General features: G+C 72.1%; 52 protein-coding genes (1 of these 52 cut by a window edge). 24 read left to right on the forward strand and 28 right to left on the reverse strand.

Annotated elements, in window-relative coordinates:
* Positions 1-134: 134 nt before the first annotated feature.
* The 3 genes from ACLJPY_RS47520 to metH are packed head-to-tail and all read right to left on the reverse strand — an operon-like array spanning position 135 to position 5,879.
* Complete coding sequence (locus tag ACLJPY_RS47520) at positions 135-1,598, reverse strand: AlkA N-terminal domain-containing protein (protein ID WP_410597603.1); 1,464 nt, start codon at positions 1,596-1,598, stop codon at positions 135-137.
* A 59-nt stretch (positions 1,599-1,657) separates the two neighbouring features.
* Positions 1,658-2,320 (reverse strand): HAD family hydrolase, encoded by a 663-nt coding sequence (locus ACLJPY_RS47525; RefSeq protein WP_410597604.1) that lies wholly within the window; start codon positions 2,318-2,320, stop codon positions 1,658-1,660.
* 13 nt (positions 2,321-2,333) lie between these two features.
* A complete protein-coding gene (gene metH / locus ACLJPY_RS47530; protein WP_410597605.1) occupies positions 2,334-5,879 on the reverse strand; it encodes a methionine synthase in 3,546 nt (1,181 codons plus the stop codon).
* A gap of 38 nt (positions 5,880-5,917) precedes the next feature.
* Here metH and ACLJPY_RS47535 point away from each other — a divergent pair, with 38 nt between their 5' ends.
* On the forward strand, positions 5,918-6,820 hold the full coding sequence (locus ACLJPY_RS47535) for a PAC2 family protein (RefSeq protein WP_410597606.1): 903 nt from the start codon (positions 5,918-5,920) through the stop codon (positions 6,818-6,820).
* Positions 6,821-6,824: 4 nt separating this feature from the next.
* Here the strand turns inward: ACLJPY_RS47535 and ACLJPY_RS47540 are convergent, their stop codons facing one another.
* The gene (locus ACLJPY_RS47540) at positions 6,825-7,727 is read right to left on the reverse strand and encodes a phosphotriesterase (protein ID WP_410597607.1); all 903 of its coding nucleotides are present in this window, start codon (positions 7,725-7,727) and stop codon (positions 6,825-6,827) included.
* A 38-nt stretch (positions 7,728-7,765) separates the two neighbouring features.
* Here ACLJPY_RS47540 and ACLJPY_RS47545 point away from each other — a divergent pair, with 38 nt between their 5' ends.
* Complete coding sequence (locus ACLJPY_RS47545) at positions 7,766-8,311, forward strand: CGNR zinc finger domain-containing protein (protein WP_410597608.1); 546 nt, start codon at positions 7,766-7,768, stop codon at positions 8,309-8,311.
* Here the strand turns inward: ACLJPY_RS47545 and ACLJPY_RS47550 are convergent.
* Positions 8,306-9,139, reverse strand: a complete 834-nt coding sequence (locus ACLJPY_RS47550) for a metallophosphoesterase family protein (RefSeq protein ID WP_410597609.1) — start codon at positions 9,137-9,139, stop codon at positions 8,306-8,308. The two genes, ACLJPY_RS47545 and ACLJPY_RS47550, sit on opposite strands and share 6 nt — an antisense overlap.
* Complete coding sequence (locus ACLJPY_RS47555; protein WP_410597610.1) at positions 9,103-10,083, reverse strand: helix-turn-helix domain-containing protein; 981 nt, start codon at positions 10,081-10,083, stop codon at positions 9,103-9,105. The genes ACLJPY_RS47550 and ACLJPY_RS47555 overlap by 37 nt, the downstream gene beginning before the upstream one ends.
* A gap of 148 nt (positions 10,084-10,231) precedes the next feature.
* Between ACLJPY_RS47555 and ACLJPY_RS47560 the strand changes: the two genes are divergently transcribed.
* Both ACLJPY_RS47560 and ACLJPY_RS47565 read left to right on the forward strand, forming a co-directional pair.
* Entirely contained in the window at positions 10,232-10,504 is a 273-nt protein-coding gene (locus tag ACLJPY_RS47560; RefSeq protein WP_410597611.1) for a hypothetical protein, read from the forward strand.
* Positions 10,501-11,874 carry a serine hydrolase domain-containing protein gene (locus tag ACLJPY_RS47565; protein ID WP_410597612.1) on the forward strand — a complete coding sequence of 458 codons (1,374 nt, stop codon included), beginning with the start codon at positions 10,501-10,503 and terminating at the stop codon, positions 11,872-11,874. The genes ACLJPY_RS47560 and ACLJPY_RS47565 overlap by 4 nt, the downstream gene beginning before the upstream one ends.
* Here the strand turns inward: ACLJPY_RS47565 and ACLJPY_RS47570 are convergent.
* Complete coding sequence (locus tag ACLJPY_RS47570; protein WP_410597613.1) at positions 11,778-13,016, reverse strand: MFS transporter; 1,239 nt, start codon at positions 13,014-13,016, stop codon at positions 11,778-11,780. The genes ACLJPY_RS47565 and ACLJPY_RS47570 overlap by 97 nt on opposite strands.
* A complete protein-coding gene (locus ACLJPY_RS47575; protein WP_410597614.1) occupies positions 13,013-13,600 on the reverse strand; it encodes an ArsR/SmtB family transcription factor in 588 nt (195 codons plus the stop codon). Before ACLJPY_RS47575 ends, ACLJPY_RS47570 begins: the two co-directional genes overlap by 4 nt.
* Positions 13,601-13,746: 146 nt before the next feature.
* On the opposite strand from ACLJPY_RS47575, the gene ACLJPY_RS47580 reads away from it, so the two are divergent.
* Together ACLJPY_RS47580 and ACLJPY_RS47585 are read left to right on the forward strand one after the other, a co-directional pair.
* Positions 13,747-14,223, forward strand: coding sequence for a MarR family winged helix-turn-helix transcriptional regulator (locus tag ACLJPY_RS47580; RefSeq protein WP_410597683.1), 477 nt, complete (start codon positions 13,747-13,749; stop codon positions 14,221-14,223).
* Between the two features lie 157 nt (positions 14,224-14,380).
* Positions 14,381-16,012, forward strand: a complete 1,632-nt coding sequence (locus ACLJPY_RS47585) for an ABC-F family ATP-binding cassette domain-containing protein (RefSeq protein ID WP_410597615.1) — start codon at positions 14,381-14,383, stop codon at positions 16,010-16,012.
* A 52-nt stretch (positions 16,013-16,064) separates the two neighbouring features.
* Here ACLJPY_RS47585 and mshC read toward each other — a convergent pair whose 3' ends face one another.
* Together mshC and ACLJPY_RS47595 are read right to left on the reverse strand one after the other, a co-directional pair.
* Positions 16,065-17,303 (reverse strand): cysteine--1-D-myo-inosityl 2-amino-2-deoxy-alpha-D-glucopyranoside ligase, encoded by a 1,239-nt coding sequence (gene mshC, locus ACLJPY_RS47590; protein ID WP_410597616.1) that lies wholly within the window; start codon positions 17,301-17,303, stop codon positions 16,065-16,067.
* 24 nt (positions 17,304-17,327) lie between these two features.
* Positions 17,328-18,104: a MerR family transcriptional regulator gene (locus ACLJPY_RS47595; RefSeq protein WP_410597617.1), complete on the reverse strand. Its 777-nt coding sequence runs from the start codon at positions 18,102-18,104 to the stop codon at positions 17,328-17,330.
* A gap of 53 nt (positions 18,105-18,157) precedes the next feature.
* On the opposite strand from ACLJPY_RS47595, the gene ACLJPY_RS47600 reads away from it, so the two are divergent.
* The gene (locus ACLJPY_RS47600; RefSeq protein WP_410597618.1) at positions 18,158-19,417 is read left to right on the forward strand and encodes an amidohydrolase family protein; all 1,260 of its coding nucleotides are present in this window, start codon (positions 18,158-18,160) and stop codon (positions 19,415-19,417) included.
* 553 nt (positions 19,418-19,970) lie between these two features.
* Here ACLJPY_RS47600 and ACLJPY_RS47605 read toward each other — a convergent pair.
* Positions 19,971-21,932, reverse strand: a complete 1,962-nt coding sequence (locus tag ACLJPY_RS47605) for a hypothetical protein (protein WP_410597619.1) — start codon at positions 21,930-21,932, stop codon at positions 19,971-19,973.
* On the reverse strand, positions 21,929-23,326 hold the full coding sequence (locus ACLJPY_RS47610; RefSeq protein ID WP_410597620.1) for an ATP-binding protein: 1,398 nt from the start codon (positions 23,324-23,326) through the stop codon (positions 21,929-21,931). Before ACLJPY_RS47610 ends, ACLJPY_RS47605 begins: the two co-directional genes overlap by 4 nt.
* Positions 23,327-23,427: 101 nt before the next feature.
* Here ACLJPY_RS47610 and ACLJPY_RS47615 point away from each other — a divergent pair, with 101 nt between their 5' ends.
* Both ACLJPY_RS47615 and ACLJPY_RS47620 read left to right on the forward strand, forming a co-directional pair.
* The gene (locus ACLJPY_RS47615) at positions 23,428-24,225 is read left to right on the forward strand and encodes a hypothetical protein (RefSeq protein ID WP_410597621.1); all 798 of its coding nucleotides are present in this window, start codon (positions 23,428-23,430) and stop codon (positions 24,223-24,225) included.
* A 10-nt stretch (positions 24,226-24,235) separates the two neighbouring features.
* Positions 24,236-24,994, forward strand: coding sequence for a class I SAM-dependent methyltransferase (locus ACLJPY_RS47620; RefSeq protein ID WP_410597622.1), 759 nt, complete (start codon positions 24,236-24,238; stop codon positions 24,992-24,994).
* Positions 24,995-25,203: 209 nt separating this feature from the next.
* Here ACLJPY_RS47620 and ACLJPY_RS47625 read toward each other — a convergent pair whose 3' ends face one another.
* Entirely contained in the window at positions 25,204-26,247 is a 1,044-nt protein-coding gene (locus ACLJPY_RS47625) for a ferrochelatase (protein ID WP_410597684.1), read from the reverse strand.
* Between the two features lie 87 nt (positions 26,248-26,334).
* On the opposite strand from ACLJPY_RS47625, the gene ACLJPY_RS47630 reads away from it, so the two are divergent.
* Positions 26,335-26,916, forward strand: coding sequence for a TetR/AcrR family transcriptional regulator (locus tag ACLJPY_RS47630; RefSeq protein ID WP_410597623.1), 582 nt, complete (start codon positions 26,335-26,337; stop codon positions 26,914-26,916).
* Between the two features lie 68 nt (positions 26,917-26,984).
* Positions 26,985-28,145 (forward strand): Cmx/CmrA family chloramphenicol efflux MFS transporter, encoded by a 1,161-nt coding sequence (locus tag ACLJPY_RS47635; RefSeq protein WP_410597624.1) that lies wholly within the window; start codon positions 26,985-26,987, stop codon positions 28,143-28,145.
* Between the two features lie 3 nt (positions 28,146-28,148).
* On the opposite strand, the gene fabI is transcribed toward ACLJPY_RS47635, so the two are convergent.
* From fabI to ACLJPY_RS47650, 3 genes are all read right to left on the reverse strand, one after another.
* Positions 28,149-28,916: an enoyl-ACP reductase FabI gene (fabI, locus tag ACLJPY_RS47640; RefSeq protein ID WP_410597625.1), complete on the reverse strand. Its 768-nt coding sequence runs from the start codon at positions 28,914-28,916 to the stop codon at positions 28,149-28,151.
* Positions 28,917-28,951: 35 nt separating this feature from the next.
* Positions 28,952-29,656: a 3-oxoacyl-ACP reductase FabG gene (gene fabG, locus ACLJPY_RS47645; protein WP_410597626.1), complete on the reverse strand. Its 705-nt coding sequence runs from the start codon at positions 29,654-29,656 to the stop codon at positions 28,952-28,954.
* 379 nt (positions 29,657-30,035) lie between these two features.
* The gene (locus tag ACLJPY_RS47650) at positions 30,036-30,365 is read right to left on the reverse strand and encodes a hypothetical protein (RefSeq protein ID WP_410597627.1); all 330 of its coding nucleotides are present in this window, start codon (positions 30,363-30,365) and stop codon (positions 30,036-30,038) included.
* Between the two features lie 3 nt (positions 30,366-30,368).
* Here ACLJPY_RS47650 and ACLJPY_RS47655 point away from each other — a divergent pair, with 3 nt between their 5' ends.
* Together ACLJPY_RS47655 and ACLJPY_RS47660 are read left to right on the forward strand one after the other, a co-directional pair.
* Positions 30,369-31,067, forward strand: coding sequence for a helix-turn-helix domain-containing protein (locus tag ACLJPY_RS47655; RefSeq protein WP_410597628.1), 699 nt, complete (start codon positions 30,369-30,371; stop codon positions 31,065-31,067).
* A 144-nt stretch (positions 31,068-31,211) separates the two neighbouring features.
* Complete coding sequence (locus ACLJPY_RS47660; protein WP_410597629.1) at positions 31,212-31,859, forward strand: hypothetical protein; 648 nt, start codon at positions 31,212-31,214, stop codon at positions 31,857-31,859.
* Between the two features lie 456 nt (positions 31,860-32,315).
* On the opposite strand, the gene ACLJPY_RS47665 is transcribed toward ACLJPY_RS47660, so the two are convergent.
* From ACLJPY_RS47665 to ACLJPY_RS47680, 4 genes are all read right to left on the reverse strand, one after another.
* Positions 32,316-33,176: a hypothetical protein gene (locus tag ACLJPY_RS47665; RefSeq protein ID WP_410597630.1), complete on the reverse strand. Its 861-nt coding sequence runs from the start codon at positions 33,174-33,176 to the stop codon at positions 32,316-32,318.
* Positions 33,177-33,670: 494 nt separating this feature from the next.
* Entirely contained in the window at positions 33,671-35,806 is a 2,136-nt protein-coding gene (locus ACLJPY_RS47670; protein WP_410597631.1) for a bifunctional DNA primase/polymerase, read from the reverse strand.
* A gap of 96 nt (positions 35,807-35,902) precedes the next feature.
* On the reverse strand, positions 35,903-36,256 hold the full coding sequence (locus ACLJPY_RS47675; RefSeq protein ID WP_410597632.1) for a hypothetical protein: 354 nt from the start codon (positions 36,254-36,256) through the stop codon (positions 35,903-35,905).
* Positions 36,256-36,498 carry a hypothetical protein gene (locus ACLJPY_RS47680; protein WP_410597633.1) on the reverse strand — a complete coding sequence of 81 codons (243 nt, stop codon included), beginning with the start codon at positions 36,496-36,498 and terminating at the stop codon, positions 36,256-36,258. The genes ACLJPY_RS47675 and ACLJPY_RS47680 overlap by 1 nt, the downstream gene beginning before the upstream one ends.
* 410 nt (positions 36,499-36,908) lie before the next feature.
* Here ACLJPY_RS47680 and ACLJPY_RS47685 point away from each other — a divergent pair, with 410 nt between their 5' ends.
* The 8 genes from ACLJPY_RS47685 (at position 36,909) to ACLJPY_RS47720 (ending at position 44,375) form a co-directional block, all read left to right on the forward strand.
* Positions 36,909-38,171 (forward strand): tyrosine-type recombinase/integrase, encoded by a 1,263-nt coding sequence (locus ACLJPY_RS47685; protein ID WP_410597634.1) that lies wholly within the window; start codon positions 36,909-36,911, stop codon positions 38,169-38,171.
* Between the two features lie 226 nt (positions 38,172-38,397).
* On the forward strand, positions 38,398-39,738 hold the full coding sequence (locus ACLJPY_RS47690) for an MFS transporter (protein ID WP_410597635.1): 1,341 nt from the start codon (positions 38,398-38,400) through the stop codon (positions 39,736-39,738).
* Between the two features lie 31 nt (positions 39,739-39,769).
* The gene (locus ACLJPY_RS47695; RefSeq protein WP_410597636.1) at positions 39,770-40,438 is read left to right on the forward strand and encodes a response regulator transcription factor; all 669 of its coding nucleotides are present in this window, start codon (positions 39,770-39,772) and stop codon (positions 40,436-40,438) included.
* Between the two features lie 3 nt (positions 40,439-40,441).
* A complete protein-coding gene (locus ACLJPY_RS47700; RefSeq protein WP_410597637.1) occupies positions 40,442-41,836 on the forward strand; it encodes a sensor histidine kinase in 1,395 nt (464 codons plus the stop codon).
* Positions 41,833-42,777 (forward strand): TAXI family TRAP transporter solute-binding subunit, encoded by a 945-nt coding sequence (locus ACLJPY_RS47705; RefSeq protein WP_410597638.1) that lies wholly within the window; start codon positions 41,833-41,835, stop codon positions 42,775-42,777. Before ACLJPY_RS47700 ends, ACLJPY_RS47705 begins: the two co-directional genes overlap by 4 nt.
* A 196-nt stretch (positions 42,778-42,973) precedes the next feature.
* Positions 42,974-43,396, forward strand: a complete 423-nt coding sequence (locus ACLJPY_RS47710) for an acyl-CoA thioesterase (protein WP_410597639.1) — start codon at positions 42,974-42,976, stop codon at positions 43,394-43,396.
* Positions 43,397-43,400: 4 nt separating this feature from the next.
* Entirely contained in the window at positions 43,401-43,856 is a 456-nt protein-coding gene (locus tag ACLJPY_RS47715; protein ID WP_410597640.1) for a tRNA (cytidine(34)-2'-O)-methyltransferase, read from the forward strand.
* Between the two features lie 9 nt (positions 43,857-43,865).
* Positions 43,866-44,375, forward strand: a complete 510-nt coding sequence (locus ACLJPY_RS47720; protein WP_410597641.1) for a hypothetical protein — start codon at positions 43,866-43,868, stop codon at positions 44,373-44,375.
* Position 44,376: 1 nt separating this feature from the next.
* Here the strand turns inward: ACLJPY_RS47720 and ACLJPY_RS47725 are convergent, their stop codons facing one another.
* The 6 genes from ACLJPY_RS47725 to ACLJPY_RS47750 form a co-directional block, all read right to left on the reverse strand.
* Positions 44,377-45,357: a VWA domain-containing protein gene (locus ACLJPY_RS47725; RefSeq protein WP_410597642.1), complete on the reverse strand. Its 981-nt coding sequence runs from the start codon at positions 45,355-45,357 to the stop codon at positions 44,377-44,379.
* Positions 45,354-46,298: a DUF58 domain-containing protein gene (locus ACLJPY_RS47730; protein WP_410597643.1), complete on the reverse strand. Its 945-nt coding sequence runs from the start codon at positions 46,296-46,298 to the stop codon at positions 45,354-45,356. Before ACLJPY_RS47730 ends, ACLJPY_RS47725 begins: the two co-directional genes overlap by 4 nt.
* A 7-nt stretch (positions 46,299-46,305) precedes the next feature.
* Positions 46,306-47,376: an AAA family ATPase gene (locus ACLJPY_RS47735; RefSeq protein WP_033260648.1), complete on the reverse strand. Its 1,071-nt coding sequence runs from the start codon at positions 47,374-47,376 to the stop codon at positions 46,306-46,308.
* Between the two features lie 309 nt (positions 47,377-47,685).
* On the reverse strand, positions 47,686-48,231 hold the full coding sequence (locus ACLJPY_RS47740; protein ID WP_410597644.1) for a molybdenum cofactor guanylyltransferase: 546 nt from the start codon (positions 48,229-48,231) through the stop codon (positions 47,686-47,688).
* A gap of 9 nt (positions 48,232-48,240) precedes the next feature.
* Positions 48,241-48,954, reverse strand: a complete 714-nt coding sequence (locus tag ACLJPY_RS47745; protein WP_410597645.1) for an SAM-dependent methyltransferase — start codon at positions 48,952-48,954, stop codon at positions 48,241-48,243.
* Between the two features lie 43 nt (positions 48,955-48,997).
* Entirely contained in the window at positions 48,998-50,353 is a 1,356-nt protein-coding gene (locus ACLJPY_RS47750; RefSeq protein WP_410597646.1) for an NlpC/P60 family protein, read from the reverse strand.
* 311 nt (positions 50,354-50,664) lie between these two features.
* Between ACLJPY_RS47750 and ACLJPY_RS47755 the strand changes: the two genes are divergently transcribed.
* Both ACLJPY_RS47755 and ACLJPY_RS47760 read left to right on the forward strand, forming a co-directional pair.
* Entirely contained in the window at positions 50,665-53,529 is a 2,865-nt protein-coding gene (locus tag ACLJPY_RS47755) for an aconitate hydratase (RefSeq protein ID WP_410597647.1), read from the forward strand.
* A gap of 77 nt (positions 53,530-53,606) precedes the next feature.
* The gene (locus tag ACLJPY_RS47760; protein WP_410597648.1) at positions 53,607-54,125 is read left to right on the forward strand and encodes an alpha/beta fold hydrolase; all 519 of its coding nucleotides are present in this window, start codon (positions 53,607-53,609) and stop codon (positions 54,123-54,125) included.
* On the opposite strand, the gene ACLJPY_RS47765 is transcribed toward ACLJPY_RS47760, so the two are convergent.
* Together ACLJPY_RS47765 and ACLJPY_RS47770 are read right to left on the reverse strand one after the other, a co-directional pair.
* Complete coding sequence (locus tag ACLJPY_RS47765; protein WP_410597649.1) at positions 54,122-54,826, reverse strand: MgtC/SapB family protein; 705 nt, start codon at positions 54,824-54,826, stop codon at positions 54,122-54,124. The two genes, ACLJPY_RS47760 and ACLJPY_RS47765, sit on opposite strands and share 4 nt — an antisense overlap.
* Positions 54,827-55,028: 202 nt before the next feature.
* Positions 55,029-55,880 carry an alpha/beta fold hydrolase gene (locus ACLJPY_RS47770; protein ID WP_410597650.1) on the reverse strand — a complete coding sequence of 284 codons (852 nt, stop codon included), beginning with the start codon at positions 55,878-55,880 and terminating at the stop codon, positions 55,029-55,031.
* Between the two features lie 89 nt (positions 55,881-55,969).
* On the opposite strand from ACLJPY_RS47770, the gene ACLJPY_RS47775 reads away from it, so the two are divergent.
* Positions 55,970-56,422, forward strand: partial view of a TetR/AcrR family transcriptional regulator gene (locus tag ACLJPY_RS47775; RefSeq protein WP_410597651.1) — the 5' portion only. 126 nt of this gene lie beyond the right edge of the window; the window shows 453 of its 579 coding nt (coding positions 1-453); it begins with the start codon at positions 55,970-55,972; its stop codon lies beyond the right edge, outside the window.

Consider the following 56,422-nt stretch of genomic DNA (forward strand, 5'->3'; position numbering starts at 1 on the left):
GCGCTGATCGCCCTGGCCCGCCGCCTGGTCGACGTCATCTGGGCCCTGCTGCGCGACAGGCGCAAATTCCATCCCTCACCGCCGGTCACGGCCACGGCTGCTGCTTGACACGATCATTGAGACTCCTGGGGTGTTCACGCGGCGGGCATCCGGTTGACGGCGTGGTCACCGGTGGCCCACAGGTGCTGGGTGGCGTAGGCGCGCCACGGCCGCCACGCGGCGGACCGGGCGACGACGGCGGCCGGGCCGCCGAGGCCGAGCGTTTCGGCCGCGTACTTGATGCCGAGGTCCGTCGGGAGGAAGGCGTCCGGGTCGCCGAGGGCGCGCATCGCGATGCTTTCGACCGTCCACGGCCCGAAGCCGGGCAACGCCGTCAGCGCCGCCCGGGCCGCCTCCCAGTCGCTGCCCGCGCTGAGGTCCAGGCCGTCCGTCAAGGCCGCGACCAGGGCGAGCAGCGTGCGGCGGCGGCTGCGCGGCATGGCCAGGGTCTCGGGATCCAGGGAAGCGAGCGCCGACGGTGACGGGAAGAGGTGGGTCAGGCCGCCTTCGGGGTCGTCGACCGGTTCGCCGTGGGCGACGACGAGCCGGGCCGCGTGGGTCCGCGCCGCCGCCGTCGACACCTGCTGACCGAGCACGGCCCGCACGGCGAACTCGGCGCCGTCGACCGTGCGCGGGACCCGGCGGCCCGGCGCGGCGGCGACGAGCGGGGCGAGCAGCGGGTCGGTGGCGAGCTGGTCGTCGACGGCGACCGGGTCGGCGTCGAGGTCGAGCAGGCGGCGGCAGCGGCTGGTGGCGGCCGGCAGGTCACGGAGGTCGGCCAGGGTGAGCCGGCAGGCGATGTGGCTCTCCTCGGGCCGCAGCGCCACGACGCCGTGGCCGTGCGGCAGCCGCAGCGTCCGGCGGTAGGCGCCGTCCCGCCACTCCTCCACCCCCGGCACGCCGGTCGCGACGAGGTGCCCGAACAGGTTGTCCGGGCAGAGCGGCTTCCGGTACGGCAGCCGCAGGACGAGCGCGCCGGCGGCGCCGGTGGGCCGGCCCTTCGCGCGCTGCCGCAGTTCGGTCGGCGAGAGGGCGAACACCTCGCGGACGGTGTCGTTGAACGTCCGGATGCTGCCGAACCCGGCGGCCAGGGCCAGCTCGGTCATCGGCAGCGTGGTCGTCTCGATCAGGGTCCGCGCGGTCTGCGCGCGCTGGGCCCGCGCCAGGGCCAGCGGGCCGGCGCCGAGCTCGGCGAACACCTGCCGCTCGACCTGCCGGACGCTGTAGCCGAGGCGGGCGGCGAGACCGCGGACGCCTTCGGTGTCGACGACACCGTCGGCGATCAGCCGCATCGCCCGCGCCACGAGGTCGGCGCGCTCGTTCCACCGAGGCGAGCCGGGGCTGGCGTCGGGGCGGCAGCGCTTGCAGGCCCGGAACCCGGCCTGCTGGGCGGCCGCGGCACTCGGGTAGAAGCTCATGTTCTTCGGCTTGGGCGGGACCACCGGGCAGCTGGGCCGGCAGTAGATCTTCGTCGTCAGGACCGCGGTGTAGAACCACCCGTCGAACCGGGCGTCCTTCGCCTGCACGGCCCGCACGCACCGTTCGAAGTCTTCGTGCACGGGACCCAGCATCGCCGAGCGCGGCGGCGAGGGCTAGCGGAAAAACGACATGGGCGTGCTCAGCCGAGCAGGGCCGCCAGCGCCGGCACGTCGATGCCCACCAGGGAGTCGCGGAACACGCGCCGCTCCCCCGGCTCGACCTCGACGTCGTTCGGGATCACGAGCACCGTGCAGCCGGCCGCGACGGCGGACGCCGTGCCCGGCGGCGAGTCCTCGACCGCCACGCACCGCGCCGGGTCGACACCCAGGAGCTCGGCCGCCTTGAGGTACGGGCGCGGGTGCGGCTTGTTGAGGCCCTCGACTTCGTCGCCGCACACGGTGATGTCGAAGAAGTCGCGCCCGATCGTGTTCAGCGCCAGCTCGGTGAGGTCGCGCTCGGTCGAGGTGACCAACGCCGAGTGCAGGCCCGCTTCGCGCACCGCCGCCAACGCCTCACGCGCACCCGGACGCCACGGCAGTTCGTCGTTGAAGAGCCCGGCTGTGCGGCGGCGGATCTCCGCACCCGTCGAAGCGACCGCCTCCGGCGTCACCGGAAGGCCCACCACTTCCAGGAGGTACGCCGAGGTGTCGTCCATGTTGGACCCGACGAGCGTCATCCGCTGCTCTTCGGAAAGCCTGCCGCCCAGCCACTCCGTCGTCTCGTAGAGCGCGACGTCCCACAGCTTCTCGGAATCGACCAGCGTGCCGTCCATGTCCCAGAGCACGGCGTCGAGTCCGTCCACAGTGGAGTCTCCCTCAGGTGTTGAAGTACTTGGCTTCCGGGTGGTGGCAGACGATCGCGTCGGTCGACTGCTCGGGGTGCAGCTGGTACTCCTCGGACAACCGCACGCCGATCCGGCCCGGTTCGAGGAGGGCGACGATCTTCGCCCGGTCTTCGAGGTCGGGACAGGCGCCATAGCCCAGGGAGAACCGCGCTCCACGGTAGCCGAGCTTGAAAAAGTCCTCGACGTCGTCGGGGTCCTCTGAGGCGACCGCCACACCGCCGGGCAGGGTGAGCTCTGCCCGGATGCGGCAGTGCCAGTACTCGGCCAGCGCTTCGGTGAGCTGGACGCCGAGGCCGTGGACTTCGAGGTAGTCGCGGTAGGCGTCGGCGGCGAACAGCTCGTTCGCGTAGCCGGCGATGGGCTGTCCCATGGTGACGACGGTGAACGGCACGACGTCGACGTCGCCCGACTCGCGCGGCCGGTAGAAGTCGGCCAGGCAGAGCCGCCGGTCCCGGCGCTGCCGCGGGAACGTGAAGCGCACCCGCTCCGGCGCGTCCGGTTCGGGCTCGGTGAGCACGACCAGGTCGTCACCCTCGGCGACGCACGGGAAGTAGCCGTAGACGACGGCCGCGTGGGCCAGGACGCCGTCGGCGGTCAGCCGGTCGAGCCAGTACCGCAGCCGCGGCCGGCCTTCGGTTTCGACGAGCTCCTCGTACGTCGGCCCGGTGCCGCCGCGGGCACCTTTGAGGCCCCACTGCCCCATGAAGGTCGCCCGCTCGTCGAGCATCGCGGCGTAGTCGGCGAGCGCGACGCCCTTGACCACGCGCGACCCCCAGAACGGCGGGGTCGGCAGCGGGACGTCGGTGGCGACGTCCGAACGCGCGGGCAGCGGCCCTTCGGGAGCCTCGGCGCGGGCTTTGCGCGCCTCGGCGATCCGCAGCGAGCGTTCGCGGCGTTCCTTGCGCTCCTGGCGCTTCTTCTCCGCATCGGCGTCGACCAGCGGCGACTCGCCGCGCTTGGCGGCCATGATCGCGTCCATCAGCCGCAGGCCCTCGAACGCGTCGCGCGCGTAGCGGACGTCACCGAGGTACAGCTCGGTCAGGTCGTTCTCCACGTAGGACCGGGTCAGCGCGGCGCCGCCGAGCAGCACCGGCCAGCGCGCCCAGACGCCACGGGAGTTCATCTCCTGGAGGTTCTCCTCCATGATCACCGTGGACTTGACCAGGAGCCCGGACATCCCGATGGCGTCGGCGCCGTGCTCGCCGGCCGCGTCCAGGATGGCGGTGATCGGCTGCTTGATGCCGAGGTTGACCACCTCGTAGCCGTTGTTGGACAGGATGATGTCGACGAGGTTCTTGCCGATGTCGTGGACGTCGCCGCGGACGGTGGCCAGCACGATCCGGCCCTTGCCGGCGTCGTCGCCCTTCTCCAGGTGCGGTTCGAGGTGCGCGACGGCCGCCTTCATCACCTCGGCGGACTGGAGCACGAACGGCAGCTGCATCTGCCCGGAGCCGAACAGCTCGCCGACGGTCTTCATGCCCGACAGCAGCGTGTCGTTGATGATCTGCAGGGCGGGCCGCTGCTCCAGGGCCGCGTCGAGGTCGGCGGTGAGGCCGGCGCGCTCGCCGTCGACGATCCGGCGTTCGAGGCGTTCGAACAGCGGCAGCGCGGCCAGCTCCTCGGCGCGGGACGCCTTCGACGACGCCGTGCTGACGCCCTCGAACAGGGCCATCAGCTCCTGCAGCGGGTCGTAGCCTTCGCGGCGGCGGTCATGGACCAGGTCGAGGGCGACCGCGCGCTGGTCGTCCGGGATCCGGGCCATCGGCAGGATCTTCGACGCGTGCACGATCGCGGTGTCGAGCCCGGCCTGGACGCACTCGTGGAGGAACACCGAGTTGAGCACCTGCCGCGCGGCCGGGTTGAGACCGAAGGAGATGTTCGACAAGCCGAGCGTCGTCTGGACTTCGGGGTGGCGGCGTTTGATCTCGCGGATGGCCTCGATCGTCTCGATGCCGTCGCGGCGGGACTCCTCCTGGCCGGTGGCGATGGTGAAGGTGAGCGCGTCGACGATGACGTCGGAGGCGCGCAGGCCCCAGTTCCCGGTGATGTCCTCGATGAGCCGGGTGGCGATGTCGGCCTTCTTCTGCGCGGTCCGGGCCTGGCCTTCCTCGTCGATGGTCAGCGCGACGACGGCGGCGCCGTACTCGCTGACCAGGGCCATGACCTGGGCGAACCGGGACTCCGGGCCGTCGCCGTCCTCGTAGTTGACGGAGTTGACCGCGCAGCGGCCACCGAGGCGTTCCAGTCCGGCACGAAGGACGGCGACCTCGGTGGAGTCGAGCATGATCGGCAGCGTCGACGCGGTGGCCAGGCGCCCGGCGAGCTCGGCCATGTCGGCGGTGCCGTCGCGGCCGACGTAGTCGACGCACAGGTCCAGCAGGTGGGCGCCGTCGCGGGTCTGTTCGCGGGCGATCTCGACGCAGTCGTCCCAGCGGCCTTCGAGCATCGCGGTGCGGAACGCCTTCGAGCCGTTGGCGTTGGTGCGCTCGCCGATCATCAGCACGCTGGCGTCCTGCTTGAACGGCACCGCCTGGTAGAGCGAGGACACGCCGGGCTCGGGCCGCGGCCGCCGCGGCACCGGAGGCGTGTCGGCGACCGCGGCGGCGAGCTGCCGGACGTGCTCGCCGGTCGTGCCGCAGCAGCCGCCGACCAAGCCGACGCCGAACTCGCGGACGAACCCGGTCAGCGCCTCGACCAGGGCTTCCGGGCCGAGCGGGTACACCGCGCCGCCGGGCCCGAGCTCCGGCAGGCCGGCGTTGGGCATCACCGACAGCGGCACCCGGGCGTGCTTGGCCAGCTGCCGCAGGTGCTCGCTCATCTCGGCCGGGCCGGTGGCGCAGTTGAGCCCGATGACGTCGATGCCGAGCGGTTCCAGCGCGGCGAGCGCCGCGCCGACCTCGGTGCCGAGCAGCATGGTGCCCGTCGTTTCGATGGTGAGCGAAACGAGGACCGGGACCCGCCGGCCCTCCGCGGCCATCGCGCGCTTCGCCCCGATGACCGACGCTTTCGTCTGGAGGATGTCCTGGGTGGTTTCGACGAGCACCGCGTCGACGCCGCCGGCCAGCAGGCCGCGGACCTCTTCGCGGTAGGCGTCACGCAGCGTGGTGAAGGGGGCGTGGCCGAGCGTCGGGAGCTTGGTGCCGGGCCCGACCGAGCCGAGGACGAACCGGGGCCGGTCCGGCGTCGCGAACTCGTCGGCGGTCTCGCGGGCCAGCCGCGCGCCGGCCTCGGCGAGTTCGAAGATCCGGCCGGTGATGTCGTACTCGGCGAAGTTGGCGAAATTGGCCCCGAAAGTGTTGGTCTCGACGGCGTCCGCACCCGCCTCCAGGTACCCGCGGTGCACCGAGCGGACCACGTCCGGCCGGGTGACGTTGAGGATCTCGTTGCACCCCTCGAGACCGCCGAAGTCGTCCAGGCTCAGGTCGTGGGCCTGCAGGGCGGTGCCCATCGCCCCGTCGGCCACCAGGACCCGCGCGCGGAGGGCGGCCAGGAACGGCGACGACAGGCGGTCGGACATGCTGAACAGCGTAAGGGCGGTGGTCGTAGGCTGGTCCGGTGAGTGAGCCCGTCGACGAGACCCCGCGGCCGCCCGGCGGCCGCACCGAACCCACCCGGCCCGTGATGGTCGTCGCCTTCGAAGGCTGGAACGACGCGGGTGACGCGGCCAGCCGGGCGGTCGAGCACCTGCAGCTGAACTGGGACGCCACGCCGCTGGCCGAGCTGGAGCCCGACGACTACTACGACTTCCAGGTCAGCCGCCCGACCGTCCGGATGGTGGACGGCGTCACTCGCCGGGTGGACTGGCCGACCACGACGCTGTCGGTGTGCCGTCCGGCCGGGTTCGACCGCGACGTCGTCCTCGTGCAGGGCCCGGAGCCGAACATGCGCTGGCGGGCGTTCTGCGCGGAGCTGCTGGAGCACATCAAGCAGCTCGACGTCGCGACCGTCGTGACGCTGGGTGCGCTGCTGGCCGACACCGCCCACACCCGGCCGGTCCCGGTCACCGGAACGGCGTACGACAAGGACACCGCGTCGCTCTACGGGCTCGACCTGAACAACTACCAGGGCCCGACCGGCATCGTCGGGATCCTGCAGGACTACTGCGTGCAGGCGGGCATCCCGGCCGTCTCGATCTGGGCCGCCGTGCCGCACTACGTGTCGCACCCGCCGTCCCCGAAGGCGACCCTGGCACTGCTGCACAAGCTGGAGGACATCCTCGACGTCGAGATCCCGCTGGGTGCGCTGCCGGAGCAGTCCGAGGAGTGGCAGCGCACGGTCAGCGAGATGGCCGACGAGGACGAGGAGATCAGCGAGTACGTCCGCAGCCTCGAAGAGCGCGGCGACGCCCAGAGCGAGGTCGCCGAGCAGGACGTCAGCGGCGACAAGATCGCCGCTGAGTTCGAACGCTACCTGCGCCGCCGCGGCCGCGGCGGGCAGGAGGGCTTCGGCCTGCGCTGAGCGGCTACCGCAGCCAGCTGGTGGCGAACGCCCGCGCGGGGTTCGCCACCAGCATGGCGGTGACGGCGTCCTCGCCGAGGAGTTTCGCCAGCCGCGGTGCCAGGGTCGTGAGCAGGTAGGACGCGCCCGGCTGGCTCCGGGCAGCCGCCGTGGTCGTGTCGCCGCCGAGCAGGATGCGGTCGCCGTGCCCGGCCTCGACGAGGACTTCGAGACCGTCGAAGAGCCGGCCGTCGGTGGGGTGATTGGCCCGCGAAGGGCCGTCGAAGCCGAGGAACACGCCGGTCTCGGCGATCTTCCGCTGCAGCCGCGGGTCCGGGTTGCGGTTGAGGTGCCCCAGGATCACCCGTTCCGGTGAAACGTCGAGCCGCCCGCACAGCAGGTCGACCGTCTCCAGCGCCGCCGTGCCGAGTTCGAGGTGCACGGCGATCGGCGCGCCGGTCTCCCGGTGGGCGAGCGCGGCGGCGGTCATGGTCAGCCGGGCGTGGGCGTCGATCGTGTGGAAGGCACCGGCCACCTTGACCAGGCCGGCGCGCGGTGCGTCGGCCCCGGTCAGGTCTTCGACGAAGACGCCGGCCAGGTCGTCGACGACCCGGCTCAGGGCGGCGGGCGCGTAGTGCTCGGCGCGGTGCAGGCCGGTGGCGCCCACCAGGTGCACCCCGGTCTCCCGCGAGAGCCGGGCGAGGTCGGGCATCCGGCGGCCGAGCCCGTGTGGTGTCCACTGCACGAGGGCCGTGCCGCCGGCGGCCTGGAACCGCCGCAGTTCGGCCGCCGCGGCGGCCGGGTCGTCGAGTTCCTGGCCCGGGAGCAGCGCGGAGGCGAAGAAAAGGTGGTCGTGCGCGTTCGTCACGCCCAGTTCGGCCGGATCGATGTCGCCCAGCACCGTCCGGACCTCGGGTTCCCCAGTCACGATCGCAAGTGTAACGCCTCAGCCGTTACGATGGCGAGGTGTCCGAAGACTTCCGCCTCGACATGGGCGCACCCTGGCTGAACCTCGTGGCGACCCGCGGCCGCCATTTCGGGGCGCAGCCGGTCGAGCGCCTGCCGACCGCGGAGAAGCTGCGCGAGTGGCTGGCGCTCGCCGAACTGACCCCGCTCGCCCCGGTCACGGACGCCGACCTCGACCGGGCCCACGAACTCCGCGAGACGCTGCGGCCGCTGGCGCTGGGCGCGGTCGACGACCTCGCACCGTCGGCGGAACAGGTCCGGGCGCTGAACGAGCTGCTCGTTCCGGAGCCGGTGCACCTCGCGGCCCTCGATCGGCTGCACCGGAGTGCCCCGCCGAGCGCCGCGGCCGCCTTCGCCCGGCTGGCGCACCAGGCCGCGGACTGGCTCACCGGACCCCTGCGGCACGACCTGCGGGCGTGTCCCGAGCAGGACTGCCGGGGCGTGTTCGCCGATCCCGGCGGGCGGCGGCGCTGGTGCCCCTCGCCGGCCTGCGCGAGCCGCGGGCGGGTCCGCGCGCTCAGGGAGCGGCGGCGCGGGGGATCATGAGGGCCACAGGATGCGGCGCATCGGCACCGCTCCCCGCGCCCGCTTCCGCCATTCCCGCGGGTAGCCCAGCGAGACCTCCTCGAACCGCACCCCGTCGGCCTCCGTGCTGCGCGGGATGTGCAGGTGGCCGTAGACCGCGATCTCCGCGCGGTAGCGCAGGTGCCAGTCCTCGGTCTTCGTCGTGCCGCACCAGAGCGCGAACTCCGGCCAGTACAGCGGCGCCGTCGGGTGGCGGTGCAGCGGCCAGTGGGACATCAGAATCGTGGCGTGGTCCTGGGGGATCGCGTCGAGGCGCTCGGTGCTGAGTTTCAGCCGGTCCTCGCACCACGCCTGGCGGCTGGGGTACGGGTCCGGGTACAGGAAGTACTCGTCCGTGCAGACCACGCCGGCCTCGCGGGCCTGGCGCAGGGCCTCCTCCAGCGGCTTGCCCTCCGCCTCCGGCGTCCGCCAGCTGTAGTCGTAGAGCAGGAACAGCGGGGCGATCGTCAGCGGCCGCTCGCCGTGGCGCCAGACGGGGAACTCGTCCTCCGGCGTCAGCACGTCGATCTCGCGGCACTGCTCGACGAGGTACTCGTACCGGGCCTGGCCCCGCAGCTGGCACTCGTCGTTCTTCGTCGTCCACAGCTCGTGGTTGCCCGGCACCCAGACGACCTTCGCGAACCGGCTGCGCAGGGTCTTCAGCGTCCCGATGGTGGCCTCGGCCAGCTCGGCGACGTCGCCGGCGACGAGCAGCCAGTCTTCGGGGGTTTCCGGGACGACCGAGTCGAGGATCGGGCCGTTGCCCTCGTGGGTCACGTGGAGGTCGCTGGTGGCGAAGAGGTGCGGCACCCCTCCACCGTAACCACCGCGGGCGCCGAAGCCAGGCCGAACCCGCGGATCGCTTCGAGCTGGACCCGGCTCAGGCGGTCCTCTCTCGCGCTGACGGCGACCGTTCCGGCCCCGGCGTCCCGCACGGCGAGGGGGTCGGCGATCGCCGGGCGGCGCCGGAGCGCGTCGAGGGCGGCCGCCGTCCGCTCGGATGGCCAGCCGAGCGCCGTGGCCAGCTCGGCCGCGGTCAGCGGCCGGGCGGCGTGTACCAGCGCGGCGAGGACGGTCAGGGCGTCGTAGCCGACGGCCTCCGCCACGGTGCTGCCGCCCATCTGCTCGCTGAGCCGTCCGAAGAACCGGCCCATGTCCGCGAGCCGGGCGCCGGCGGGCGTGTCCGCCCCGAAGAGCTCGACGCCCCGCTGCGCGACCGCCGCGATCCGGCCGTGCGCGCCGGTATCGGCCTGCCACGCCCGCAGCCAGACGTCGTCGTCGATCGTGTAGCGCTCGCGGCGCCCGCCCGGGTCCGGCCGGCGCCCGAGGAGCTCCATGGCCTCCAGCGCGCCGACGGACTTGGACACCGACGCCGGGCTGACCTGCAGCGACCGCACCAGGTCGGCCGCGGTCAGGCCGTCGGCGCCGGCGGTCAGGAGACCGGCGAACACCCGGGCGGTCATCCGCGGCATGCCGGTCGCGGCCAGCAGGCCCGCGAACTCGTCGGCGAAGTCGCGCACGACATCGGCCGGCCGGCCGGGCCGCGGCGGCCGGCGCCGCCGGGCGCGGTGGACGGCGGCTTCCTGCGCGTGGCCGGGCCGGTACGCCCCCGACGCGCTGTTGCGCGCCACCTCGCGGCTGATCGTGGACGTCGGGCGGCCGAGCCGCCGGCCGATCTCGGCGTACCCGAGCCCGTCGGCGAGCCAGCCCGCGATGCGGCGGCGGTCCGCCAGGGTCAGCCTGCCGCCGGGCACCGGACCCCCTCCCCCGGTGCGTTCACCGGCAGCGCGGTGCAACGGCCCGTTGCGTTCGACCGCACACCGTTGCACCGATCTCGCTCGTCACCTGGCATTACCTGCCGAGTTTTGTTGGAGCACATGGAAAGCAACTTAGCTTTTCCGTATGAGGAAAGAACAGACGCACGTGCTCGCCATCTCCGCCGTCACCGACGAGAGCGGGTTCTGGAACGGCCTGAAGCAGGCCCACGGCCGGCTCCCCGCGGGTGCGGTGTGGAAGCTGGCGGTCGCCAGCAAGGACGGCACCAAGGCGGTGAACGTCATCGCGCACGACTCCGCCGACGGCGTCCGGGAGTTCTTCGAGACCCACGCCGGCGCCCACGCCACGACCGAGTACTTCGAAGCCGACGCGGCCAACGCGGTCGGGCTGGCCCGATGACGACCGAGGACCGGGTGGCGGCGCTGCTGGCCGAGTACGGCATCCCGGGCGCCGCGATCGGCGTGCTCCGCGACGGCCGGACCACCGAGTTCGCGGTCGGCGTCAAGAACGTCGGAACCGGCGGACCGGCGACCACGGACACCGTCTTCCAGATCGGTTCGATGACCAAGACGTGGACCGCGCTGGCCTTCCTGCAGCTGGTCGACGAGGGCAAGGCCGCGCTCGACGAGCCGGTGCGCACGTACCTGCCGGACTTCGCGGTGGCCGATCCGGAGACGACCGCGAAGGTCACCGCGCGGCACCTGCTGAACCACACGAACGGCATCGAAGAATCCTTCGGCGACCCCGGCGAAGGCGACGACGTCCACGAGCGGATGGTCGCGCACATCGCGGGCGCGCCGCAGGTCTTCCCGCTGGGCCGCACCCACGGCTACAGCGCCGCCCTCGGCTACGCCCTCCTGGCGCGGATCACGGAGGTCCTCGACGGCAAGTGCTGGGACGACGTCATGCGGGACCGGCTCTTCGTCCCCCTGGGCCTGACGAGCACGAACACCCGCCGCGACCGGGTCGACCGGACCCGCGCCGCCACCGGGCACCTCCTCCGGTCCCCCGCCGAGGGTCCGGTCGTCACGCCGATGGACTTCCTGCCGCGGGCCTTCGGCGCGGGCGGGGGCATCACGTCCACGGTCCGGGAGGTGCTCGTGCTGGCGCACGTCCTGCTCGACGACGGGACCGCGCCGGACGGCAGGCGGATCGTGTCGGCCGCGAGCGTCCGGGAGATGCAGCGGTCGCGGGTGCCGGTGCCGGATCCGTACCTGTTCGGGCCGGAGTGGGCGCTCGGCCTGATCGTCTGCGACTGGCACGGCGAGACCGTCTACGCGACCGACGGCAGCACGATCGGCCAGAACGCCCGCCTGCGAATCCTGCCGGACCGGAACACCGCCGTCGCCGTGCTGACCAACGGCGGCCCGCGGGAGAGCTTCGCGCGCCGGGTGTTCGGCGAACTCCTGGGGAACGTCCCGGGGCTGCCGGAGCCGGACCCGGCCCGGCAGCTCGACTTGCCGCGGTACGAAGGCGTGTACGAGCGGCCCGGCGCCCGGTACGAGGTGTCCGCCGAGGACGGGCGGTTGCACCTGACGCTGGACGTCGACCCGGTGCAGGCGGCGTTCCTCGGCAAGCCCGCCCGCCTGAAGTACGAGCTGCTCCCGGTGAGCCGGACGCACTTCCTCATGCCGTCGGCGGATCCGCTGGAAGACACCCAGACGGTCGCGATCTACGACTTCGCCGACGGGGCCGCCCGGTACCTCCACACGAACTGCCGGGTCCACCCCCGGCGCGGCAGCAGCACCAGCACCCCGGCGAGGACGTAGACGCCGGCCTGGACGTCCAGCAGCAGCGCGGGACCGGTCGTCGCCACCAGCGCGCCGGCCAGCAGCGCACCCGCCGTCGTCCAGCCGGCCACCGCGGCGAACGCCGTGCTCAGCACGCGTCCGGCCCGCTCGGGGGCGACCACGCTCTGGATCTCCGACAGCGTTCCGGCGCCGACGACCACTCCCGGGGCCCCGGCCAGGGCGAACAGCCCGACGTACACGCCCAGCGCGGTGGTGACCGGCGCCAGGTTCCAGATCACCGCGGAGAGCACGCCCAGCCCGAGGCAGCCCCAGCCGAGCAGCGCGACGGGCGCGATCCGCCGGGCCACGGTGGCGACGGCGAACCCGGCGGCCAGCCCGCCGAGGGCCTGCACCCCGCGCAGCAGGCCCGCGTCGGCTTCGCTGCCACCGAGCACGTCCAGCACGTAGACCACGAACAACACCAGGAACATGCCCTGGGCCACGGAGGTGAGCACCAAGGCGAGGCCGGTGCGCGCGAGCCGCCGGTTGCCGGTCAGCTCGCGCAGGCCGTCGAGCCAGGCCCGCACCACCGGTTCGCGCGCGGGCGCCGGCGCGGGGGCCGCGACCCGGCGGAACGGCTTGGCCAGCAGCGCCGCCGCGACCACCAGCACGGCCAGGTAGCCGGTGATGACGTCGATGAGCCCGCCGAAGCCCAGCAGCGCACCGCCCGCCCAGCCGCCGGCCAGCCGGGCGACGCTGCCGTTGACGCTCATCAGCCCGTTCGCGCCGGTCACCTCCTCGACGCCGACCAGTTCGGGGACCAGCGCGTTGCGCGCGGGCTCGAACACCGACGCCAGCGCCGCCTGGGCGGCCATCACCGCGTACACCACGGTGACGCCGGGTTCGGCCAGGAGCGGCAGCGCCACGACCGCCAGCCCGCAGCAGACGCCGAACAGCACCGCGCGGCGGTTCCACCGGTCGGCGACGACGCCGGCGACCGGGCTCAGCAGCACCGCGGGCAGCAGGCCGAGCACGATGCTCAGCGCCGTCGTCGCCGCGGAGCCGGTGCGCTGGAAGACGTAGACCGGCAACGCGACCTGCAGCATCCATTCGGCCGTTTCGCCGAAGAACGCGGCCACCCACAACCGCGCGAAGGCGGGTACCCCCAGCAGCTGCTTCATTCCTCCGCCTTCCCCGAGTGCTCGATGCGCGGGAACGCCCGCAGGCTCACGTGCACCGGGCGCGCGTTCGGCGGCGCGTCCGTGCGGATCGCCCCGACGTAGGGCCGGACCAGCGCGTCGATGGCCTCGCTCAGCCGGGTCAGCTCCTCCGGCGAGACGCGCAGCGTGTAGCTCGAGAGCCCGGACGCCGCCAGCCAGGCCGGGTCGAGGTCGTCGAGCGAGTCCAGGTACCGCTGGGTCAGTTCCTGCTCCTGGGCGAGGCTCGCGCCCACGACCCCCAGCTGGGCGGCCCGGCGGGCCGGGTCGTCGGCGAACTGCCCGATGTCCAGGCCGACCTGCCGGGCGCGCCACGGCCGTTCGCGCCCGTCCTCGCCCTCGGCCCGCTCGACCAGGCCGTACTGCGCGAGCTGCCGCAGGTGCCAGCTGCAGTTGGACGCCGTCGAGCCGACCGCCTCGGCGCATTCGCTCGCGGTGCGCGGGCCGACGGCGGTCAGGTGGTTCAGCAGCGCCGAGCGCAACGGGTGCGCCAAGGCGCGCAGCAGCTCGACGTCTTCGATCCGCTTGCGCGGCGGTAGCCCGGCCATCGGTCGTCCGATCTGAAAGAGACACTTCGAAAGTTCTCTTTCAGAGTTGATCCCGCCTGCGGGTTTGTCAACCGGAGCCGCTATCGTTCGCGGTGCAGTGACTGCACCGAGCAGTGACCGTGTCGTCACCGACCCTGGGATGGACGTTGCCCGACCAGCGCGAACTCGCCACCGCCGCCGCTCTCGCCCTCCCCCGCTTCGTGGGTTCGACCGCGCTCTTCCACGCGGCGGTCGCCGAGCGGATGGGCGTCACACCGACCGAGCTGCACTGCCTGCACCTGCTGCACGGCCGGGTCAGCGACTCGCCGTCCGAGCTGGCCCGGCTGCTCGGGATGAGCACGGGCGCGTTCACCCGGCTGCTCGACCGGATGGAGCGGCACCGGCTCGCCGAGCGGGCCCCCGATCCCGCGGACCGCCGCCGGCTCGTCGTCCGGCCGCTGCCCGACCGGATGGCCGAACTCGCCGAGCTGTACGCCCCGATGGCCCGGTTCGTCGGCGACCGCCTCGCCCGGTTCGACCGCCGCCAGCTCACGGCCCTGCTGGAGCTCCTCACCGACGGCACCGCGGCGGCCGAACGGGCGACGGCCGAGCTGCCGGATGTGACCCAGGCCATAACGGGTTGACTAACTCTACGGATGTTGCGTTAACCTGGTGCCACTATGAGGAACTGAACCGCGCCCGTCCCGCCTGAGGCGGCACGCGGTCGAGCCGATGCTCCCGCGTGCCACGACGCCCGGTGCGGGATACCCGCTTCCTTCCCCCCGGGCCCGGTGATCACCCATGTCTCTCGTTCTTCCCTTGCAGGCCAAGGACGTCGTCTACGGCTACGGCACCCGCGTCGTCCTCGACGGCGTCTCGCTGACCGCGTCGGCCGGGCAGCGGCTCGGCCTGGTCGGCGAGAACGGCACCGGCAAGTCCACCCTGCTGCGCCTGCTGGCCGGCCTCGAAGAGCCGCGGTCCGGCGAGGTGCGGCGCGGCCCGGACGTCGGGTTCCTGCTGCAGGAACTGCCGTTCGGCGCGGACGCGACTTTCGCCGACGTCCTCGACGACGCGCTCGCCGAGATCCGCACCGCCGCCGCCCGGCTGGACGAGCTGACCGCGGCCATGGCCGACCGGCCCGACGACCCGGCCGTGCTCGAGGAGTACGGCCGGGTCCTGGAGTGGGCCCAGGCCCACGACCTGTGGGACGCCGACCGCCGCGCCAACCTCGTCTGCGACGGGCTCGGCCTGGGCGGCGTCGAACCGGACCGGCGGCTCGGCACGCTGTCCGGCGGGCAGCGGTCGCGGCTCGGCCTGGCCGCCCTGCTGGTCCGGCAGCCGGAAACCCTGCTGCTGGACGAGCCGACCAACCACCTCGACGACCCGGCCATGGCGTTCCTCGAACGCCACCTGACCGAGCTGACCGGGATCGTGGTGCTCTCCTCGCACGACCGGGTGTTCCTCGACGCCGTCTGCACCGACATCGTCGACCTGGACCCGGCCGCGGCCGACCGGCAGGCCGGCGGCGCGGTGCGCTACGGCGGCAGCTACACCGACTACCTCGGGCACAAGAAGGCCGAGCGGGCGCGCTGGGAACAGCGGTACGCCGAGGAGCAGGAGGAGCTGAAGGAGCTGCGGGAGACCGTCGCGGTCACCGCGCGGAACGTCGCCTACGGCCGCGGCCCGCGCGACAACGACAAGTTCATCCACGCGTTCAAGGGCGCGCGCGTCCAGAAGACGATCTCGCGGCGGGTGCGCGACGCCGAGCAGCGGCTGGAAAACCTGGAACGCGACCAGGTGCGCAAACCGCCGGCACCGCTGCAGTTCGCGGCGGAGCTCACCGGGCGCGCGACCGGCGACGGCCCGGCCATCTCCGTGCGGTCGCTGGAGGTCCCGGGACGGCTGCGGCTACCCCGGCTCGACGTCGACGGCTCGGCCCGGCTGCTCGTCACCGGCGGCAACGGCGCCGGGAAGTCGACGCTGCTGTCGGTGCTGGCCGGCCGGCTGGCGCCGGCGGCCGGAACGGTCCACCGGGGCCACGGCGTGCGGGTCGGGCTGCTGGAGCAGGACGTCGTGTTCGCGTCGCCGGAGCGGACCGCCGCCCGCGCCTACCGGGACGCTCTCGGCGAGGACGCTCCCCCGCTGAGCCGGCTCGGCCTGCTGGCGTCGCGCGACCTGCGGCAGCCGGTGGGCGCGTTGTCGGTCGGGCAGCGGCGGCGGCTGGCGCTGGCGATCCTGCTCGCCGACCCGCCGGACGTGCTCCTGCTCGACGAGCCGACGAACCACATTTCGCTGACCCTGGCGGAAGAACTGTTCGCGGCACTGGAAACGGCCCCGGGCGCGGTGGTCATCGCGTCCCACGACCGGTGGCTGCGCCGCGACTGGCGAGGCGACCACCTGGAACTGGCCGACGGCCGTCCGGCCACCGCATAGCCCGTTATACACCTGGCGGGGCACTTTCACGTGAAAGTGCCCCTGCCGGGGGTCAGAGGGCGATGCCGAGGAGGGCGTCGACCGCGTCGCGGATCAGGCCCGGAGCCGTCGGGTCCGTGCCGTCGCGGCGCAGGGCCTCGGCCGCCCACGCGTCGAACGCGGCCAGGGCCTTGGGCGTGTCGAGGTCGTCGGACAGGTGGTCACGCACCCGCGTCACGGTATCCTCGGCCGACGGGCCGGTCGACAGCGAGACGGCTTTGCGCCAGCGGGCGAGCCGGGCTTCGGCGTCGGTGAGCAGCCGGGCCGTCCAGGGGCGGTCTTCGCGGTAGTGGCCGGCGAACAGGGCGAGCCGGATCGCGCCCGGGTCGACCCGGTCGGCGCGCAGCCGCGAGACGAACACGAGGTTGCCGCGCGACTTCGACATCTTCTCGCCGTCGAGGCCGATCATCCCGGCGTGCACGTAGTGGCGGGCGAACGGCCCGTCCTTGGCGACGGCTTCGGCGTGCGCCGCGCTGTATTCGTGGTGCGGGAAGATCAGGTCCGAGCCGCCGCCCTGCAGGTCGAACCCGAGGCCCAGCCGGTTGACCGCGATCGCGCTGCACTCGATGTGCCAGCCCGGGCGGCCGGCGCCGAGCTCGGACTCCCACGACGGCTCGCCCTCGCGGGCCACGCGCCACAGCAGCGCGTCCAGCGGGTGGCGCTTGCCGGCGCGGTCGGGGTCGCCGCCGCGTTCGGCGAAGAACTTCCGCATCGTCGGCTCGTCGTAGTTCGACTCGTAGCCGAACTTGCCGGTCGCCGTGTGGTCGAAGTAGACGTCGGGGAACTCCGGGTCGTCGGCGCGGTAGGCGCTGCCGTTGGCCACCAGCTTCGCGATGACCTCGACGATCTCCGGGATGCTCTCGACCGCGCCGACGAACTGCTTCGGCGGGATGACCCGCAGCGCGGTCATGTCCTCGCGGAACAGCGCTGTCTCGCGCATGCCCAGCACGACCCAGTCGTCCTTGTCACGCTCCGCGCGCTCCAGCAGCGGCTCGTCGATGTCCGTGACGTTCTGCACGTAGTGGACGTCGTGCCCGTTGTCCCGCCAGACGCGGTTCACCAGGTCGAAGGCGAGGTAGGTCGCGGCGTGCCCCAGGTGCGTCGCGTCGTACGGCGTGATGCCGCAGACGTACATCCGGGCGGTGGCGCCGGGCGCGGTCGGGCGGATCTGCCCGGTGGCCGTGTCGTGGAGCCGCAGCGGGCGGGGGGTGCCGGGGATGCGGGGCACGTCGACCGATGACCAAGTCTGCATACCCCGACTGTAATTGCCGTCCCGTCAGTCCTTCCCGAGCGGTGGGACGAGCCGGACGCGCGCGTAGGTTTCGATCGCCCGCGCGAGCCACGCGGGCAGCTGCGGATCGGCCTGCTCGGCCAGCGCCCGCTGCCGGGGATCGTCGAGGTAGAGCCCGCCCATCGCGGCGTAAGCGGCCGCGGTCGGCTGCCAGAACCGGCTGACCGACTCGTGGTGCTCTGCGACGGCGTCGAGCGCGGCGGGGTCCTCCGGCACCGCCCCGGAGCGCATGACGGCGGCCAGCCGCCGGAACAGCGCGGCGCTGCGGGCGGCGGCGTGCTCGTAGTCCGCGGCGGTGAGGCCCTCCTGGGCGGCCTGGGCGACGTCGAAGGCCGCCCCGGCGCCCTCGCCGAAGGTTTCGCGGTAGGTCTGCCGCATGGCGTCGCCGTCTTTGCGCAGGCCGGCGAAGAACCGCTCCGGGTCGCCGATCCGTGCGCGGCCGAGGTCGGCGATCGTCTCCTCGACGGTGGCGATGACCCGGTCGAGGCGGCGCCGCTCCTCCTCCAGCTGGGCCAGGTGCCCGCGCAGCGCGGCGGCCTCGTCGGCCTGTTCGCCCAGCACCGCCCCGATCTCGGCCAGGCCGAGCCCGAGGCGCCGCAGCAGCAGGATGCGCTGCAGGCGCAGCAGCTCGAACCGGCCGTACCAGCGGTAGCCGTTCGCCGCCACGGACGCCGGCGTGAGCAGGCCGATCGCGTCGTAGTGGCGGAGCATCCGGGCCGACACGCCGGACGCCTTCGCGACCTGGCTGATCGAGTACCGCATGCGTCCAGCTTAGAAGTTGACCTTCACACGGTGTCAACTTCTACCGTGGCGCGGTGACCACGACCATCACCCACGCCCGCGTCTTCGACGGCGAACGTCCGACCGGCCACACCGCCGTCCGCCTGGTGGACGGCCGGATCGACGCGGCCGGCGACGACACCCTGCTCCGCCCCGGCGACGAGCACGTCGACGCCCGCGGCGGCACCCTGCTGCCCGGGCTGATCGACGCCCACGTGCACCTGCTGCCCGGCGCGCCCCGCCAGGCGCTGACGTTCGGCGTCACGACGCTGCTCGACATGTTCAGCAAGCCGGACACCGTCCGCGAGGCCCTGGCAGCCGGGCCCGCCGGCGCCGACGTGCGCTCCTCCAGCGTCGGCGCCACGGCACCGGGCGGGCACCCGAGCCTGATGTACGCGCCTTTCCCGTACGTCACCGGTCCGCAGGACGCCGGGCGGTTCGTCGCCGACCGCCTCGCCGAAGGCGCGACGCACCTGAAGGTGCTGTACGACGACGGCAGCAGCGGCGGGCCGATGCCGCTGCCGTCGCTGGACGTGCCCACGATCGCCGCCCTGACCGAGGCCGCGCACGCGGCCGGCCTGCTGGTGGCCGCGCACGTGTCGACCGCCCGCGCGGCGGTGGACCTGCTCCCCACGGGGGTGGACGTACTGGCCCACATCCCCTTCGACGCCTTGTCCGGACCGCGGATCGAGGCGATCGCGGCGGCGGGTGTCGCAGTGATCTCGACCCTGTCGATCGCCGACGGCTTCCCCGGGAACTCCCTCCTGGCCGAACCCGCCCTGGCGGCCCGCCTGGGCCCGGCGTGGCGCGCGGTGCTCGAACGGCAGCAGCAGCGGTGGCTTCCGCCGCGGCTGCCGGACTTCGGGGCCGCGCGAGTCAACGCCCGGCTGCTGCACGAGGCCGGGGTGCCGGTGCTGGCCGGAACGGACGCGCCCAACCCGGGCACGGTGCCCGGCGCGAGCCTGCACCGGGAGCTGGGCCACCTGGTATCGGTGGGATTCTCACCGACGGCGGCGCTCACGGCGGCGACGGCTCGCACTGCCGACGTCTTCGGGCTGGCCGACCGCGGCCGGATCCGCCCGGGCCTGCGCGCGGACCTCGTCCTGGTCGTCGGTCGCCCCGACGAGGACATCGCGGCGACCCGGCAGGTCACGGCCGTGTGGAAGCAGGGGGTGCGGGCGGATTTGGCGGGGTACGTCGGTTCGGCCGACGAGCGGGCCGGGTTGGCGGCCTTGCGGGCCCAGACGGAGAAGGTGATCGCCGCCGTCCGCGACCGGCTGGGGATCGGGCTGTGACGCGGGGTGGGACGGTCCCGGGCGGGCGCGGGTTGCCGGGCGAGCGCCCCCTGAGGACGAGCGCGGGCCCTGCGCGAGCGCGGATGTCAAACGGGCGCCAGTGCCGACCGCGGCGGATGCCTCACGGCCGCAAGTCCCCGGCGGCCGCGGGCCCCGGGCGAGCGCAGTGCCGGACCGGCGCGGGCGCCCCGCGGGCCCAGGTCCCCGGCGGACGCGAGCCCCGGGCGGTACCCCGAACGGACGGGAGCGGACCCCGCGCGAGGGCAGTGCCGGAAGGGCACGGGCACCAACGCCGACCCGGCGCGGACGCCTCACGAGCGCAAGTCCCCAGCGGACGCGGCCCCGGGCAAGCGCAGTGCCGACCGGTTGCGCGCGCTCCGCAGGCGCAGGTCCCCGGCAGGCGCAAGCCCCGGCGGGGACCGCTGCCGACCGGGCGCGGGCGCCAGAGCCGGTCAGCCGCAAGGGTCCCAGGCGAACCCGAGCCCCGGGCCGCCGCCGGTGCCCCACGAGCGCAAGTCCCCGGCGGGCGCGCGGGGTGCGCGCCCGCCCGGGATCAGCGTCGCGTGCGCAGGTAGTCGCCCACCACCGCCGCGCCGAGGCCGTCCAGGTCCGGGGCGATCACGCGGCCGCCCGAGCGGCGGGCGATCAGGTCCACGAACGACGTCAACCGGGGGTCGTCGCCGAGGCGGAACACCGAGATCGATGCTCCCAGCTTGGCCAGCCGGTCCACTTCGGACAGTGTCTTGTGGAGGGTCCGGGGCTGGGGCGGGTAGTCGAAGACCGCTTCGCCGTCGGGCTCCAGGTGGGCCGTCGGCTCGCCGTCGGTGACCATCAGGACCACCGGCTGGGCGTCCGGGTGCCGGCGCAGGTGCTGGCCGGCCAGCAGCAGCCCGTGGTGGGCGTTCGTGCCCTGCTCCCACGCGCCCTCCAGGCCGACCAGCTCCGGCAGCTCCACCGACTGCGCGTAGCGGCCGAAGGTGATCAGCTGCAGGGCGTCGTTGCGGAAGCGGGTGCTGATCAGCTGGTGCAGTGCGAGCGCCGTGCGTTTCATCGGCAGCCAGCGGCCCTCCGACACCATCGACCACGACGTGTCGACCAGCAGCGCCACCGCCGCGCGCGTCCGGTGCTCGGTCTCGACCACCTCGACGTCCTCGACGTCGAGCCGCACCTGCCGCTCCCCCACCGACACCGACCGCAGGACGGCGTTGCGGATGGTGCGCGGCACGTCCCAGGGCTGCATGTCCCCGAACCGCCACGGCCGCGACGCGCCGGTGGGCTCGCCGGCCGCGCCCGCCGACTCGGTCTCGCGCTCGCCGGTCTTGCCGCGCAACGCGTTCACGATGTCGGACAGCGCCGTTTCGCCCAAGCGCCGCAACGCCTTGGGCGACAACCGCAGCGACCCATCGGCGGCCCGTTCGAACAGGCCCTGGCGGCGCAGCTCGCGTTCCAGCTCGGCCAGCCGGCGCGCGTCGACGCCGGCGTCCTTGCCGAGCTGACTCTCGAGCGCCTCCAGGTCGATGTCTTCCAGGCGGGCGCCCGGGTAGGACTGGCCGAGCTGCTCGGCCAGCGCGTCCAGCTCCGCGAGGTCCTGCATGGCCTGGGCACCTTCGCCCATGCCGAGCGGGTTCTTGCCGCGGAAGCGCGCCGAGCCGGTCCAGTCCTCGCCCGGCCGCGCCGCCTGCAGCTGACTGTCCAAGCGGGACAGCTGCTGCGCCAGGCGCGGGTCGCCGAACGCCTGCTGCGTCAGCTCGGCGAGTTCCGCGCGCTGCTCGGCCGACATCGAGTTGAGCATCCGCTGCGCGGCCGCCGACCGTTCCGCGAGCGCGTCGATCAGCTCTTCGACGTTCTGCGGGTTCTCCGGGAAGAACTCGCCGTGCTTGGCCATGAAGTCTTCGAAGCGCTGCTGGACGTCCTCGGCGCCGCGGGCGTGGGCGTCCAGGAGGTCGTTCAGGTCGCCGAGCATCTCGTTGATCCGCTCGACGTCCTCGGGCCCGGCGTTCTGCAGCGCCTGCTTCATGCCCTGGAACCGGGACTCCATCAGCTCCCGGCCGAGCAGGTCCCGGATCTGCTGGTAGTTCTCCCGGCCCTGCTCGGAGCGCCAGTCGTAGTCCGCGAGCTCGTTGACGGCCGCCGCGGTGCCCGGCGGCAGCGCGTCGAGCTGGGCCTCCCGGAACCGGGCGTCGTCGTCCGGGTCGGGGAACAGCGCCCGCCGCTCGGCGTCGAGGGCCTCCTGCAGCAGGCGCTGGACCTCCTGCAGGGTGCCGTCGAGGTTGTTGCGCCGCTGGATCTGCGAGCGCCGCTGCCACAGGCGCCGGGTCAGCTCGTCGAGGCCCGCGGTGCGGTTCGTGCCGCGCCGCAGCATCTCCTCCAGCGCGGCGCGGGGCGAGGCCCCGGCCATGACGTCCCGGCCGATTTCGTCGAGGGCGTCACGCAGGTCGGCCGGCGGCGCGAGGGGGTCCGGCCCGTCGTGCCACGGGCCGTAGGAGTAGCCGTCGGGGAGCGGGACCGCGGTCATCGGCCGTAGACGGTCGTCGTGTCGTCGGAGTCCTTCGCGAGCCTTCGCGACAGGAACAGCGATTCGAGGGCGAGTTCGACGGCGGCCGCGATCCGGCCGGCGGGTTCGTCGGCGGCGACGCCGGCCCGCCGGGCGACCTCGTGCAGCACCGGCAGTTCCGGCAGGGCTTCGAGGACGTCCTTGCCCGGCACGCGCTCGCCGGTGGAGACCAGGTGCCCTTCGCCGACCGCGTCGGCCAGCGGTCGCAGGTCGAGGCCGGCGAACCGGTCGCGGGCGGTCTCGGCGATCGCGAGGCGCAGCAGGTGCACGAGGTGCTCGATCTCGCGGCCTTCTTCGCCCGGCTCGAACTCGATCTTGCCGCGCAGCACCGACGGGACGGCGTCGAGGTCGACCGGGCGGGCCACCGCGGGCTCCTCCCCGGTCAGCGCCGAGCGCCGCAGGGCCGCGGCCGCCACGGTCTCCGCCGCGGCCACGGCGAACCGCGCCGAAACGCCGGAGCGCTGGTCGATCACCGTGGACTCGCGCAGGTTGCGGACGAACCGGGCGAGGACCTCCAGCAGCGGCTCGCCGACTTCGGCAACGAGGTTGGCCTCCTGCTTGACGACCGCCACTTCCGCTTCCACGTCCAGGGGGTAGTGGGTGCGGATCTCGGCGCCGAAGCGGTCCTTCAGCGGGGTGATGATCCGGCCGCGGTTGGTGTAGTCCTCGGGGTTCGCGGTGGCGACGAGCAGGACGTCCAGTGGCAGCCGCAGCGTGTAGCCGCGGACCTGGATGTCACGCTCCTCCATCACGTTGAGCAGCGCGACCTGGATGCGCTCGGCGAGGTCGGGCAGCTCGTTGATGGCGACGATGCCGCGGTGCGCGCGCGGGACGAGCCCGAAGTGGATGGTCTCCGGGTCGCCCAGGCTGCGGCCTTCGGCCACCTTCACCGGGTCGACGTCGCCGATCAGGTCACCGACGGAGGTGTCCGGCGTGGCGAGCTTCTCGGTGTAGCGCTCGGAGCGGTGGCGCCAGGCCACCGGCAGGTCGTCGCCGAGTTCGGCGGCGCGGCGGATCGACGCGGGCGTGATCGGCTGCAGCGGGTGTTCGCCCAGCTCGGAGCCCTCGATCACCGGCGTCCACTCGTCGAGCAGGCCGGCCAGGGTGCGCAGCAGGCGGGTCTTGCCCTGGCCGCGCTCGCCGAGCAGGACGACGTCGTGGCCGGCCAGCAGCGCGCGTTCGAGCTGCGGCAGCACCGTGCGGGAGAACCCGACGATGCCGGGCCAGGCGTCCTCGCCCGTCCTCAGGGCGTGGAGGAGGTTGTCGTGGATCTCTTGCGCGATCGGGCGCGGCTCGTACCCGGCCGCGCGCAGGGCCCCGGCGGTGCGGGGAAGAGCGTCTGGAACAGCGTTCACCCGTTCGACGCTACTGCCGGATCGGCGGCCCGTCGACGTGGAGCGGCTCCAGCGTGCCCGCCGGACCCGGCCCGGCGGGCAAGCCGGTAAAATAGGGCGTCGTGTGCCGTCCCAGTGCGACTTTCGCCGTCTGGTCGAGCGCGTGGCTCAACGGGGCCGCCGCGTCCGACGATGTCCTCGATGCCCTGCTCGCGTGGGGTGAGGCCCACGACGTCGTGGCCGCCGACGCAGCCGCGGCCGAGGCGTTCGCGCTGCCGCTGGCCTTCAACCGGGCGGCCACCCCGGTGCAGCTGCTGATGGCGCTGCGTTCGCAAGGAGCGAAATCGCTGCTGCTGGTCCTCCCCGTCCCGGGCGACGTCCGCGGCCTCGGTGGCGGTGGCCCGTTCACCGAAGCGGCGTTGCGCTCCGGCGACGCCCTGGTGCTCCCCGACCTCGGCTTCGGGCTCGTGCCCGAGCCGATCGCCGAAGGCCTCGTCCGCTGGACGGTCTACTCCCTGGCCGCCCCGGCGACGCCGGAGTACGTCGGGCTCGGCGAGGCCGAGCACGGGCTGACCGACGCCATCCGGGCCAGCGCCGGGGCGTTGCAGACCCTGGACGTGGCTTCGGACCGGCCCGGCGTGCGCGCGGAACTCTCGGCGCACCTGCGCTCCCGGCCGGACGTCGACTGGCCCGCGGGGACACCCGGGCGTGCCCTGCGGGTGCTGCAGCGGGCCGAGGAGATCGCGGCGATCCTGGCGATCGCGTCGTCGGACGACCCGGGCGGGGCGCTCTCGGCGTCGGCTTCGACGCTGCGGGCGCAGGCGTTGCGGCCGCTGTCGGACGCGGTCCGGACGGCTCGCTGCGCGGCGGTCAACGAGGCGGTGCGGGTGTTCGCGGAGCAGACGGCCCGCGAAGGCTGAGCGTCCCGCGATGCCGGACGACACCTGGGCGGCGGTGGCCGACGACTTCGCCGAGGGTGCCTACGCGTCCGTGAAGGGGCGTGTGCGCACGTACGTCATGCACCGGCAACTGCTGGAGCACCTGCCCGCTCCGCCCGCCTCGGTGCTCGACGTCGGTGGCGGTGCCGGTCACCAGTCGCTCCCGCTGGCGCGGGCGGGCTACGACGTCACCCTGCTCGACTCCTCGGCGGCGATGCTGGCCAAAGCCCGGCGGCGGCTCCCGGACGAGGTGACGCTGGTGGAAGCCGACGGCGCGGAGGCCTCGGAAGCGGTCGGCGGTCGGCGCTTCGACGCCGTCCTGTGCCACGGCGTGCTCGGGTACTTGGCGCAACCGGAGCCCCTGCTGGACCAGCTGTGCCGGTGCGCCGCGCCCGGCGGTCTCGTCTCGGTCATGACCGGCAACGCGGACGCGGCGGCGGTCCGGCCCGCGCTGGAAGGCCGCTGGGAGGACGCACTGGCGGCGTTCGACGCCCGCACCGAAATCGGGGTTTTGGGCCTGCCGACCCGCGCCGACACCGTGGCGGAACTCGGCGCCGCTCTTCGCCGCCGCGGGGTGGAACCCCTTGCGTGGTACGGGGTCTGGCTGTTCGTGGACTGGCTCGACCTCAGCGGCGCCGGACCGGACCCGGCCGAAACCGAGCGCGTCGCGGCCGTCGAGTTCGAGGCCGGCCGGCGGGATCCCTACCGCCGGCTCAGCCGCGCCTTCCACCTCGTGGGGCGCCGGTCCTGACAGCGCGCGTTCTAGGGTCGTTGTCAGCAGGCCGCCTCAAGCGCCCCAAGGCGGCCTTCGGTGCGTGGAATCAGCACTGCGGCGCGAAGCGCCTCCGTTGAGGGTGGTGGCGGGGGGCATGGATGGAGCAACCAAGGCCACATCGGGGCGCTCGTGACCCGCGCTCGGGCCCGGCTCGCTGAGCGTCACCGAACCTGCGGCGCGCGACGCTAGCGGCCCGGGCGCTTCGCCGGTTCGCAGCAGCCGATCGCGCAGGGAGCCCCGTTGACCGTGCAGCCCGCCACCGGGAACGACGACAGCTTCCGCGGTTCCACCCCGTGCGTGTGCTCGCGGATCAGCTCGACCACCAGCTCGGCGAACCGCGGGTCGCCGCCCGCCGTCGCCGCGCGGGCGAACGCCATCCCGTGCTCGGCCGCGCGTTCCGCCGCTTCGTTGTCCAGGTCCCAGATCACCTCGAGGTGGTCGGACACGAACCCGATCGGCGACACGACCACCCCCGGCACCCCCGAAGCGTGCAGCGCGTCGATGTGGTCGACGATGTCCGGCTCCAGCCACGGCACCTGCGGCGGCCCGGACCGGGACTGCCAGACGACGTCGTACTCCGCGATGCCGGCCTCGGCCGCCACCAGACGGGCCGCCTCGGCGATCTGGCGCGAGTAGCGGCGGCCGCCTTCCGACGGCGGGCCCGAGGCGCGGTCCGCGCTTTCGGGCACCGAGTGCGCGGTGAAGACCGTGCGGACGCCGGGCTCGTCGCCCAGCGAGGCGTGGGCCGCGCGCACGCCGTCGGCGACCGCCGAGACGAACAGCGGGTGGTCGAAGAACTGGCGGATCTTCACCAGTTCGGGGGCGCCGGCCCCGACGGCCGCGCGGGCGCGCTCGATGTCCTCGTCGTACTGGCGGCACGCCGAGTAGCCGCCGTAGGCGCTCGTGGGGAACACCAGGACCCGCTGCGCGCCCTCCGAGGTCAGCGCGGCCAGGGTGTCCTCGACCATCGGGTGCCAGTTGCGGTTGCCGAAGCGCACCGGCAGCTCGATGCCGGCCGCCGCGAGCTGCTTCTCGACCGCGGCCATCGCGTCGCGGTTCAGCCGGTTGATCGGCGAGACCCCGCCGAAGTGCTGGTAGTGCTCGGCGACTTCGAGGAGCCGCTCGCGCGGCACCCCACGGCCCCTGGTCACGTTCTCGAGGAACGGCATGACCTCGTCGGGTCCTTCCGGACCGCCGAACGAAAGCCACAGCAACGCGTCGTATCCCACCTCCGACATCTTGCCGATGTGGCGGCCCGCACGCCGATCCGGGCCGGTTATGAATCGTTCAGTACAAAACCGTGGTACGGTCCTCGCATGGCCAGGCCACGGGAGTTCGACGAGACCGCCGCCGTCGAGAAGGCGATGCACGCGTTCTGGGAGCGCGGCTACGAAGCCACCTCGACGCAGGACCTGTGCGCGGCCACCGGGCTCGGCCGCAGCAGCGTCTACAACGCCTTCACCAGCAAGCGAGCCCTGTTCGAGCGCTCGCTGACGCACTACACCCGCACCCAGCTGGACAAGCGGCAGGCGATCCTCGACGGCCCGGGCACCGCGGCCGAGCGGCTCGCCGCGGTTTTGGACAGCGCGATCCAGGACGACCTCGAAGAGCGCCGCCGGGGTTGCCTGGTGGTCAACACCCTGGCCGAACTCGGAATGCCCGACGACGAAGTGGGCGCCGCACTGCGCGCCGACACCGACCGGAACCTGGCCATGTTCACCGAGTGCGTCCGCGAGGGCGTGCTCGACGGCAGCCTCCGCGACGGCCTGGACCCGGCCGAGGTCGCGGAGTTCCTGCTGAGCACCACTTCGGGTCTGCGCGTGATGGCCCGCCGCGGCACGAGCCCCGGCAGCATGCACGCCGTCGCGGACATCGCCCTTTCGGCCCTCGTTCGCTGAGCACCGCACGACCGCGACGAAACCTGCCCTGATTTTGAACTGACCGATACACAACCGGGAGGGACCTCATGCCCCTGGCCGTCTTCGTCCTCGGGCTCAGCGTGTTCGCGCTGGGCACGTCCGAGTTCATGATCACCGGCCTGCTCCCCGGCATGGCCGCCGACCTGCACGTCAGCATCCCCGACGCCGGGCTGCTGATCTCCGCGTTCGCCGTCGGCATGGTCGTCGGGGCGCCGCTGCTGGCCATCGGCACCCTGCGCCTCCCCCGCCGCCGCACGCTCCTGGTGCTGCTGGCCGTGTTCGCCGTCGCGCACGTCGTCGGCGCCCTCGCCGAGGGGTACGCGCTGCTGTTCGCGATGCGGGTCGTGGCCGCCTTCGCCTGCGCCGGGTTCTGGGCCGTCGCACTGGCGACGACGATCGCGCTCGTGCCGGTGGACCGGCGCGGCCGCGCGATGGCGGTGCTGGTCGGCGGCCTGACCGTGGCGAACATCGCCGGGGTGCCCGCCGGCACCTTCCTCGGCCAGCACGCCGGCTGGCGGACGGCGTTCTGGGCGGTGGCGGTGGTGACGCTGGTCGCGGTGGCCGGCGTCGCGCTGCTGGTGCCGGAGACCACCGGCGACGCGGTGGGCGTCCGCCGCGAGCTGCGGCTGTTCCGCCGGGGCCGGGTCTGGCTCGCGCTCGGCGTGATCGCCCTGTGCCAGGCCATGATCTTCGCCGCGTTCAGCTACCTGGCGCCGCTGCTGACCGAGACCGACGGCCTGCCTGCGCAGTGGGTGCCGGGGGTGCTCGCGCTGTTCGGCGTCGGCGCGCTGATCGGGATCAGCGCGGGCGGCCGGCTGGCCGACCGGCGGCCGTTCGCCACGCTCTACGGCTGCGTCGCCCTCGCGCTGGCCGCCTTGCTCGTGCTCGCCCTCACCACCGACGCGCTCGTCGCCGTCGTGGCCGTGCTCGCCTTCGGCGTGGCCGGGTTCGGGGCCAACCCGGCCCTCAACCTGCGCGCCTACCAGGCCGCCGGTGACGCGCCGACGCTGGTCGGGGCGAGCACGACGTCGGCGTTCAACGTCGGCAACACCGCCGGGCCGTGGCTCGGCGGGGTCGCGATCGACGCCGGGCTCGGCTTCCCGAGCGTCGCCTGGACCGGCATCGCCCTCGGCCTCGCCACGGTGGTCGCGCTCACGGTCGCCGCCGCCGTCCAGCGCAGCGACGACCGTGAGCTCGCGACCGTGTGAGGCTCAGACGCCGAGGAAGTGGACCCCGCCGTCGACCATGATCATCGAGCCGGTGGTGGCGGGGAGCCAGTCCGACAGGACCGCGCAGACGCTCTTCGCCACCGGGTCCGGGTCCGTGCTGTCCCAGCCGAGCGGCGCGCGCTCGCCCCAGCCGTCCTCCAGGTCGACGAAGCCCGGGATGGACTTGGCGGCCATCGTCTTCATCGGGCCGGCGCTGACCAGGTTGACGCGGATGCCCTGCGGCCCGAGCTCCTTGGCCAGGTACCGGTTGACCGACTCGAGCCCGGCCTTCGCGACGCCCATCCAGTTGTAGACCGGCCATGCGACGCGCGCGTCGAAGTCCATGCCGACGTACGACGAACCCCGGCCCAGCAGCGGCAGGCAGGCCTTCGCCAGCGACATGTACGAGTACGTCGAGATCTCGATCGCGGTCTTGACGTCTTCGGCGGGCGCGTCCAGGAACGGCGCGCCGAGGCAGGTCTGCGGGGCGAAGCCGATCGAGTGCAGCACGCCGTCGAGGCCGTCGACGTGCTCGCGGACCTTGTCGGCGAGGCCGTCGAGGTGTTCTTGGTTGGTGACGTCCAGCTCGATCACCGGCGCCGCTTCGGGCAGCCGCTTGGCGATGCGCTCGACCAGCGACATGCGGCCGAAGCCGGTGAGCACCACCTTGGCGCCCTCCTGCTGCGCGATCTTGGCCGCGTGGAAGGCGAGCGACGCGTCGGTGATGATGCCGGTGATCAGCAGGCGCTTGCCTTCGAGCAGTCCGGGCACGGGTCCTCCAAGTCTTGTTCGGGTGGTGCGGGGAGTCAGTGGCCGAGGCCGAGGCCGCCGTCGACGGGCAGCACCGCGCCGTTGACGTAACCGGCTTCGTCGGAGGCCAGGTAGCGCACGGCGGCGGCGATCTCCGACGGCTCGGCGTACCGGCCGGAGGGCACCTGCGCGAGGATCTCCTTCTTGCGCGCCTCGGGCAGCTCGTCGGTCATGTCGGTGTGCACGAACCCGGGCGCGATCACGTTCGAGGTGATGTTGCGCGAGCCGAGCTCGCGGGCCAGCGAGCGCGCGAACCCGACCAGGCCGGCCTTCGACGCCGCGTAGTTGGCCTGCCCGGCCGAGCCGGAGAGGCCGACGACGGAGGAGATGAAGACGAACCGGCCCCACTTGCCGCGCAGCATGCCCCGGGAGGCGCGCTTGGCGACCCGGAAGGCGCCGGTCAGGTTGGCGTCGACGACGCGCTCGAACTGCTCGTCGCTCATCCGCATCAGCAGCGTGTCGTCGGTCAGGCCGGCGTTGGACACGAGGACCTCGACCGGGCCCTGGTGCTCCTCGACGAGCTTGAACGCGGCGTCGACCTGCTCGGTGTCGGTGACGTCCGCCTGGACCCCGAAGAGCCCTTCGGGCGCGCCCGAACCACGGTGCGTGACGGCGACCCGGTGCCCCTGCTCGGCGAGGTCCCGGGCGATCGCCAGACCGATGCCCCGGTTGCCCCCGGTGACCAGAACCGACCGTCCCACTGTGTTCTCCCTCTTCGTGAACTCCTGCGCGGCTGCCGCGCACGAGGTTATCGGCACTGCCCGCGGGTCGTGCACCCGCGCCCGGGCTCGCCGCGACCGTCCTAAGCGGGTGTTATCAACGCGCCATCGCGTGCGACCGCGCCGACCAGCCGATCGTTTCGGAGGAGGCGCGGACGCGGTCCGCCGGATAAACAGAACTCAATCAAAGAACGCACCGGTAACCCAACGGTCACCGGTGCGTTCTTCCACACAACTGGTCAGGTAACGGGAGCGGTGCAGACCACAGAGCGTCACTGGGATGGCTCGTCGTCGACGACGACGATCACGCCGTCCTCGTCCTCCGTGATCTCGGTGCCGTCGTCGCGGATCCACCAGCCCATCACGTCCTCCGCCTGATCGGGCTTGGAGCCATGCCGCGCTCTTGACGATAGATCCGCTCGCAGTTCGGGCACTGGTGCGGAACGCCGCGCGCCGTCCGGTTGGCCACCGACTCGAACGCCGCTGACCCCTGGATGCCGCAGAGCATGACCAGCGGCTGGCCGGGGTTCGGGATCGCGGTCAGCCGCGTGCGATGCCAGAAGCCGTCGATCACCGGGTGCACGGCGCTCAGGTCCACGTGGATAACGGCGGGCATCAGCTCTCCAGTTCGACGGCTCACCTCTGTAGCATCGCCAGTGCACAGCGTGAGTTGAACGGGATAGGTGTCCACAGAATGTCCACACCCGAGACCGTGCCCGGGTACCGGCTGCGGGCCGAACGCGAAGGCGTCGGCTTATCCCTAGCTGAGATGGCTACCCGAATCAAGTTCTCGAAGTCGCTGCTCGGCATGGTCGAGAATGAGCAGCGCGCGGCGACGCCGGAGCTGATCGCGGCATACGAGAGGGTGTTGGGCGTAGACATGTGGCGGAAAGACATCACCCACAAGAACCTGCTGATCGTTGACAAGGCGAGCCGCGCGACCCTGCTGGCCGGCGTCGAGAAGGGTGATCCAGGTCCGCTGCGCACCACGCCGACCGCGCACCGAACGGACGTCAGCTTGGGTTCGGTCGTCTCGGAGAAGGCCGCCGAGTGGTTCCGCCGCTGGGCCGTCGAGGGTGACACGGCGACGCTACGCACGAACTCGCTGTCCGTGATCGCGAAGCTGCCCGGCAAAGAGAATGCCGACCTCGTCATCCAGGTGTTGGAGAACGACCCGAAGGTTCGACGGCTGATCGTCGCGTCCGAGATCTCCCGACTCACGCAGCTCGACTGGAAGACCGCGCTCGCCGGTGCCGACGATCCGACGACCATTCCCGAACCGCGGAAGCTCGCACCCAAGCTTGCCAAGGGCGCGATCCAGCCCAAGGGCACGGAGTCACGCTGGGCTTGTACCTACCTCCTGACCCGGATGGTCTCGGTCCTCGGACGCTGATCACCGAGCCCCGTCGATCGTCGGCGGGGTGACCGATCGTCATCTTCGTGTTACACATGGTGGTGTACTTATGTCATCGCTTTTGGTTGCGTAGTCACGCAGCGTCACCACGACGCCGCGGACCACTGACCAGAGGAACAGACGATGACGACGAAGCAGGCCAAGACCGGCGACCCTCGCGCCGACCGCGCGCAGACCGAGAACCCGCCCAAGAGGGCACGACGCACCCGTACGGCCGTCGCGACGACGCGGGCGTCGCGACGACCGGGCGCGACGGAGACGGCCGTCCAGACGAAGCCTGAGCAGCAGCCCGGCACCGAACTGGTCCCGGCGACGACCACCGCGGTCACCAAGCGGATGCCGCCGAAGCGCGAGGGTCGACCGATCGCGGACGAGAAGATCCGGAAGTCGATCGCCGTCCGGCTGATGCGGGCGAAGGAAGCCGGATGGACACGACCGCAGATCGCGTCCTTGATCAGCATCGAGGGTACGAGCGGCGAGTACGCCGTCTGGCGCTTCCAGGAATCCAGCCGCGGCGGCTACGCGGAGCACGTCGACGCCATCGAGACCGCGCTGACGAACATCGAAACCGGCCTGGCGAAGCTGCCTGAACGCACAATGCGCGTCGCAGCCGGACCGTCGAAGGCACAGCTCGTCGTCGACATGCAGACGATGCAGAACACGATCGAGTCTGTCCGGTCGCTGCTCGACGCGGTCCTTGGCCGTCCGAAGGTGACCGCGGCGGAGAAGAAGCTCGCGGCGTCCGTGCTGGACGCGCTCGGCCAAGAGTAGCCCACGATCTGCGGCGCGCGGCCGCGAAAACGACGGGCTTCGGCCAAGTCGGGGAGTGAGTCCGCGCGCCGCACCCCAAGAGATGGCCCGCTCGGTGTTCGCGCACCGGGCGGGCCGTTTCGCGACTTCTGCGAGGAGAAGAAGCGAATGTTCATCCTAGCTTTCGGCGCAAGATGGGCGGACCGGTGGCGAAGCCGTCCGGTCCGCCAACGCAGACCGCGACGTCCAGACATCCGCGCCCCGTGGTGGGTCCTCTGGGTGCTGATCGTCGCGACGGTCGTTGCCATCGCGTACGCGATGTGGATCACGTTCGGTGGGGCGTCTCCCACGGGCAACTTTTCTATGACTAGCTTTCCCACAAGACGGGTCCGCTTTGGACGGTCTACATCGGACCCGAGCAATGGCATCGAAAGAACTGCACGGCTTCATTGTTTTAATGAGGCCGTGCAGTTCCTGCTACTGCGGGTCATAGATTCGTTGGAGCATCGGGTTCTTGTAGGGAACGTCCGATGCGGACGGACGGAGCGGCGCGACCTTGGCCGGCCGCGGCGGCACGGGCGGAGGCTCTGGGTCGGCGTCCAGCTCCGCAACCAACTTGGCTACCTCGTCTGGGCTCAGCTCGCGCACGTCTGGATTGTCGACGACCTCAGCATCGACAGGCCCTGAGTCCTCGTCTGCGACGTCGGCCGGCCAGGCCGGTACGTTGACGCCGGACGTCCCCTCAACCAGCGCCACGGCCAGACTCGGGGCGGGAGGGTCGGGGATCTCGTGCCCGGTCACGGCGGCGTGCGCGGCCTCCAACATCCAGCGGGCGAACGCCTCGTGAAACTGGATCGCGCGTGCGTACGCCTGCGGACTGGTCCGCGAATCCGGTAGCGGCACCAAGAACTCCATCAGCTTGTCCTTGATCGCGACCAGCGCGCCGGCCACCACCTCCCCGCTGAGGGCGGCGTCGGCCCGCGCCTTGTCCAGCACCAGCTTGGTCACGCCGATGTCCATGGCCAGCTTGTCGGCGCGCAACGCGGCCGTCGCGGTATCCACGGCCTTCTGCACGTTCGCCGCGGTGAACCCGCCCTCCTCCATGGCGACCAGCCGTGCGTCCTGCGCGATCGCGTCCAGCGTGTGCACGTGATCCAGGACGGCCTCCGTCAACGGGCGCGGGTTCGCGCGCATCAGTTCCGCAAGTGTCAGGCGCTGCAGGGCTTTCTCCTTGATGTGCGGTGCGTTGCCCAGGTGAAGACGACAGACCGTCGTGCCCGGCCGGGCCCAGTTGCCGCACCGGTTCCCGGTCCGCCGCGACGTCGCGACGCACTTCATCGGCGCAATTGCTCGTGCTCGTGGCATTCCAGTTCCTAACCGCTGATTAGGGACAAATCACCACAACCAGCAGGTTTGCAATTAGCTTCAACTAAAGATAAAAGAGCAATTCACGTGTTATCCAGCGTGGCATTCGCACGCATTCTTCATTATAGAACAATGGTAACCGTGCAAGGCGTCTACTTTGGACTCTGGCGCCCGGGCTCTCTCCGAGCTCTCCGGCGTTCCGCACCGGCCGGCCATCGTCCGTCTCGTAGATGGAATCGAACAACGGGTTGTATAGACGTCGCGCCCTCTCGATTACATCGAGAGAGGGCGTTCCGCTGCTCGTCTGGTTGAGGATGTAATTTGATCACTCAATCGCATCTTTCCCGAGGTCAGTCCGGATTTCCGGCGATCGGGTTGAGGATGCGATCGAGACGTTCGATCGGACGGAGATGCGGTTGAGAGCGCGCCGATGAAGATCCAACCCGATCTCCGGCCGGCGGTCGCTCTCACAGCCCGTCCAGGCCCGGCATGTCGTCCGCGGCCAGCCGATCGAACAGCTCGGCCGCACCCGGCATCGGCACCACCTTCTGGTACGTCTTGCGGCGGCCGTCGGCACGCCGGCCGACGTGGTCCTCCGACCGGACCAGCTTCTTCTCCCGCAGCCACTCCAGGGCCGCCCGCCGCTGCTTCTCGGTCCCGTCGAAGTCCTTCTTGTTCTGGGCGAGGTGCGTCACCGCCGGTGGCTCCTCGTCGTCGGCGTGCTCCAGCAGGTAGCGCCACATGCGGTGGGTCACCGCCTGCTGGTCGGTCAGCGCCCGCCGCTGCTGCCGCTCCTCCGTGGTCAGCTGCTCGTCGGTCACCGGCACGAACACGCACGACGAGACCGGGTCCCCGTCCTCGTCGAGCCCGAGCTCGACGACCTCGAGGCGCGCCGTCGCGAACAGGCCGTCCTCGTCGTCGCGCTGCTTCTCCAGGTAGAGCTTCAACCGGCGCTCCTCACCCTGTCCGGAGCGCTTGACGTGGATCCGCGTATCCGCCAACGCGTCCACGGCCATCGACCCCAGGAAGGTCCCCTGCCGGTTGTCGTGGTGGATGACGACAATCGCGGCTCCGGTCGTGTCCTTGAGCCACAGGGCGTTCTTCAGCGCCAGCGACATCTCATTCTGCTGGTTGGCGTCCGCACCGGCCACCGACAGCATCCAGGGGTCGACGACAACCAGGCCGTAGCCACCCGCCGTGATCATCTCGGCGAGTTCGTTCAGCTTGTCGGCGTCGACGTTGGTCAGCGGCAGGGGCATCGGCAGGATGTCGATCCGGCCGCGCAGGTCATCCAGCGTTATCCCGCGCAACTTCAACCAGGCGTCCCGACGCTTCCAGACACGGGACGCGCCCTCGCCGTAGAAGTACACGGCCCGCGTCGGCCGGCCGGTCCGGTGCCCGCACCATCGTGCGAAGTCGTCGCCCTCCAGGGTGACGTGAAGCGCCAGGTCGAACGCGCAGAACGTCTTCCCGACGCCGGGTGCGGCGTGGATGAAGGTCAGCCCCGGCCGGTAAACCACGTGCTTGACCAGGTACTCGTCCTTCGTCTTCAGCTTGTCGACGTCGGCCAGATCGAGGACGCCGGAGGAGGTGCGTACTTCCACGTCTGCGGACGGGTCGGTCTCGGGGTCCTCCGCCGACTCGCGGACCCGGAACGCCTCGATGATCGGCGTCAGCTCCGCCGCCGCCGCGGCCCGGCCATCCGGCTTCGACGCCTTCACCTCCGCCCACTTCCGGTCGGCGTGCTCCGGCGTCCACGGCTCCCTGCCCGGCTCGTTGACGAACTTCGCGACGACGGCCCGGAGCTGCGGTACCGCCAAGGAGTCCGTCTGACCACGCGCGCGCAGTGAGCACGCGGCCCGATAGAGCAGGTCGTCCTGGTGGCCGGCCGGGATCGCATCCGCGGCCAGCACGCCGTACCAGTCGAACTCGTCGCCGTCGTTCGCCGCGCCCAGGGTGGCGAGACCCGCACCTCGGGCCACGAGACCATCTACCACGTCCGAACGGGCGGGAGCCGCCGCGACGGTCCAGGTGTAGGTGCCCTCGGGTCGCCGCGAAGGACTCAGGACGGCGATGCCGTTGTGCTTGACGTCGATGCCCTCGCCCAGGTCGCCGCGGACGCGATCACCGACCCCGTCGGCGGCGAAGAAGACGTGAGCACCGTCCGGATCGGATGGCGTCGACTGGCTGAGGCTGATGGGCATCGACTCGTCGAACCAGACCGGCCAGCTCTCGTAGGCCAGGCCGTCGTGCCGCGGGTCGACGTCGATCACGTAGAGGCCCGAGGCCGCGGGGTGAAGCCCGATGTTCGCGTCCGGCCACCGCGCCCACCATGCGCGGATCTTGTCCGGATCGGACGTCGCGTCGTGGTGCCCGTGACCGTCCTCGCCGCACTCCATGCGGCACCCGCTGGACCAGCCGCCGCGAGAGCATCGCTCGATGATCGGGATCTTCTTCCCAACCTGGAGCGGGAAGACCTTCCAGCCCAGTCGTTCGGCGTAGAACAGTGCCGCGTCGGCCAGCGGGAGCCCCTGAACTTCGGCGCAGATGGCCGGCCAGTCGGCTTCACCGAGAGCGCCATCAGCGTAGGGCGTACTATTCACAGCGAGAGCCTTTCGATTTCGCCGGTCGATGGTTATCTTTGAAAGCGACCCCGCCTGCTGCGGGGTCGCTTTTTCGTTGCGAACGCTACGCGCGCCTCACGGCCATGTTCCGCGGAAGTCGCAGTCAGACTCCAAACACACCAGTTCCATCGACGTGCCGTCTCGATCACGGTCGATGCCGAACTCGATGCCGCCACACGTAGGGCATTCGAACGGCACCATTCCGTGACGCTTGGCGTCGCGCCGTCGAGTCGCCGAACGGCGGTGGGGTGGGAGTTGGGAGTCACGGATCTTCCGCCGGTATGCCTGCGCCTGCCGGATGTCCTCCGCTGTCGCATCTTCACGCTTTACCCAGCGTGCGCCATCGACGCAGATCATTTCCCTGAACGAGTCGGCGGCCCGCTTCCGCCACGAAGTTCCTTGCGACTTCGGCTCGCGTGGCTCACTCATCAGTTCACCTCCGAGCCTTCGTCGATCCCGAGCACGCGCAGCAACGGCGCGATGGGAACCACCCACCGGCGCTTGCTGATCTTCAGGACCTCGACCGGGAACTGCTCGGTGCGCGCGGCGTGATACGCCGCTCCCCTGGTCAGGCCGAGAATCTCGCCGGCCGTCCCGACGTCGGTCACGGTGCCGAGCGCCCGGACTTCCTCGGGCGTCCACCTCTTCAAGCTTTCCATCGCCTTCGGCATGGTCTTCCCTGTCTCACAGGGTCCACAAACGACGACGACCGCCAGGAAGAAGGGCCTACCCGCCTCACCGAGGTGGTGCGAGCTTCTTCCTAGCGGTCAGTGGTCGTAAATCCTGGCGCCCGCCTCGCTGGTGAACCAGCGGTACGTGCAGCAACGTAACCGTACCACAGATTTGGACAACGTACTATTAGATCGTTGGACGCACGATTTAATGGCACTTTTTCGTCAGCCCTAGGAGTGTGAGGAATTTGAGATCAAGGGGAAGTGTGTCTTGGGTCTGTGACTGCCCGTCGACGAAGGGTAAGCACGACCGTTTCATCCGGACGGACGGTGCCGAAGGCGCGCCCTGTCTGAAGCCGAACAAGCCGCATCACCGGAAGTGGTGGTGGGCGATCCGGCTGGACACCAGCGTGCGCGAGGACCACCAGGTCCAGCGGCACGGCTACGACACCAGCACGGCGGCCACGAAGGCGCTGGAGCACGTTCGCGAACTGCTAGACGTGGCCGGCCACGACGACCGGACGCGCGTCCGCATCGCCGACATGATCGTCGAACGGACCAAGCACCGCGGCACGTTGCCGTCTGTCGAGGAGGCCCGGCGGAAGTTCGGGGCGGGCATCGACCCGACCGCGCCGACGATGTCGCTCGACGAGTTGATCGACGATTGGCTCAAGTCCAAGCGGAAGCTCAAGCCGCGCTCGAAGGACGACTACCGTGCCGGGCTTCGCGTGTTCAGCGCGCATCTCGGCTCCATGTCCGTCGACCGCATCACCGACGAGCACATCGCCGACGTCCTGGACTTCTACGACGCCCGCAACGTCGAAATCGAAGAGGCGCGCGAGGCCGGGCTTCCGGTACCTATCGACGAACTGGATCCCCGGACTTCACCGAAGATCGTGTCGACCAACACCCAGGGTTACTACTTCGGCCTGCTGCGGATGTGCCTGGACCACGGCAGGAAGCGGCGCCGCTTGATCGCGTACAACCCGTGCAACGGCATCGAGCTTCCGGAGCGGACGCGCTTCGACGCCACCGTGTGGGGCCGAGACGAGGTGATCGAATTTCTCGGACGGACGGCAGCCGACCGGTTGCACTGCCTGTACCGCCTCGCCCTGCTGGCCGGCCTCCGCCGCGGCGAGGTGTGTGGTTTGCGGTGGTCGGACTTCGCGGATGACTACCGCACCGTCACGATCGCGCGCAGCGTGCGCTACGTCAGCCGGACCGACGTCATCGCCGGTGGCACGAAGAACGAGGCGTCCGCGGCCGAGGTGTCCATCGACGAGACGACGGCAGGTCTGCTCAAGAAGCTGCACCGCCAGCAGCGCCGCGAGCGGCTCGCCGCCGGTGTCGCGTGGCGCGGCGCGCCCGACCCGGCGGACGACTGGGTCTTCACCGCGCTGGACGGCTTCCCGGTCCGGCCGTCCGGCGTCGCCGACACGTTCAAGCGGCGCGCGGCCGAGCTTGGCCTGTCGGTCATCCGCTTTCACGACGCGCGTCACACGCACGCGACACTGATGTGGGAAGCGGGAATCGACTCGAAACTTGTGAGCGCACGTTTGCGCCACAAGTCGGAGCGAACCACCCGTGAGATCTACACCCACGTCCGGCGTGCGGTCCGCGACGACGTGGCGACGCAGGTGGTCAACTTCGTCTTCAACGAGAACGCCGTGTAGTCGATCCATACCCAAACGTGACTCAAACAATCGACGACGAATCCAGAGGCGCACAGTGATCTTACGTAGCTGACGATGCCGTCCGACCTGCGAAAACGTGATCTTACGTCCGCCTATGTGCGTCGCAGTGAACGAGATCGCCCTAAGCGGGTGTTAGGAACTGCCTCCCGACCTTGCTGGTTACCCGCTGGTTGGTCACCGTGAGTCGCAACACAGGAGGTCGACGATGACAACCCGGCTCAACGGCGCCGCCGCTCACCAGCACGGCGGCGAAAAGCGCGTGATCGGCAACGTGCTGCGCGGCTCGATCGGGAACTTGATCGAGTGGTACGACTGGTACGCCTACGCGGCGTTCACCACCTACTTCGCCAAGTCCTTCTTCCCGACGTCCGACACCACGGCCGCGTTCCTGGGGTCCGCGGCCGTGTTCGCCGTCGGGTTCCTCATGCGGCCGCTGGGCGGCTGGATGCTCGGGCGGTTCGCCGACCGGTTCGGCCGCCGCAGGGCGCTGGTGCTTTCGGTGACGCTGATGGCGGGCGGCTCGCTGCTCATCGCCGTCACGCCGAGCTACCACACCATCGGGATCGCCGCGCCGATCCTGCTTTTGACCGCCCGGCTGATCCAGGGCCTCTCGGTCGGCGGCGAGTACTCCACCTCGGCGACCTACCTGTCCGAAGTGGCCACGCCCGGCAAGCGCGGCTTCTACTCGAGCTTCCAGTACGTGACGCTCTACGGCGGCCAGCTGCTCGCCCTGGGTCTCCAGCTGGTCCTGCAGGCGCTGCTCACCGAGCAGCAGCTGACCGCGTGGGGCTGGCGGATCGCCTTCGGCGTCGGCACGGTCGCCGCGCTCACCGTCATGTGGCTGCGCCGCGGCATGGACGAGTCCGAGAGCTACACGCGCGAAGCGGGCGCGGAAACCACGGCTGAACGCGGCACGCTGCGCGCGCTGGCCAAGTACCCCAAGGAGATCGCGCTCGTCGTCGGCCTGACCCTCGGCGGCACGGTCGGGTTCTACACCTTCGCCACCTACAGCCAGAAGTTCCTGGAGAACACCGCGCACATCCCGCGGCGGCAGGTCACCGTCGTGCTGTTCTGCGCGATCCTCGTGGCGGCGATCCTGCAGCCGCTGGCCGGCCGGCTGTCCGACCGGATCGGCCGCCGCCCGTTGCTGCTGTTCTTCGGCATCGGCGGCACTCTGCTCACCGTCCCGCTGATGACGGTGATGGGCTCGACCCGCAACCCCGTCGGCGCGTTCTTCCTGGTGCTGGCCGGGCTCGTCATCGTCGCCGGGTACACCTCGATCAACGCCATCGTGAAGGCCGAGCTGTTCCCGACGAAGATCCGCGCCCTCGGCGTCGGGCTGCCGTACGCGCTCACCGTGGCGATCTTCGGCGGCACCGCCGAACTGATCGCGCAGGCGCTGAAGAGCGCCGGGCACGAGCCGGTGTTCTTCTGGTACGTCGCGGGCTGTGTCCTGGTGTCCCTGATCGTCTACGGCACAATGCGGGAAACCTCGAAGAGCTCCGAGCTGGCGGAACAGCGGGAAGAGCAGCCGGCGAAACGCTGAGAAGGACGCTGGGAAGAACGCTGACAAGGGGATGACCGTGCGCGTGCTCCTCGTCGAAGACGACGCGGGTGTCGCCGGTGCGCTGGCCGAGTCGCTGCACGCGCGCGGTCATCCCGTCACCAGCGTCGCCCGCGGGGCCGATGCCCTGCACCACCACCGCGCGGCCGATCTGGTGCTGCTGGACCTCGGCCTGCCCGACCTCGACGGCCTCGACGTGCTGCGCAAGATCCGGGCCGTTTCGCCGGTGCCGGTGATCGTGCTGACCGCCCGCGGCGACGAGCGGTCCGTGGTCCGCGGCCTGCGGCTCGGCGCGGACGACTACCTCACCAAGCCGGTGCGGCTGGCCGAGCTGCTGGCCCGGATGGACGCGGTGGTGCGGCGGGCGGTGGCCCGCGCCACCCCGGCCGGGGACGTCGTGCGCGTCGAGGACGTCGAGATCGACCTCGGGGCCCGCCGGGTCCTGGTCGCCGGGCACGACGTCGGCCTGACCACCAAGGAGTTCGAGATCCTGGCCGTGCTCGCCGCGCGGCCGGGCACCGCGGTGAGCCGCCAGCAGCTCATGGACGAGGTCTGGGGCGACGCCTACCTCGCGGTGTCGCGCTCGCTCGACGTCCACCTGACCGGGCTGCGCGCCAAGCTCGACCGGCCGGGCCTGCTCACCACCATCCGCGGCTTCGGCTACCGGCTCGGCCGGGACTGACCCGTGCGCACCCGGCTCCTGGTGGTCCTGGTGGCCCTGGCCCTCGCGGTGGTCGCCGCGTTCGCCGTGCCGCTGCTGGGTTCGACGGCCGACCAGCGCACCCAGCAGCTGGTCATCGCCCGCACCGCCGACGTCGACCGGTTCGTCGTGCTGGCCCAGCAAGCGGTCGACACGCGCGACCCGGCGGCCCTCGCGGGCGACGCGGAGCGCTACGCCGAGTTGTACGGCGAAGGCGTCGTCATCGTCGACGCCCGGCGCGTCCCGCTGGTGCAGGCGGGCGGGCTGAGTGCGGGTGACCCGGCGGTGCGGGCCCTGGTGGAAGCGACCATGCGCAACGAACCGGCACCGCGGGTGGACCGGGTGGACCCGTGGTCGGCCGAACCGGCCTACTTCGCCCGGCCCGTCGGCACCGGCACCCGGGTGTCGGGGGTGGTCGTGCTGCGCGCGTCGGTGACGGCCGCGGCCGCGGACGTCGCCGCCCGCTGGGGCACCATCGGCGCCGGTGCGGTGCTGGTCGCGGTGGTGTTCGTGCTGCTCGCCGTGGTGCTGGCCCGGTGGATGGTGCGGCCGCTGCACGAACTCGAAACCGGCGTGCTGGCCGTGGCGGACGGGCACCGCGCGCACGTGCCGGAACGCACCGGGCCGCGCGAGCTGCGGTCGCTGGCCGCCGAGGTCAACCGGATGTCCGAGGCCGTGCTCGAAGCGGCCGACCAGCAGCACCGGCTGGTCGCCGACGCCTCGCACCAGCTGCGGAACCCGATGGCGGCGCTGCGGCTGCGCGTCGATTCCCTGGCCGGGCGCATCGACGGCGACGACGCGACCTACCGGGCGACCGTCGCCGAGGTCGAACGCCTGGAGAAGCTCCTCGACGGGCTGCTGGCGCTCGCGCTGGCCGAGAGCACCGCGACCCGCGTGGCGGCCGGGGGCGCGGTGCCGGCGTGCGACCTCGCCTCGGTGCTCGCCGAACGCGTCGACGCGTGGCGCCCGGCCGCCGAGGACGCGGGGTCGACGATCGTGCCGCCGCCGGGGCACGACGAGCCGGTGACCGTGCGCTGTCCGGAAGGCGAGCTCGCGCAGATCCTCGACGTGTTGCTGGACAACGCCGTCCACTACGCCGGCGCCGGCGCGAAGATCACCACGGACTGGGAAACCGGCGCGTCGAGCGCCACGCTCGTCGTCTCCGACGACGGGCCGGGACTGTCCACTGAGGACCGGGCGCGGGCGACAGAGCGGTTCTGGCGCGCGGGCGGCGAAGGCGCCCCGCGCGGGACCGGTCTCGGGCTGGCCATCGCGCAGCAGCAGGTGCGCACGCGCGGCGGGGTCCTGGAGCTGCGGCAGGCGCTCCCCCACGGCCTCGAGGTCCGCGTCACGCTGCCGCTGCAGGAGGAGCCGGGATGACGCTCACCCGCCGCACGGCCCTGCTCGGCGGCCTCGGCCTCGCGCTGGCCGGGTGTTCGACGTCGGGCTACCGCGGCCCGGAACGCACGCTCACCATTGCGGCCGGCGAGCGCGGCGGGTTCTACCTGGCCTTCGCCGAGCTGCTGGCCGCCGAGCTGAACCGGGCGGAGCCGCTGCTGCACGCCACCGCGGTGCCGACCGAGGCGAGCGTCGCCAACGTCGGGCTCGTGCAGCGGGGCCGGGCCGACCTCGGGCTGGTGCTCGCCGACGTGGCCCAGACGGCGCTCGGCGGCGGACCGCCGTTCGCCGGGAAGGTGCCGCTGCTCGCGCTCGGCCGCGTGTACGAGAACTACCTGCAGCTGGTGGTCCGGGCGGACGGACCGGTGCGCGGCCTGGCCGACCTGGCCGGCCGGGCGGTCTCGCTGGGCGCGAGCGGCTCGGGCGCGGCGCAGCTGGGCTCGCGCCTGTTCGCGAAGGCGGGCGTGGCGGTGGACGCGCGGCACCTGCTGTTCGACGACGCGGTCCGCGCGTTGGCCGCCCGCCGGATCGACGCCATGCTGTGGTCGGGCGGGGTCCCGACGCCGAAGCTCGCGGAGCTCACCCGCACGACGCCGATCGCGCTGCTGCCACTGGATGCGGTGGTCCCGGCGTTGCGCGCGGCGTACGGCCCGGTGTACGACCAGGTCCAGGTGCCGGACGGCGCGTACCGCGGGGTGGGCGCGCTGAGCACGATCGGGGTGGCGAACCTCCTGGTGTGCACCCCGTCGCTGCCGGACGACGTCGCCGCGGCGGTGGTCCGCCTGCTGGTGGAGCGCGCCACGGCGCTGGTCCCGGCGGAGGCGGTCGGGACGCAGTTCCTGGACGTGCGCACGCTGATCGGGACCCAGCCGGTACCCCTGCAACCGGGAGCGGCGGCCGCGTACCGGGCCCTGCACGGCTGACACGCTTCGACACCGCTACCCGGTCACGCTCGCCGAACCCGAGCCCGCCGCCGGGGCGGGGCTTCCCCACCCGGCACTCCTCTCCCCCGGCCCCGAGCAGCCGCGCCGAGCACGCACCGCGGCAGCCGCGCAGCGGCCCGGACCACCGCGCGGCGGCCGCGTACCGGGCCCTGCACGGCTGAACTACATTGGGCGCGTGACCGCTCCTCGCCGCCCGATCGCCGAGTTGCCGCTGCGTGTGCGCTACCACGAGTGCGACGGCCAGGGCATCGTCTTCAACGCCCACTACCTGGCCTATGTGGACATGTGCTCCTTCGAGGCGGAGAAGGCGCTGTTCGGCTCGCGCGGCGAATTCCTCGCACACGGCACCGACGTCGTCGCCGCGGAAGCGAACCTCCAGTTCCGGGCGCCCGCCCGGTACGACGACGAGCTGGTCGTCGCCCAGTACCTGAACCACCTCGGCACGACGTCGCTGGTCTTCGACTTCGAAATCCACCGCGGCGAGACCCCGATCGCGGCGGCGACCATCCGGTACGTCTTCGTCGACCCGGCCACGCTGCGCCCGGCCGCGCCGCCGGACGCGGTCCGCAAGGTCTACGCCGCGCTGCTCGGGGACTGAGGCCGTGTTCCGCATTCTCTTCTACCGCCCCGAAATCCCGCCCAACACCGGCAACGCGATCCGGCTGGCCGCCAACACCGGCTGCGAACTGCACCTGGTCGAGCCGCTCGGCTTCACCCTGGAGGACAAGCAGCTGCGCCGGGCCGGGCTCGACTACCACGACCTCGCCCGCGTCCACGTCCACGCCGACCTCGCCACCGCCTGGGCCGCCCTGCTCCCGGCGAAGGTGTACGCCTTCAGCGCTTCGGCGACGCGGCTGTACACCGACGTCGCCTACACCCCGGGCGACGTCCTGCTGTTCGGGCCGGAATCGGTGGGGCTGCCCGCCGACGTCCAGGAGGCCCCCGAGGTGACCGACCGCGTGCGGCTGCCGATGCGGCCGTCGAACCGGTCCCTCAACCTCGCCAACACCGCGGCGATCACCGTCTACGAAGCCTGGCGCCAGAACGGGTTCCGGTAGGTTCGCCGGATGCGACAGCAGTTCCTGGGGGCGCTCATCGGCGCCGCGTTCGGCACGGTCTTCGTCCTCGTCAACTCCGGTGACCCGCTCCCGCCCGTGCTCGGCTGGGTGCTGCGCGCCCTCGCCGTGGCCGCGCTGGCGGCCGTGCTCTTCCTCGGGCTGCGGGCCGGGGGCCGGCCGACGCTCGACGGGCGGCCGGTGTTCGGGCCGAGCTACCGGGTCGTCGTCCTCGGTGAAGTGGTGCTGCTCGTCGCCGGGTTCTTCGTGCTGAGCCTGCTCGACGCGCCGGTCCAGGCGAACGTCGCGTGGATCGCCACGGTCGTCGGGCTGCACTTCGCCGCGCTCGCGTGGGCGTGGAAGGCCCGCTCGATCCTCGTCGTCGGCGTGGTCCTCACCGCGCTGGGCGTCGCCGGTCTCGTCCTGCTCGGCAGCGCCGCCGCGTGGGTGCCGTTCGTCAGCGGCGTGCTGTCGGGGGTGACCCTGCTCGGCGGAAGCCTCCACGGCGTCCGCCGAGCCTGAATCACGGCAGCCGCTGCCCGAAGAAGAGGCTGGCCGCCGCGCCGAGCATGAGGATCAGCGTACCGACGACGACCCACGGCTTGCTCGCGTCGGCGTCCTTGAGCTCGTAGCCGATCTGCTCGCCGAGGTCGGCGTAGACCTTCTTCAGCTCCTCGGCGCTGGCCGCCTTGTAGAACTCGCCGCCGGACAGCCGGGCGATCTCGCGCAGCGACTCGTCGTCCACGCTCACCGGCTGGGGCTTGTCGTCGATCGTCACCGACCCGTGCGTGGTGCCGAACGAGATCGACGAGATCGGCACGCCGGCCTGCTTCGCTGCCTGCGCCGCGGTGTAGCCGCCTCGCGCCGCGTACAGGTCCTCCGGCACCGTCTGCTTGCCGTCGGACATCAGCACGATCCGCGCCGGCGGCGGCCCGTCGGCCCCGCCGACGACGCTCGAGAAGCTCTCCACCGACTGCAGCGCCGCGAAGATGCCTTCCCCGGTCGCCGTCGACTGGGCCAGCTTCAGGTTCTCGATCGCCTTGATCACGCCGTTGCGGTCGGTGGTCGGGTTGACCAGCACCGTCGCCGTGCCCGCGAACGAGATCAGCCCCAGGTTGATCCCCGGCGTCATGTTCCGCGCGAAGCTCGTGGCCGCCTCCTGGGCCGCCTGCAGCCGCGTGGGGAGGACGTCGGTGGCTTCCATCGACAGCGAAACGTCGATCACCAGCATCACCGTCGCCCGGTTGCGGGGCACCTTCTGCTCCGCGGTCGGCCCGGCCAGCGCCACCGTGAGCAGCAGCAGCGACAGCACGATCAGCACTGCCGGCAGGTGCCGGATCCAGCCCTGGCTCTTCGGCGCGACCTTTTCGAGCAGGTCCAGGTTCGCGAACCGCATGGTCCGCTTCCGGCGCGCCCGCTGGGCGAGCACGTACCCCACGGCCACCGCGGCGACCGCGATCAGCAGCAGGAACCACCACGGTGACGCGAACCCCGTCAGCTTCACGCCACACCCCCCGACCAGCGGCGTTTGCGGGCGACGACGAACCGCACCACGTCGGCGATCCAGTCGGCGTCGCTGCGCAGCGTCAGGTGCGCCGCCCCCGCGCGCCGCAGCCCGGCCGCCACCCGCTGCCGGTGGGCGTGGGCCGCGGCCCCGAACTCCTTGCGCAGCAAGGCCGAAGCGTGCACTTCGCGCTGTTTCCCTGTCTCCGGGTCGGCCAGCACGACGGTGCCCACCTCGGGCAGGTCGATGTCGCGCGGGTCGAGGACTTCGATCGCGATCAGTTCGTGGCGCCCGCCCAGCGCCCGCAGCGGCCGCTCCCAGGACTCCTCGCCCAGGAAGTCGGAGATCACCACGGCCAGGCCACGCCGTCGCGGCGGGCGGCGCAGCTGCTCCAAGGCCGCGGCGAAGTCACCGCGCGTGCCCTCGGCCGCGCGCGGCGTCTCGGCGAGCTTGCGCACCAGCCCGCGGGCGTGCGCCAGGCCGCCGCGGGCCGGGATGCGGACGGTCTCGGCGCCGGTGGAGACCAGCGCGCCGATCCGGTTGCCGCCACCGCCGGTCAGGTGCGCGACCGCCGCGACGGCGCAGACCACGAGGTCGCGCTTCTCGCACAGCGCGGTGCCGAAGTCGAGGCTCGCCGACAGGTCGGCCACGACCCACGTCTCCAGCTCGCGGTCGGCCACGGTCTCCCGGATGTGCGGGGTCGTGGTGCGGGCGGTGACCGCCCAGTCCATCCGGCGGACGTCGTCGCCGGGCTGGTACGGCCGGGCTTCGCCGGGCTCGGACCCCGGCCCCGGCACCAGGCCGAGGTGGTTGCCCTGCAGCAGCCCGTCGAGCCGGCGGCGGACGTCGAGCTCCAGCGTGCGGAGCCCGGCTTCCAGCCGGTCGCCGCGCAGGATCGGCGGCGCCCACGAAGGGCGTTCGCCCTTCTCGTTCTTCGCCATCGCCGGGTTACCTGACCGGCGCGCCCGCCGGGACCGGGCCGCCCTGGCCGGCCCCGCCCTGCGGCCGGGCCGAGACCTGCGGCAGCGGCACGGTCTGCAGCACGCGGGTGATGATGTGGTCGATCGGCACGCCGTCGGCCAGCGCGTCGTAGGACAGCACGAGCCGGTGGCGCAGCACGTCCGGCACGACGTCGACGACGTCCTGCGGCAGCACGTAGTCACGGCCGCGGACCAGGGCCAGCGCGCGGGCGGCGGCGATGATGCCGAGGCTCGCGCGCGGCGAAGCACCATAGGACACCCAGCCGGCGACGTCGGCGAGGCCGTGCTCGTTCGGCGTCCGGGTGGTCAGCACCAGCCGCACCACGTAGTCGACCAGCGCGTGGTGCACGAACACCTGCGACGCGACGCCCTGCAGCCGGACCAGCTCGCCCGGGCTGAGCACCTCGTGCGGGGTGGGCGGGGTGACGCCCATCCGGTAGATGATCTCGCGCTCCTCCTCGGCGGAGGGGTACTCGACGACGATCTTGAACAGGAACCGGTCGCGCTGCGCTTCCGGCAGCGGGTAGACGCCCTCGTTCTCGATCGGGTTCTGGGTGGCGAGCACGAGGAACGGGTCGGGCATCGGGAACGTCTGCCCGCCGATCGACACGTGCCGCTCGGCCATCACCTCGAGCATCGCCGACTGGACCTTGGCGGGCGCGCGGTTGATCTCGTCGGCGAGCACGAAGTTGGCCACGACCGGGCCGAGCTCGACGTCGAAGCGCTCGGCGCCCTGGCGGTAGATCCGGGTGCCGAGGATGTCGGCGGGCACCAGGTCCGGGGTGAACTGGACGCGGGAGAACGAGCCGCCCACGACCCGCGCGAACGTCTCCACGGCGAGGGTCTTCGCCACGCCGGGCACACCTTCGAGCAGCAGGTGGCCCTTGGCCAGCAGGCCGACCAGCATCCGCTCGACCAGGCGATCCTGGCCGACGATGATCCGCTTCACCTCGAACACGGTCCGCTCCAGCAACTGGGCGTCCCGCGCCGGTGTCGCCTGCTGGCCGTTCCCGCCCTCGGCGTAGCCGGGCTCGGTCACTCTGCCTCCTCGAACTCTCGTGCGCCGCCCCCGCGACGGTGATCACGCGGTGCGACCGTACTGCCTCCCCCGGCCGTCCGTCCGCCCGGCACGCGGACGGGCGCACCCGGCCCACGATCAGCCAACACGGTCACCGGTGTGGCACCTGTGAAGCACCCACTGCGCCCGCCACCGGACGCCCGCCGAGCGCCCCGATGTGGCCTTCGGTGCGTTGAATCAGCACTGCGGCGCGAAGCGCCTCCGTTGAGGGTGGCGGTGGGGGCATGGGCGGAGCACCGAAGGCCGCCTTGGGGCGCTCGACCGAGGGGCTCAGCGGTGGCGCTCGAGGTCTTCGGGGGTGTCGATGTCGTCCGCTTCGCCCCGTTCGGCCGGGACTTCGGCGACCGCGAGGGCACCCAGCACCCGGCGCAGGGCGGCGTTCTCCGCCCGCTCCGGCAGCGCCGCCCGCAGCGACGGCAGCCGCCAGGCGCCCAGCAGCCACTGCCGCTCGCCCGCGGCGTCGACCAGGACCGCCCCGTCGCCGTCGCCGATCGCGGCGAGCAGTCTGTCCACTGTGGATCGCCGGACGCCCGGGAGGTCGGCGGCCAGCACCACGACCGCCTCGACGTCGCCGGGCACGAACACCAGGCCCGCCGCGAGCGCCGCCACCGGACCGGTGCCGGGCACCGGTTCCCGGGTCCACACGACGTCGAAGCCGGGCCGTCGCGGGCCGACGGCGATCACCCGCTCGGCACCGTCGAGGGCGTGAATCGCTCGGGCCAGCAACGGTTTCCCGCCCACCGACAACGCCGGCTTGTCCACACCGGACAGCCGGCGGGCCGCGCCCCCGGCCACCACGATCCCCGCGTAGCGCACCGACGCACCCTAGCGGCCCAGCACGAGGTAGGTGAAGCCCAGCTCACCCCGGTAGCCCCCGACGTACTCGCGCAGCCGCCGGTCGAGCCACTCCCGCACCCGCCCCGCCCGCGGGTCGCCCGGGTGCGCCGCGAGCCACTCCTCCCAGCCGGCGCGCGAGGTCGACTCGAAGTCGTCCCACTCGAGCTGGTCGGCGGTGCTCAGGTGCAGCACGCGCCAGCCGGCGCCGCCGGCCGCGTCGAGCAGCTCGGGCAGGGTCAGCACGTCCCGGCCGAAGATCTCGAGGGCCGCCGGGCCCGGCGGCGACGACCAGAAGCCGTCGCCGTAGAGCAGCCTGCCGGACGGCCGCACCGCCCGGGCGAGCGCTTCCAGCGCCGCTTTCGGCGAGCCGAAGATGTGGGCGGCGCCGATGCAGAACGCCCGCTCGGCGGGCTCGTCCCAGGTCGCCGCGTCCGCTGCGGTGAACTCCACCGCCAGGCCCCGCGCCGCGGCCGCCGCCCGGCCGCGCGCCAGTCCCGTCTCGTCGGTGTCGACGCCGGTCGCGCGCAGGCCCGTAGCCCGGGCGGCCGCCCGGAGCAGCAGCTCGCCCCAGCCGCAGCCGAGGTCGACGAGGTGGCCCTCGTCCAGGGCCATCCGGTCGAGCAGCAGCTCCGCGTGCGGCTCGGACAGGGGTGTGTTCCAGCGCATCCGGGTGCGCCGCAGCGCGTTCAGTTCGTCGTCCACCGGCCGATCCTGTGGCCCGCGGCGGACGTTGTCGACCGGGTTTTCAGCCGACCAGGCGCGTCGCGTACGGCATGATGCCGCCGTAGCGGACCGGGGCGACGCGGACCCGCAGCCCGGACTGCGGCGCCTCGACCATCTGCCCGCCGCCGAGGTACAGCGCCACGTGGTGGATGCCTTCCGGGCCGCCCCAGAACAGCAGGTCGCCGCGGCGCATCTGGGACAGCGGCACCTGGCGGCCCGCCGTGTACTGGTAGCCGCTGTAGTGCGGCAGGCCCGCGACCCCGGCGAAGGCGTAGATCATCAAGCCGGAGCAGTCGAACCCGATCTTGTTGTAGTCGCCGTAGCGGTCGGCGACGCCGCCGTCGCGGATGCCGCGGGTCGGGCCGCTCGCGTTGCCGCCGCCCCACGCGTACGGCATCCCGAGCTTCGACAGCGCCCGGGCGATCACCGCCTCGATCGACGAGCCCGCCGGGCCCGACGGCGCCGGTCCGCCCGCGGGACGGCCACCGCCGCCCGCGGCCGCGGCGGCGAGAGCGGCCTGCCGGGCGCGTTCGTCGTCCTCGCGCTGCTTCTGGGCGAGCCAGTCCTGGTAGCGCTGCCGCTGGCCCTGCAGGCCGCTGACCTTGGCCTGGGCGGCGTAGAGCTGCTGCTCGACGTCGGACTTGTTCTGCTCGAGCTGCGTGTTCTGGGCCGCCTGGCTGTCCTGGGCGCGCTCGGCGGCGGTCTGCGCGACGTCGGCGCTGTTCTTCGCGCGGCGGGCCGCGTCCCGCTTCTGCTGGGCGAGCTCGGCGGCCTTGCGGGCGGCGGCGTCCTTGTTGGACTTCTCGGTCTGCGCCTGCTGGAGCCGGTCGAGGGCGTTGAGGCGGTTGCCGCCGACGGCGTCGAGCAGCTGCGCGCGGGCGAGCATGTCCTTGGGGCTGTCGGAGCTGAGGTACGCGCCGAGCGAGCCGACCGTGCTCCCCTGCTGGAAACTCGCGGCGGCGAACGTCTTGAGGTCGGCGCGGGCCTGCTCGATCGCCGCCGAGGCCGCGTCCGCCTCGGCGCGCGCGGCCTTGGCGTCGTTTTCCGCCTGCGTCGCGGCGTCCTGCGCGGTCTGCAGGTCGACCAGGGCCTTGTTGGCCTGTTCCTGCTTGAGCTCGACGTCGTCCTGCAGCTGCGTGAGCTTCTGCTCGGCCTGGGCCAGCTGGTTGGTCAGCCGCCCGACTTCGCCCGCCTTCGCGTTGGCGTCGGCCTTGCTGGAGTCGATCTCGGAGTCGCTGGGGTTCGGCGGCGGCGGGGGCGCCGCGAGCCCGGTCCCGCCCGCCCCGAACAAGATCACCAACGTGAGCGTGCTCACGCTGAGTCCCCGGCGGACGCGCGGCACCCGCACCTGCCCGGCCCGTCCCGCCACGACCGCCACCTCCGCTCACCTGCGCACACCGTGCGTCACTGCAGTCACATCACTATCACCCGCACCACCGGAAACTTACACAACGTAGGCACCAATTCCCCTCATTGAGGGACCCCCGCACCGGATGGCGCAGCCCACACCGCGTGTCGTCTTGTCCGTTAAACAGGACACGCGTACTGTTTGAGGCACCGCGAGGTGTGCCATCCCGAATCCGGTCCTACGGTGGGGGTGCGCAAGACTCGCCACCACCGAACCCGACCGAACTGACCCGGGACTCGACCGCCGCACCGGCGCGGAAGTCCACGCCACTGGAGTTAGACGTGACCGCACCTGCCAGCAAGGACAGCTTCGGCGCCAAAGACACGCTGAAGGTCGGCGACGCCTCGTACGAGGTGTTCCGCCTGAACAAGGTCGAGGGCGCCGAGCGCCTGCCGTACAGCCTGAAGATCCTGCTCGAGAACCTGCTGCGCACCGAGGACGGCGCGAACATCACCGCCGACCACATCCGCGCGCTCGGCTCGTGGGACCCCAGCGCCGACCCGTCCATCGAAATCCAGTTCACGCCGGCCCGCGTGATCATGCAGGACTTCACCGGCGTGCCGTGCGTCGTCGACCTGGCCACCATGCGCGAGGCGGTCACCGACCTGGGCGGCGACCCGGACAAGGTGAACCCGCTCGCCCCGGCCGAGCTGGTCATCGACCACTCGGTGATCATCGACGTCTTCGGCCGCGCCGACGCCTTCGAGCGCAACGTCGAGATCGAGTACGAGCGCAACCGCGAGCGCTACCAGTTCCTGCGCTGGGGCCAGGGCGCCTTCGACGAGTTCAAGGTCGTCCCGCCGGGCACCGGCATCGTGCACCAGGTCAACATCGAGCACCTCGCGCGTACGGTCATGTCCCGGGGCGGGCAGGCCTACCCCGACTCCTGCGTCGGCACCGACTCGCACACCACCATGGTCAACGGCCTGGGCGTGCTGGGCTGGGGCGTCGGCGGCATCGAGGCCGAGGCGGCCATGCTGGGCCAGCCGGTCTCCATGCTCATCCCGCGCGTCGTCGGCTTCAAGCTGACCGGCGAGATCCCGGCCGGCGTCACCGCCACCGACGTCGTGCTGACGATCACCGAGATGCTGCGCCGCCACGGCGTGGTCGGCAAGTTCGTCGAGTTCTACGGCGAAAGCGTCGCCGAGGTGCCGCTGGCCAACCGCGCCACCATCGGCAACATGAGCCCGGAGTTCGGCTCCACCGCGGCGATCTTCCCGATCGACGAGGAGACCGTCCGCTACCTGAAGCTGACCGGCCGCTCGCCCGAGCAGGTCGCGCTGGTGGAGGCGTACGCCAAGGAGCAGGGCCTCTGGCACGACCCGTCGCGCGAGGCGGCCTACTCCGAGTACCTCGAGCTGGACCTCTCGACGGTCGTCCCGTCGATCGCCGGCCCGAAGCGCCCGCAGGACCGCATCGAGCTGACCGACGCCAAGGCGTCGTTCCGCGTGTCGCTCGGCGACTACGCGACCGACGAGGTCGAGGGCTCCGCCGAGCGCAAGCCGGGCGTCCCGCAGCAGGAGCAGCCGAAGGGTGTCGAGTCCACGGTGGACGAGGCGTCGGCGGAGTCCTTCCCCGCCAGCGACGCGCCGGCGCACTCCGCTTCGGGCAACGGCGGTGGCGAGCCCGCCCCGCACCACACCGGTGCCGCGGCCGAGGGCCGCCCGAGCAAGCCGGTCAAGGTCTCGACCGCCGACCGCGGCGAGTTCGTCCTCGACCACGGCGCCGTGGTGATCGCCTCGATCACCTCGTGCACCAACACGTCGAACCCGTCGGTCATGCTCGGCGCCGCGCTGCTCGCGCGCAACGCCGTCGAAAAGGGCCTCGCGGTCAAGCCGTGGGTGAAGACGTCGATGGCGCCGGGCTCGCAGGTCGTCACCGACTACTACACCAAGGCCAACCTGTGGCCGTACCTGGAGAAGCTGGGCTACCACCTGGTCGGCTACGGCTGCACCACCTGCATCGGCAACTCCGGCCCGCTGTCGGACGAGATCTCCGCGGCCATCCAGGAGAACGACCTCGCCGCGGTCTCCGTGCTCTCGGGCAACCGCAACTTCGAAGGCCGGATCAACCCCGACGTGAAGATGAACTACCTCGCGTCGCCGCCGCTGGTCATCGCCTACGCGCTGGCCGGCACGATGGACTTCGACTTCGCGAACCAGCCGCTCGGCCAGGACACGGACGGCAACGACGTCTTCCTGAAGGACATCTGGCCGACGGCCAAGGAGATCCAGGAGACCATCGACCACGCGATCACGCAGGAGATGTTCACCAAGGACTACGCGGACGTCTTCGACGGCGGCGAGCGCTGGAAGTCGCTGCCCACCCCGGAGGGCAAGACCTTCGAGTGGGACCTCGAGTCCACCTACGTCCGGAAGCCGCCGTACTTCGAGGGCATGACGCCGGAGCCGGCCCCGGTCCAGGACATCACCGGCGCGCGCGTGCTGGCGAAGCTGGGCGACTCGGTCACCACCGACCACATCTCCCCCGCCGGCGCGATCAAGCCGGGCACCCCGGCCGCGCAGTACCTGACCGAGCACGGCGTGGAGAAGAAGGACTTCAACTCCTACGGCTCGCGGCGCGGCAACCACGAGGTGATGATCCGCGGCACGTTCGCGAACATCCGGCTGCGCAACCAGCTGCTGGACGACGTGCAGGGCGGCTACACCCGCGACTTCACCGTCGACGGTGCCCCGCAGGCGTTCATCTACGACGCGGCGCAGAACTACGCGAAGCAGGGCACCCCGCTGGTCGTGCTGGGCGGCAAGGAGTACGGCTCCGGTTCGTCGCGCGACTGGGCGGCCAAGGGCACGTCGCTGCTGGGCGTCCGCGCGGTGATCACCGAGTCGTTCGAGCGGATCCACCGGTCCAACCTGATCGGCATGGGTGTCATCCCGCTGCAGTTCCCGCAGGGCGAGTCGGCCTCGTCGCTGGGCCTCGACGGCACCGAGACGTTCGACATCTCGGGCATCACGAAGCTGAACGACGGCGAGACCCCGCGCACGGTGCACGTCACCGCCACCAAGTCGGACGGCACCAAGGTGGAGTTCGAGGCGGACGTCCGCATCGACACCCCGGGTGAGGCGGACTACTACCGCAACGGCGGCATCCTGCAGTACGTGCTGCGGAAGATGACGCAGGCCTAAGGGTTTGCGTGGTGGAAGGGACTCCCCGCTCGGCTGAGCGGGGAGGCCCTTCCCTATGCGGGCACGGGCAGCCACTGGTGTTCCTGCACCCGGGCGGCTTCAGCCGGCAGGTGTGGGACGAGCAGGTGGACCGGTTCGCCGCGAGCCACCGGGTCGTCCGGTCCGACGCCCGCGGGCACGGCGATTCACCGGGTCCGGTGCCGGGGTTCTCCCACCACGACGACCTCCGGCAGCTGCTGGACGCGCTGGGGATCGAGTCCGCGGTGCTGGTGGGTTCCTCGCTCGGCAGCCGCACCGCGGCCGACTTCGCGCTCGTGCACCCGAATCGGGTCGACGGGCTGGTGCTCACCTCGCCCGGGTTGAGCGGCATGGTCGAGCGCGACCCGTTCACCCTCGAGCAGCGAAGGCAGGCCGGCGCGGCCCGGACGCTGGTGATCACCGGGACGCTCGACACCGCCGACATCCACGAGATCGCGGACCTGATCGCCCGCGAGGCACCCGACGCCCGCCAGGTCTCCATCGAGGGTGCCGGGCACCAGGTGAACGTCGAGCAGCCCGCCCGGTTCGGCGAGCTGCTCGACGAATTCCTCGCCTAAGCCGGCACGGCCACCCAGCGCACGCTGGACACCGAGGGCTCCAGCGAAAGCCGCGACACCGCCGCCTCCATCTGGGCGTCGTCGCGCTGGTCGCCGACCAGCTCCGCGCGGACCTCGACCGTGCGGTTCTCCAGGTCCGTGCTCAGCACCGACAGCAGCCGGAAGTCCGTGCGCGTCAACGCCTGCACGAGCAGCGCCCGCACGTGGGCCTCGGCCTCGTCGCGGGTCACCGCCTGGAACTCGTACCGCGCCGGCGTCTCGTCGCCCGCGTCCGGGCGGCGGTCGACGACCCGGCCGAGCGGGCGCAGCACCACGTTCACCCCGACCACGACCGCGGTCCCGGCCGCCGCGACCGCGTACAGGCCCGCCCCGGCGAGCGCGCCGACCGCGGCCGAGCACCACAGCGTCGCCGCCGTGTTGAGGCCGCGGACGTTGAGGCCGTCGCGCAGGATGACTCCGGCGCCGAGGAACCCGATGCCCGAGACGATCTGCGCGGCCACCCGGGTGGGGTCGGCGTCGCCGCTGGAGGCCAGGCCCCCGAAGCCGTGCGCGGACAGCAGCACGAACAGCGTCGCGCCGACCGCGACGAGGGCGTTGGTGCGCAACCCGGCCATCCGGGCGCGGAACTGGCGCTCGACCCCGATGACGGCACCCAGGCCGACACCGGCGCCGACGCGCAGCAGCATTTCGAAGATGGTCATGATCCGGCTCTTTTCCGGCGTGCGCGCACTGCCGGACAGGGGGCGACCGGACTCAGCCCCGCCGGAAACCCCCGGTGAGCGCGCGCCCGGCCGTCCGATGACTGTCCGCTGGCATGTGCCGCTCACCTCGCTTCCGTTGCTCGTGGTCGATCAACCCGGTCATGGTAGCGCCGGATCGGCCGGGCCGGGCCTGTGATGATCGCTACGCCCAGTGCCGGCGCAGGTGCGGCACGAGGTCTTCCGGCCGCTCGTCGGGGAAGAAGAGCTTGGCCCCGGGCACCTCGACGACCTCGGTGACCGCCGGGACGGCGTCCCGGAACCGGTAGGCCCATTCGACGCCGAAGTTCGGGTCACCGGTCCCCCACACCAGCAGCGTCGGCACGCGGAGCTGGTTGAGCTGCGGCTCGATCGCGTCGAGTTCCTCCCCGCGGACCGACGTCAGCAGGCGTTCGAACTGCCGGGCCGCGGCCAAGGTGCCGAACACCGGCCGGACAAAGGCTTCCAGGACTTCGTCCGGCACCCGGTCCGGGTGTTCGTAGCCGGCGCCGAGCGCGCCGGTCCGCGCCCGCTCCGGATCGGCGGCCTGGACCGCGAGCGGGGCCAGTTCGCCGCGCTCGGCCAGCTCGACGACCGGGCGGAACGCCTCGGGCGGCAGGTTGCCCTGCGTGTCGCAGTTGGTCAGGGTGAGCGTGCGGAGCCGGCCGGGGTGGCGCACCGCGAACACCTGCGCGACCGCGCCGCCGGTGTCGTTGGCGACCAGGTCGAGCTCCCTCAGCTCCAGGGATTCGCAGAAGTCTTCGAGCCGGGCGGCCAGCCCGTTCAGGCTGAGGTCCTGGGTGGCCGTCACCGGCGAGCCGCCGTGCCCCGGCAGGTCGGGCGCGATGCAGCGGCGCTCGCCCGCCAACGCCGTCATGACCTTGCGCCACAACAGGTTGTTCGTTCCCACGCCGTGCACGAAGAGCGCCACCGGCCCTTCGCCGACGTCGGTGTAGCTCACGTCGCCGGACGCGGTCGACACGCGTGCGCGGTGGTCGACCCAGGTTCGCAGGTTCATCGGTACAGTCCCTCCAGAAGTAAACCGACTGACGGTCTAGTATCAACAGACCGACAGTCGGTTTGTCAATGACGGAGGGTGCCGCCCGCATGAACAAGAAGATCGACCGCGGCCAGGCGACCCGCGAGCACCTCGTCGCGGTCGCCACCGGGCTGTTCACCGAGCACGGTTACGACGGCACCTCGATCGAGGCCGTGCTGCGGGCCGCCGACGTGAGCCGGGGCGCCCTCTACCACCACTTCCCCGGCAAGGACGCGCTGTTCGCCGCCGTGCTGGAGGCCGTGTACGAGCGGGTCGAAGCGGACGGCGCACAGGCCGTCGAGGGGATCGCCGAACCGGCGGCGGCGCTGCGCGCGGCCTGCCAGGCGTGGATCCGGAGCACCGCGGACCCCGTGGTGCGGCGGGTGCTGCTCATCGACGCGCCTGCAGTTCTCGGCTGGCAGCGCTGGCGTGAGCAGGACGAGCGGCGCACCCTCGGCAAGATCAAGGCGGCGCTGCGGCGCGACGGCCGGCTCTCCGCCGCCCGCGTGGACCTCTTCGCC

Source organism: Amycolatopsis sp. lyj-23 (genome assembly GCF_046549135.1).
In the GTDB taxonomy this organism is placed as follows: Bacteria; Actinomycetota; Actinomycetes; order Mycobacteriales; family Pseudonocardiaceae; genus Amycolatopsis.

Excerpts from the sequence above, each read along its gene's own strand:
- ACLJPY_RS47720 (WP_410597641.1), top strand. The coding sequence starts at position 43,866 with ATGCGACAGCAGTTCCTGGGGGCGCTCATCGGCGCCGCGTTCGGCACG.
- ACLJPY_RS47595 (WP_410597617.1), bottom strand. The coding sequence starts at position 18,104 with ATGCGGTACTCGATCAGCCAGGTCGCGAAGGCGTCCGGCGTGTCGGCC.
- ACLJPY_RS47765 (WP_410597649.1), bottom strand. The coding sequence starts at position 54,826 with ATGACCATCTTCGAAATGCTGCTGCGCGTCGGCGCCGGTGTCGGCCTG.
- ACLJPY_RS47655 (WP_410597628.1), top strand. The coding sequence starts at position 30,369 with ATGTCCACACCCGAGACCGTGCCCGGGTACCGGCTGCGGGCCGAACGC.
- ACLJPY_RS47675 (WP_410597632.1), bottom strand. The coding sequence starts at position 36,256 with ATGAGTGAGCCACGCGAGCCGAAGTCGCAAGGAACTTCGTGGCGGAAG.
- ACLJPY_RS47620 (WP_410597622.1), top strand. The coding sequence starts at position 24,236 with ATGCCGGACGACACCTGGGCGGCGGTGGCCGACGACTTCGCCGAGGGT.
- ACLJPY_RS47605 (WP_410597619.1), bottom strand. The coding sequence starts at position 21,932 with ATGACCGCGGTCCCGCTCCCCGACGGCTACTCCTACGGCCCGTGGCAC.
- ACLJPY_RS47560 (WP_410597611.1), top strand. The coding sequence starts at position 10,232 with ATGAGGAAAGAACAGACGCACGTGCTCGCCATCTCCGCCGTCACCGAC.
- ACLJPY_RS47585 (WP_410597615.1), top strand. The coding sequence starts at position 14,381 with ATGTCTCTCGTTCTTCCCTTGCAGGCCAAGGACGTCGTCTACGGCTAC.
- ACLJPY_RS47565 (WP_410597612.1), top strand. The coding sequence starts at position 10,501 with ATGACGACCGAGGACCGGGTGGCGGCGCTGCTGGCCGAGTACGGCATC.
- ACLJPY_RS47665 (WP_410597630.1), bottom strand. The coding sequence starts at position 33,176 with ATGAAGTGCGTCGCGACGTCGCGGCGGACCGGGAACCGGTGCGGCAAC.
- ACLJPY_RS47635 (WP_410597624.1), top strand. The coding sequence starts at position 26,985 with ATGCCCCTGGCCGTCTTCGTCCTCGGGCTCAGCGTGTTCGCGCTGGGC.
- ACLJPY_RS47770 (WP_410597650.1), bottom strand. The coding sequence starts at position 55,880 with ATGAACCTGCGAACCTGGGTCGACCACCGCGCACGCGTGTCGACCGCG.
- ACLJPY_RS47575 (WP_410597614.1), bottom strand. The coding sequence starts at position 13,600 with ATGGCCGGGCTACCGCCGCGCAAGCGGATCGAAGACGTCGAGCTGCTG.
- ACLJPY_RS47695 (WP_410597636.1), top strand. The coding sequence starts at position 39,770 with ATGACCGTGCGCGTGCTCCTCGTCGAAGACGACGCGGGTGTCGCCGGT.
- ACLJPY_RS47690 (WP_410597635.1), top strand. The coding sequence starts at position 38,398 with ATGACAACCCGGCTCAACGGCGCCGCCGCTCACCAGCACGGCGGCGAA.
- ACLJPY_RS47570 (WP_410597613.1), bottom strand. The coding sequence starts at position 13,016 with ATGAAGCAGCTGCTGGGGGTACCCGCCTTCGCGCGGTTGTGGGTGGCC.
- ACLJPY_RS47660 (WP_410597629.1), top strand. The coding sequence starts at position 31,212 with ATGACGACGAAGCAGGCCAAGACCGGCGACCCTCGCGCCGACCGCGCG.
- mshC (WP_410597616.1), bottom strand. The coding sequence starts at position 17,303 with ATGCAGACTTGGTCATCGGTCGACGTGCCCCGCATCCCCGGCACCCCC.
- ACLJPY_RS47730 (WP_410597643.1), bottom strand. The coding sequence starts at position 46,298 with ATGGCGAAGAACGAGAAGGGCGAACGCCCTTCGTGGGCGCCGCCGATC.
- ACLJPY_RS47630 (WP_410597623.1), top strand. The coding sequence starts at position 26,335 with ATGGCCAGGCCACGGGAGTTCGACGAGACCGCCGCCGTCGAGAAGGCG.
- ACLJPY_RS47705 (WP_410597638.1), top strand. The coding sequence starts at position 41,833 with ATGACGCTCACCCGCCGCACGGCCCTGCTCGGCGGCCTCGGCCTCGCG.
- ACLJPY_RS47680 (WP_410597633.1), bottom strand. The coding sequence starts at position 36,498 with ATGCCGAAGGCGATGGAAAGCTTGAAGAGGTGGACGCCCGAGGAAGTC.
- metH (WP_410597605.1), bottom strand. The coding sequence starts at position 5,879 with ATGTCCGACCGCCTGTCGTCGCCGTTCCTGGCCGCCCTCCGCGCGCGG.